The sequence below is a fragment of the Roseospira visakhapatnamensis genome (assembly GCF_014197915.1).
In the GTDB taxonomy this organism is placed as follows: domain Bacteria; phylum Pseudomonadota; class Alphaproteobacteria; order Rhodospirillales; family Rhodospirillaceae; genus Rhodospira; species Rhodospira visakhapatnamensis.
This window is the reverse complement of sequence record NZ_JACIGK010000009.1, coordinates 57672-111475: the sequence shown is the minus strand read 5'-3', so window position 1 is coordinate 111475 and position 53804 is coordinate 57672. Positions and strand designations below refer to the sequence as shown.

At 70.7% G+C, this 53804-nt stretch carries 59 protein-coding genes (1 of these 59 only partly in view); 38 read left to right on the top strand and 21 right to left on the bottom strand.

The window, feature by feature from the left end; genetic code table 11:
* Positions 1-1742, top strand: the 3' portion of a protein-coding gene (locus tag GGD89_RS07665; protein ID WP_184043766.1) for a DUF4175 family protein. 1003 nt of this gene lie to the left of the window's left edge; the window shows 1742 of its 2745 coding nt (coding positions 1004-2745); the start codon falls outside the window, past its left edge; its stop codon occupies positions 1740-1742.
* A gap of 195 nt (positions 1743-1937) precedes the next feature.
* Complete coding sequence (gene thiS / locus GGD89_RS07660; protein ID WP_184043764.1) at positions 1938-2939, top strand: sulfur carrier protein ThiS; 1002 nt, start codon at positions 1938-1940, stop codon at positions 2937-2939.
* A gap of 49 nt (positions 2940-2988) precedes the next feature.
* Here the strand turns inward: thiS and GGD89_RS07655 are convergent, their stop codons facing one another.
* The 3 genes from GGD89_RS07655 to prfB form a co-directional block, all read right to left on the bottom strand.
* Positions 2989-3345 (bottom strand): hypothetical protein, encoded by a 357-nt coding sequence (locus tag GGD89_RS07655; protein WP_184043762.1) that lies wholly within the window; start codon positions 3343-3345, stop codon positions 2989-2991.
* Between the two features lie 121 nt (positions 3346-3466).
* Positions 3467-4303 carry an alpha/beta hydrolase gene (locus GGD89_RS07650; protein WP_184043760.1) on the bottom strand — a complete coding sequence of 279 codons (837 nt, stop codon included), beginning with the start codon at positions 4301-4303 and terminating at the stop codon, positions 3467-3469.
* A 26-nt stretch (positions 4304-4329) separates the two neighbouring features.
* A protein-coding gene (prfB, locus tag GGD89_RS07645; RefSeq protein ID WP_184043758.1) for a peptide chain release factor 2 occupies positions 4330-5446 on the bottom strand; the annotation gives its coding sequence in 2 pieces (ribosomal slippage) (positions 4330-5376 and positions 5378-5446; 1116 coding nt in all).
* Positions 5447-6112: 666 nt separating this feature from the next.
* Between prfB and GGD89_RS20625 the strand changes: the two genes are divergently transcribed.
* The 3 genes from GGD89_RS20625 to GGD89_RS07630 all read left to right on the top strand — a co-directional run bounded on the left by GGD89_RS20625 (position 6113) and on the right by GGD89_RS07630 (position 7559).
* Positions 6113-6472: a NepR family anti-sigma factor gene (locus tag GGD89_RS20625; protein WP_425503023.1), complete on the top strand. Its 360-nt coding sequence runs from the start codon at positions 6113-6115 to the stop codon at positions 6470-6472.
* A 26-nt stretch (positions 6473-6498) separates the two neighbouring features.
* The gene (locus tag GGD89_RS07635) at positions 6499-7110 is read left to right on the top strand and encodes a sigma-70 family RNA polymerase sigma factor (RefSeq protein ID WP_221238370.1); all 612 of its coding nucleotides are present in this window, start codon (positions 6499-6501) and stop codon (positions 7108-7110) included.
* Between the two features lie 221 nt (positions 7111-7331).
* A complete protein-coding gene (locus GGD89_RS07630; RefSeq protein WP_184043754.1) occupies positions 7332-7559 on the top strand; it encodes a hypothetical protein in 228 nt (75 codons plus the stop codon).
* Between the two features lie 95 nt (positions 7560-7654).
* Here GGD89_RS07630 and draG read toward each other — a convergent pair whose 3' ends face one another.
* Together draG and GGD89_RS07620 are read right to left on the bottom strand one after the other, a co-directional pair.
* On the bottom strand, positions 7655-8635 hold the full coding sequence (gene draG, locus GGD89_RS07625; RefSeq protein ID WP_184043752.1) for an ADP-ribosyl-[dinitrogen reductase] hydrolase: 981 nt from the start codon (positions 8633-8635) through the stop codon (positions 7655-7657).
* Positions 8632-9522, bottom strand: a complete 891-nt coding sequence (locus GGD89_RS07620) for an NAD(+)--dinitrogen-reductase ADP-D-ribosyltransferase (protein WP_221238369.1) — start codon at positions 9520-9522, stop codon at positions 8632-8634. Before GGD89_RS07620 ends, draG begins: the two co-directional genes overlap by 4 nt.
* A gap of 310 nt (positions 9523-9832) precedes the next feature.
* On the opposite strand from GGD89_RS07620, the gene nifH reads away from it, so the two are divergent.
* The 4 genes from nifH (at position 9833) to GGD89_RS07600 (ending at position 14371) form a co-directional block, all read left to right on the top strand.
* Complete coding sequence (gene nifH, locus GGD89_RS07615) at positions 9833-10717, top strand: nitrogenase iron protein (RefSeq protein WP_184043750.1); 885 nt, start codon at positions 9833-9835, stop codon at positions 10715-10717.
* Between the two features lie 118 nt (positions 10718-10835).
* A complete protein-coding gene (gene nifD, locus GGD89_RS07610; protein ID WP_184043748.1) occupies positions 10836-12305 on the top strand; it encodes a nitrogenase molybdenum-iron protein alpha chain in 1470 nt (489 codons plus the stop codon).
* Between the two features lie 142 nt (positions 12306-12447).
* Entirely contained in the window at positions 12448-13983 is a 1536-nt protein-coding gene (gene nifK / locus GGD89_RS07605; RefSeq protein ID WP_184043746.1) for a nitrogenase molybdenum-iron protein subunit beta, read from the top strand.
* Positions 13984-14074: 91 nt separating this feature from the next.
* Positions 14075-14371: a ferredoxin family protein gene (locus GGD89_RS07600; RefSeq protein ID WP_184043744.1), complete on the top strand. Its 297-nt coding sequence runs from the start codon at positions 14075-14077 to the stop codon at positions 14369-14371.
* Positions 14372-14550: 179 nt separating this feature from the next.
* Here GGD89_RS07600 and GGD89_RS07595 read toward each other — a convergent pair whose 3' ends face one another.
* Positions 14551-15000, bottom strand: coding sequence for a cysteine peptidase family C39 domain-containing protein (locus tag GGD89_RS07595; protein WP_343058558.1), 450 nt, complete (start codon positions 14998-15000; stop codon positions 14551-14553).
* 46 nt (positions 15001-15046) lie between these two features.
* Positions 15047-15625, bottom strand: a complete 579-nt coding sequence (locus GGD89_RS07590) for a nitroreductase family protein (protein ID WP_184043742.1) — start codon at positions 15623-15625, stop codon at positions 15047-15049.
* Positions 15626-15782: 157 nt separating this feature from the next.
* Between GGD89_RS07590 and GGD89_RS07585 the strand changes: the two genes are divergently transcribed.
* Positions 15783-17501, top strand: a complete 1719-nt coding sequence (locus tag GGD89_RS07585) for an ABC transporter permease (protein WP_184043740.1) — start codon at positions 15783-15785, stop codon at positions 17499-17501.
* Entirely contained in the window at positions 17498-18118 is a 621-nt protein-coding gene (locus GGD89_RS07580) for an ATP-binding cassette domain-containing protein (RefSeq protein WP_184043738.1), read from the top strand. The genes GGD89_RS07585 and GGD89_RS07580 overlap by 4 nt, the downstream gene beginning before the upstream one ends.
* Here GGD89_RS07580 and GGD89_RS07575 read toward each other — a convergent pair.
* From GGD89_RS07575 to GGD89_RS07540, 8 genes are all read right to left on the bottom strand, one after another.
* The gene (locus GGD89_RS07575; protein WP_184043736.1) at positions 18115-18747 is read right to left on the bottom strand and encodes an indolepyruvate oxidoreductase subunit beta; all 633 of its coding nucleotides are present in this window, start codon (positions 18745-18747) and stop codon (positions 18115-18117) included. The two genes, GGD89_RS07580 and GGD89_RS07575, sit on opposite strands and share 4 nt — an antisense overlap.
* A gap of 4 nt (positions 18748-18751) precedes the next feature.
* Positions 18752-20629 carry a thiamine pyrophosphate-dependent enzyme gene (locus tag GGD89_RS07570; protein WP_184043734.1) on the bottom strand — a complete coding sequence of 626 codons (1878 nt, stop codon included), beginning with the start codon at positions 20627-20629 and terminating at the stop codon, positions 18752-18754.
* 105 nt (positions 20630-20734) lie between these two features.
* Entirely contained in the window at positions 20735-21634 is a 900-nt protein-coding gene (bchO, locus tag GGD89_RS07565; RefSeq protein WP_343058557.1) for an alpha/beta fold hydrolase BchO, read from the bottom strand.
* Positions 21635-21757: 123 nt separating this feature from the next.
* Entirely contained in the window at positions 21758-23653 is a 1896-nt protein-coding gene (locus GGD89_RS07560; protein WP_184043730.1) for a magnesium chelatase subunit D, read from the bottom strand.
* On the bottom strand, positions 23650-24678 hold the full coding sequence (gene bchI / locus GGD89_RS07555) for a magnesium chelatase ATPase subunit I (protein ID WP_184043728.1): 1029 nt from the start codon (positions 24676-24678) through the stop codon (positions 23650-23652). Before bchI ends, GGD89_RS07560 begins: the two co-directional genes overlap by 4 nt.
* A gap of 360 nt (positions 24679-25038) precedes the next feature.
* Positions 25039-25818: a protein phosphatase CheZ gene (locus GGD89_RS07550; protein ID WP_246422864.1), complete on the bottom strand. Its 780-nt coding sequence runs from the start codon at positions 25816-25818 to the stop codon at positions 25039-25041.
* 307 nt (positions 25819-26125) lie between these two features.
* Entirely contained in the window at positions 26126-26809 is a 684-nt protein-coding gene (locus GGD89_RS07545) for a cytochrome b/b6 domain-containing protein (RefSeq protein WP_184043726.1), read from the bottom strand.
* Between the two features lie 112 nt (positions 26810-26921).
* Entirely contained in the window at positions 26922-27209 is a 288-nt protein-coding gene (locus GGD89_RS07540; RefSeq protein WP_184043724.1) for a PepSY domain-containing protein, read from the bottom strand.
* Between the two features lie 150 nt (positions 27210-27359).
* Between GGD89_RS07540 and GGD89_RS07535 the strand changes: the two genes are divergently transcribed.
* The 4 genes from GGD89_RS07535 (at position 27360) to GGD89_RS07520 (ending at position 30621) form a co-directional block, all read left to right on the top strand.
* Positions 27360-27710 (top strand): PepSY domain-containing protein, encoded by a 351-nt coding sequence (locus GGD89_RS07535; RefSeq protein ID WP_184043722.1) that lies wholly within the window; start codon positions 27360-27362, stop codon positions 27708-27710.
* Between the two features lie 147 nt (positions 27711-27857).
* The gene (locus GGD89_RS07530) at positions 27858-28550 is read left to right on the top strand and encodes a response regulator transcription factor (RefSeq protein ID WP_184043720.1); all 693 of its coding nucleotides are present in this window, start codon (positions 27858-27860) and stop codon (positions 28548-28550) included.
* Positions 28547-29959: a sensor histidine kinase gene (locus GGD89_RS07525; protein WP_184043718.1), complete on the top strand. Its 1413-nt coding sequence runs from the start codon at positions 28547-28549 to the stop codon at positions 29957-29959. The genes GGD89_RS07530 and GGD89_RS07525 overlap by 4 nt, the downstream gene beginning before the upstream one ends.
* An 80-nt stretch (positions 29960-30039) precedes the next feature.
* Complete coding sequence (locus tag GGD89_RS07520; protein WP_184043716.1) at positions 30040-30621, top strand: tetratricopeptide repeat protein; 582 nt, start codon at positions 30040-30042, stop codon at positions 30619-30621.
* Positions 30622-30653: 32 nt separating this feature from the next.
* Here GGD89_RS07520 and GGD89_RS07515 read toward each other — a convergent pair whose 3' ends face one another.
* Positions 30654-31232 (bottom strand): thermonuclease family protein, encoded by a 579-nt coding sequence (locus tag GGD89_RS07515; RefSeq protein ID WP_184043714.1) that lies wholly within the window; start codon positions 31230-31232, stop codon positions 30654-30656.
* 375 nt (positions 31233-31607) lie between these two features.
* On the opposite strand from GGD89_RS07515, the gene GGD89_RS07510 reads away from it, so the two are divergent.
* From GGD89_RS07510 to gor, 3 genes are all read left to right on the top strand, one after another.
* Positions 31608-32684 (top strand): lysylphosphatidylglycerol synthase transmembrane domain-containing protein, encoded by a 1077-nt coding sequence (locus GGD89_RS07510; RefSeq protein ID WP_184043712.1) that lies wholly within the window; start codon positions 31608-31610, stop codon positions 32682-32684.
* 4 nt (positions 32685-32688) lie between these two features.
* Positions 32689-33345, top strand: coding sequence for a hypothetical protein (locus GGD89_RS07505; RefSeq protein WP_184043710.1), 657 nt, complete (start codon positions 32689-32691; stop codon positions 33343-33345).
* Between the two features lie 196 nt (positions 33346-33541).
* The gene (gor, locus tag GGD89_RS07500) at positions 33542-34921 is read left to right on the top strand and encodes a glutathione-disulfide reductase (protein WP_184043708.1); all 1380 of its coding nucleotides are present in this window, start codon (positions 33542-33544) and stop codon (positions 34919-34921) included.
* A 15-nt stretch (positions 34922-34936) separates the two neighbouring features.
* Here the strand turns inward: gor and GGD89_RS07495 are convergent, their stop codons facing one another.
* Together GGD89_RS07495 and otnI are read right to left on the bottom strand one after the other, a co-directional pair.
* Positions 34937-35941, bottom strand: coding sequence for an Rpn family recombination-promoting nuclease/putative transposase (locus GGD89_RS07495; protein ID WP_184043706.1), 1005 nt, complete (start codon positions 35939-35941; stop codon positions 34937-34939).
* 94 nt (positions 35942-36035) lie between these two features.
* Positions 36036-36821 carry a 2-oxo-tetronate isomerase gene (gene otnI / locus GGD89_RS07490; protein WP_184043704.1) on the bottom strand — a complete coding sequence of 262 codons (786 nt, stop codon included), beginning with the start codon at positions 36819-36821 and terminating at the stop codon, positions 36036-36038.
* A gap of 132 nt (positions 36822-36953) precedes the next feature.
* On the opposite strand from otnI, the gene hemN reads away from it, so the two are divergent.
* From hemN to GGD89_RS07470, 4 genes are all read left to right on the top strand, one after another.
* Positions 36954-38306, top strand: a complete 1353-nt coding sequence (hemN, locus tag GGD89_RS07485) for an oxygen-independent coproporphyrinogen III oxidase (protein WP_184043702.1) — start codon at positions 36954-36956, stop codon at positions 38304-38306.
* Between the two features lie 61 nt (positions 38307-38367).
* Positions 38368-39081, top strand: a complete 714-nt coding sequence (locus tag GGD89_RS07480) for a formyltransferase family protein (RefSeq protein WP_184043700.1) — start codon at positions 38368-38370, stop codon at positions 39079-39081.
* Between the two features lie 335 nt (positions 39082-39416).
* Complete coding sequence (locus tag GGD89_RS07475; protein ID WP_246422862.1) at positions 39417-40820, top strand: DEAD/DEAH box helicase; 1404 nt, start codon at positions 39417-39419, stop codon at positions 40818-40820.
* A gap of 122 nt (positions 40821-40942) precedes the next feature.
* Complete coding sequence (locus tag GGD89_RS07470) at positions 40943-41152, top strand: cold-shock protein (protein WP_184043696.1); 210 nt, start codon at positions 40943-40945, stop codon at positions 41150-41152.
* Positions 41153-41278: 126 nt separating this feature from the next.
* On the opposite strand, the gene GGD89_RS07465 is transcribed toward GGD89_RS07470, so the two are convergent.
* On the bottom strand, positions 41279-41551 hold the full coding sequence (locus tag GGD89_RS07465; protein ID WP_184043694.1) for a helix-turn-helix domain-containing protein: 273 nt from the start codon (positions 41549-41551) through the stop codon (positions 41279-41281).
* A gap of 444 nt (positions 41552-41995) precedes the next feature.
* Between GGD89_RS07465 and folD the strand changes: the two genes are divergently transcribed.
* On the top strand, positions 41996-42892 hold the full coding sequence (gene folD, locus GGD89_RS07460) for a bifunctional methylenetetrahydrofolate dehydrogenase/methenyltetrahydrofolate cyclohydrolase FolD (protein WP_184043692.1): 897 nt from the start codon (positions 41996-41998) through the stop codon (positions 42890-42892).
* Between the two features lie 16 nt (positions 42893-42908).
* On the opposite strand, the gene GGD89_RS07455 is transcribed toward folD, so the two are convergent.
* Together GGD89_RS07455 and GGD89_RS07450 are read right to left on the bottom strand one after the other, a co-directional pair.
* Positions 42909-43499, bottom strand: a complete 591-nt coding sequence (locus tag GGD89_RS07455; protein WP_184043690.1) for a GNAT family N-acetyltransferase — start codon at positions 43497-43499, stop codon at positions 42909-42911.
* A gap of 592 nt (positions 43500-44091) precedes the next feature.
* On the bottom strand, positions 44092-44418 hold the full coding sequence (locus GGD89_RS07450) for a hypothetical protein (protein WP_184043688.1): 327 nt from the start codon (positions 44416-44418) through the stop codon (positions 44092-44094).
* A 288-nt stretch (positions 44419-44706) separates the two neighbouring features.
* Between GGD89_RS07450 and GGD89_RS07445 the strand changes: the two genes are divergently transcribed.
* From GGD89_RS07445 to folB, 15 genes are all read left to right on the top strand, one after another.
* On the top strand, positions 44707-44907 hold the full coding sequence (locus GGD89_RS07445; RefSeq protein ID WP_184043686.1) for a YqaE/Pmp3 family membrane protein: 201 nt from the start codon (positions 44707-44709) through the stop codon (positions 44905-44907).
* A gap of 100 nt (positions 44908-45007) precedes the next feature.
* The gene (locus tag GGD89_RS07440) at positions 45008-45199 is read left to right on the top strand and encodes a CsbD family protein (RefSeq protein ID WP_184043684.1); all 192 of its coding nucleotides are present in this window, start codon (positions 45008-45010) and stop codon (positions 45197-45199) included.
* Positions 45200-45425: 226 nt separating this feature from the next.
* The gene (locus tag GGD89_RS07435) at positions 45426-45728 is read left to right on the top strand and encodes a hypothetical protein (protein ID WP_184043682.1); all 303 of its coding nucleotides are present in this window, start codon (positions 45426-45428) and stop codon (positions 45726-45728) included.
* Between the two features lie 209 nt (positions 45729-45937).
* Positions 45938-46114: a DUF1328 domain-containing protein gene (locus GGD89_RS07430; RefSeq protein WP_184043680.1), complete on the top strand. Its 177-nt coding sequence runs from the start codon at positions 45938-45940 to the stop codon at positions 46112-46114.
* A gap of 39 nt (positions 46115-46153) precedes the next feature.
* The gene (locus GGD89_RS07425) at positions 46154-46282 is read left to right on the top strand and encodes an entericidin A/B family lipoprotein (protein WP_184043678.1); all 129 of its coding nucleotides are present in this window, start codon (positions 46154-46156) and stop codon (positions 46280-46282) included.
* Between the two features lie 260 nt (positions 46283-46542).
* Positions 46543-46845, top strand: coding sequence for a hypothetical protein (locus GGD89_RS07420; RefSeq protein ID WP_184043676.1), 303 nt, complete (start codon positions 46543-46545; stop codon positions 46843-46845).
* 148 nt (positions 46846-46993) lie between these two features.
* Complete coding sequence (locus GGD89_RS07415; protein WP_184043674.1) at positions 46994-47596, top strand: HdeD family acid-resistance protein; 603 nt, start codon at positions 46994-46996, stop codon at positions 47594-47596.
* A 568-nt stretch (positions 47597-48164) separates the two neighbouring features.
* A complete protein-coding gene (locus tag GGD89_RS07410; RefSeq protein WP_184043672.1) occupies positions 48165-48740 on the top strand; it encodes an exopolysaccharide biosynthesis protein in 576 nt (191 codons plus the stop codon).
* A gap of 114 nt (positions 48741-48854) precedes the next feature.
* On the top strand, positions 48855-49586 hold the full coding sequence (locus GGD89_RS07405; protein WP_184043670.1) for a DUF1538 domain-containing protein: 732 nt from the start codon (positions 48855-48857) through the stop codon (positions 49584-49586).
* A gap of 156 nt (positions 49587-49742) precedes the next feature.
* Positions 49743-50582 carry a DUF1538 family protein gene (locus GGD89_RS07400; protein ID WP_221238368.1) on the top strand — a complete coding sequence of 280 codons (840 nt, stop codon included), beginning with the start codon at positions 49743-49745 and terminating at the stop codon, positions 50580-50582.
* Positions 50579-50929: a P-II family nitrogen regulator gene (locus tag GGD89_RS07395; protein WP_184043668.1), complete on the top strand. Its 351-nt coding sequence runs from the start codon at positions 50579-50581 to the stop codon at positions 50927-50929. Before GGD89_RS07400 ends, GGD89_RS07395 begins: the two co-directional genes overlap by 4 nt.
* On the top strand, positions 50926-51375 hold the full coding sequence (locus tag GGD89_RS07390; protein ID WP_184043666.1) for a CBS domain-containing protein: 450 nt from the start codon (positions 50926-50928) through the stop codon (positions 51373-51375). The genes GGD89_RS07395 and GGD89_RS07390 overlap by 4 nt, the downstream gene beginning before the upstream one ends.
* 4 nt (positions 51376-51379) lie before the next feature.
* Positions 51380-52360: a calcium/sodium antiporter gene (locus tag GGD89_RS07385; RefSeq protein WP_343058556.1), complete on the top strand. Its 981-nt coding sequence runs from the start codon at positions 51380-51382 to the stop codon at positions 52358-52360.
* Between the two features lie 31 nt (positions 52361-52391).
* Positions 52392-53240 (top strand): SDR family oxidoreductase, encoded by an 849-nt coding sequence (locus tag GGD89_RS07380; protein WP_184043664.1) that lies wholly within the window; start codon positions 52392-52394, stop codon positions 53238-53240.
* Positions 53241-53357: 117 nt separating this feature from the next.
* On the top strand, positions 53358-53783 hold the full coding sequence (gene folB, locus GGD89_RS07375) for a dihydroneopterin aldolase (RefSeq protein WP_184043661.1): 426 nt from the start codon (positions 53358-53360) through the stop codon (positions 53781-53783).
* Positions 53784-53804 lie beyond the last annotated feature (21 nt).

Genomic DNA, 53804 nt, shown 5'->3' with positions numbered 1-53804 from the left:
ATCACGGGGTCGCCGCCGTGCGCGCGCTGGTGCGTCCGGCCGGGGGACAGCGCCTGGGCGTGCCGCTGGATCTGGAACTGCCCGCCCCCCCGCCGGCCACCGACGGGTCGGTGGCGGCGCGGGAGCCCCAGCGGGCGCGCCGCGACCTGCGCGCCCATCCCTGGGCGGGCACGTCGGTCGCCGTGCGCCTACGCGCCGAGGACGCGCGCGGGCAGACCGCGCGGACCAAGGCCGTGACCCTGGTGCTTCCAGACCGCCGCTTCACCCACCCGGTGGCCCAGGCGGTCGCCGATCTGCGCCGCGCCCTGGTGCTGGCGCCGCACCGCGCCCGCGCCGTGGCCCAGGGCCTGAACGATCTGGCCGACGATCCCTCGGCCTATGACGAGCGCCTGCCCGTGTTCCTGGCCCTGAAGGCCGCCGCCGCGCGCCTCACCCTGGCGCCGCATGGCCAGGCCCGCGACGAGGACCTGCCGCCCCTGTGGTCCATCGCCCTGGCGCTGGAGGACGGTAGTCTCGCCCTGGCCCGGCGCGCCCTGGCGGAGGCGCGCGAGGCCCTGCGCGAGGCCATCGAGCGGGACGCCCCGGCCGACGACATCCAGCGCCGCCTGGACGCCGTGCGCGAGGCCATGGCCCGCCTTCAGGAAACACTCGCCGAGACGCTGCCCTTCGCCAGCCTGCCGGTGCTGCCGCCGTTGCCCGAGAACGGCGCCATGCTGCGCCCCGACGACATCAGCCGGATGCTGGACGACCTCGCGGCCCTCAACGACCTGGGGGCGAAGGAGGCCGCCGAGGCGCTGCTCGACCAGATCGACCAGATGCTGGACCAGTTGCAGGGCGCGCGACCGCCGACGGCGGCGGAACTGCGGGCCATGACCGAGATGGCCGAGATGGCGCGCCGGCTGCGCGACGTGGTCGAGCGTCAGCAGGCGCTTCTCGACGAGACCTTCGCGCTGGATCCGGCGGCCGCCGACGGCCCGCGACCGGAAGTTGTCCCGCCGCTCTCGCGCGTCCTGGAGGACTTGCCGCTGCATGGCCGGCGCCTGCTGGCGCCGCCCCCCTCGGGGGTGGCCCCCGACGTGACCCTGCCCTTCGACCTGGGGCCGGACGGCGACGGCAGGCCGCCCAGCACCGGTGACCTGCGCCGCTGGCTGGAGCCGGCGCCCCCGGCCGATGCCTCGCCCGCCGTCGAGGGCACCCCGCCGGCCCCGCCGGCCGAGGTGCGGATCCCGGCCGAGGTCCTGGCCGACCTGGAGGGCCGGCAGCAGGCATTGCGCCAGATGCTGGAAGACCTGATGGCCGATCTGGCCGAGCGCACCAGCGACATGCCCCCCGCCCTGAACGAGGCCAATCTGGCCATGCGCGACGCCGAAGGCGCGCTGGCCGAGGGCGACATCGGCGCCGCCGCGCGCGCCCAGGGGCGCGCCCTGGAGGCGTTGCGCCAGGGCGGCGACCAGGCCATGGCCGGCATGGCCCGGCGGATGGGGCTGCGCACCCTGGGGGTGGGCGGCCTGCCGGGCCTGCCCGGTCCCGGCCTGGGGCGCGGGCGGGGGCCGGGCCAGGGCCGCGATCCACTGGACCGTCCCGTGGGCGGGGTCAGCGACGACGGCGTCGGGCGCCTGCCCACGGAGCCGGACACCCGCCGCGCCCGGGACATCCTTCTGGAGCTGCGCCGCCGCGCCAACCAGCCCGACCGGCCGCCGCCGGAGCGGAACTACCTGGACAGGCTGATCGCGCCGTTCTGATCCGGGTCGGGATCGGTCCGCGTCCGCCGCCCGACCGACCCGGTCGTGTCCCGGCGCCTCCCATGGGCGCGGTTGAATCCGCCGGGTCGGAGACCCATACTCTGCCTGCGGACTTCGGCCGGCCTCCCACGGGAGAGCGCCGACAGGCCCCGATTCCTCCATCCCTTGCACGACACAGTCTGAAAGCGCGTTACCATGCTCGTCACCATCAACGGCGAATCCCGTGTTCTCGACACCACCTTGTCCGTGGCCGACCTGCTGGCCACCATGGGCCTGGACGGTCGCAAGGTGGCGGTCGAGCGCAACCGCGAGATCGTGCCGCGCGCCACCTACGGCGACGCCCGGGTCCAGGAGGGCGATACCCTGGAGATCGTGCACTTCATCGGCGGCGGCGCGCCCGACACGGCGGTCACCGGGGTGGACAGCGAGGACGAGGGTTTCGTGGTGGCCGGCCGCAGCTTCCGGTCCCGCCTGCTGGTGGGCACCGGCAAGTACAAGGACTTCGAGGAGACCGCCCGCGCCCTGGAGGCCAGCGGCGCCGAGATCGTCACCGTGGCGGTGCGCCGGGTGAACGTGTCCGACCCCAACCAGCCCATGCTGATGGATTACGTGGATCCCAAGGTCTACACCTACCTGCCCAACACGGCCGGCTGCTTTACCGCCGACGACGCGGTGCGCACGCTCCGCCTGGCGCGCGAGGCCGGCGGCTGGGACCTAGTGAAGCTGGAGGTGCTGGGCGACCAGAAGACGCTTTACCCCAACATGCCCGAGACCTTCGCCGCCGCCGAGGCGCTGATCGCCGACGGCTTCCAGGTGATGGTCTACTGCAACGACGATCCCATCGCCGCCCAGCGCCTGGAGGAGATGGGCTGCGTGGCCATCATGCCGCTGGGGTCCATGATCGGCTCCGGCCTGGGGATCCTCAATCCGGTCAACATCCGCCTGATCAAGGAGACGGCGTCGGTGCCCGTGCTGGTGGACGCCGGCGTGGGCTGCGCCTCCGACGCCGCCATGGCCATGGAACTCGGGGTGGACGGCGTGCTGCTCAACACCGCCATCGCCGGGGCCAGCGACCCGATCCGCATGGCCAGGGCCATGAAGCTGGCGGTGGAGGCCGGGCGGCTGTCCTACCTGGCCGGCCGCATCCCCAAGAAGCGCTACGCCGATCCCAGTTCGCCGCTGGCGGGGCTGATCTAGGATCCGCCAGGGGGGCCGACGGGGCGCCGGGGTCCCTCGCCCCACCGCGCTACCGGCCGTTTCCGTCGCCCGGCCCCGAGGCGTCGTCGCGGAACACCATGTCCAGGGCGATGCCGGCGCTGACCTTCCTCACCGACTTGGACGACTGGCGCGGCAGGGGGATGCGCCGGTCGATGCAGTACTTGATCAGCACCGCCGCCAGGTGCGGTCCGCCCAGGGACAGCGTGTTCTGTTGCCCCACGCGGGTCTGCACGGCGACGGAGACCTCCAGCGGGTCGGTGCGGTGAAACGACGTGTCGAGAAGCCGGGCGCCCTTGAACATCTGTTCGTTGGCCGCCATGAACGCCCGCAGGGCGTGATCGAATTCCGAGGGGCTCAACACGACGCGGCGCATTTCAATCGGCATGGCGGCCCGCCCGTTGCACGCTATTGGGTAAGTCCGCCCGCAGGATACCGCATCGCTGGCCCTCCATACAGGGCGTGTGTGGGACGGCGCCGCCGATCCGGGGATCCCCCACCTCCTCCCGCTACCGGACACCCGTGTCGGACAGGAACGCCAGCACGCGCGGGCCGGCGCCCACGTCGAACAGGTTCACGTGGCCGCCCTCGGGGAACAGGATGTCCTTGGCCTGGGGGTTGCCGGCCGCCCGCGCCGCCTCCACCAGGGTCTTGCCCATGGATGGCGGCACGACCCGGTCGCGCCCCCCGCGCAGGGCCAGCAGCGGCGCGTCCAGCCGCCGCACGTCGTCCATGTTGTCGAAGGGATGCCGCAGCAGGCCGTCGATCATGAACAGATAGTACTGGCGCCAGACCATGTCGGCGATGGAGGTGAAGGCCCCCTCCAGCACCACGGCGGCGGCGCCATGGTCGGCGGCCAGGGGGAGGGCGCTGCCGGAGCCGATGGACTCGCCATAGAACACCCGCCGCGCGGGGCCGATGCCCTCGGCTTCCAGGATCCCCAGGGCGGCGCGCCCGGCGTCCAGGAAGGCGGCCTCGCCCGGGTGGCCGGGGTTGCCGTTGTAGCCGGGCTGGCCGACCATCATCATCCCCAGGCCGTTGTCCAGGAAGAAGCGCGCCTTGTCCAAGCGCTGCGCCCAGTTGCCGCCGTTGCCCTGGAAGTAGACCACCACCGGGCCGGTTCCGTCGCCGGGGGGCGGCGCGTACCACGACGTCAGGGTCAGGCCGTCGGCGCTTGTGGCCGTCACCGGCCGCAGTTCGGGCGCCTCGGTCTCGGCCGGCGGTGGCGGCCGGGGGCCCGGGTGGAACATGAACCATTCCTGGAACAGGAACATCGACGCGCCATAGGCCACATAAAGCATGGCCACGCCGCCGATGGTGGCCAGGGTCCACCCCAAGGTTTTCATGGTTTCTCTCCGCCGGTCAGGCCGTGCTACCCGTCGTCTCCGGTCACCCGCACCCGCGCGGCCAGGGCGGCGGACATGAAGCGGTCGAGGTCCCCGTCGAGGACCCCCTGGGTGTCCGAGGTCTCCACGCCGGTGCGCAGGTCCTTGATCATCTGATAGGGTTGCAGCACGTAGGAGCGGATCTGGTGGCCCCAGCCGATATCGGTCTTGGTGTCCTCCAGGGCCTGGGCGGCCTCCTCGCGCTTCTGCAACTCCATTTCGTACAGGCGCGCGCGCAGCATGGTCCAGCAATGCGCCCGGTTCTGGTGTTGCGAGCGCTCCGACTGGCATTGCACCACGATGCCCGAGGGCAGGTGCGTGATGCGTACCGCGCTGTCGGTCCGGTTGACGTGCTGGCCGCCGGCCCCCGAGGCGCGATAGGTGTCGATGCGGCAGTCCTTGTCCTGGATGTCGATCTCGATGCTGTCGTCGATCACTGGATAGACCCACACCGACGAAAAGCTGGTGTGGCGCCGCGCGGCGCTGTCGAAGGGCGAGATGCGCACTAGGCGGTGCACGCCGCTTTCCGTCTTCAGCCAGCCATAGGCGTTGGCGCCGGCGATGCGCAGGGTGCAGGACTTGAGGCCGGCCTCCTCGCCCTCGCTTTCCTCCAGGGTCTCGACCTTGTAGCCCTGGGCCTCGGCCCAGCGGGCATACATGCGCGCCAGCATGCGCGCCCAGTCCTGGGCCTCGGTGCCGCCGGCTCCGGCGTTCACCTCCAGGAAGCAGTCGTTGCCGTCGGCCTCGCCGGACAGCAGGCTTTCCAGCTGGCGCCGGTCGGCCTCGGCCTTCAGGGCGCGCAACTGCTCCATGCCCTCGGCGATGCTGTCCTCGTCGTCCTCCGCCTCGCCCAGCTCGATCAGCGTGGCGGCGTCCTCGACGCCGGTCTCCAGGGCGCGGAAGGCGGTGATCGCCGCGTCAAGCCGGGTGCGTTCGCGCATCAGCGCCTGGGCGGCGGCGGCGTCCGTCCAGAGATTGGGATCCTCGGCGAGCGCGTTGACCTCGTCCAGGCGGCGCAGGGCGTTGTCCCAGTCAAAGATGCCTCCTCAGCAGGGCCATGGCCTGCTTGATCTCGTCCACCAGGGCCTGGGCCTCGGCGCGCATGAAACTCCTCCCTGTCCGACCTGGAAACGGCGCCGTCGCACCGGGACCCGATCGAGCGTCAACCGGATCGAGAGCGACAGGCGATGGACAATAGTCATCCGGCATAAGGGCGTAAAGCCCGGGCGACGTCCCGAACCGGGCCGTGTCCGAGGGGGCGTCGCGCGACGCGCTGATCCGTGTGGGGGGATGTCGATCGGAATTCGAACCATGGAATGGAAGAAATTTATCGAACAAAGCTTCGGATTTCTCGATGGGGGTTATAGAAAAACGGCGGCCCCTGATGTATAACTGTGGTCACAGGGAAGGGCCGTGATGGAAAGATCGACCAGAAACGGGTCCCTATAGAGAATGTGGCGAGATTTTGTCACGTTCTTGGCACTCTTATGATGTCTGATCGATGAATTTTTGTGGCCATGTCTCTTCAGTTTCCCCCTTTTCTTCGATCGTTGCCATCCTATATGCTGTTTCAGAAGCGCGGGAACGAGGGAACAAATCCCTGGCTCCAGCGTTTCCACTCCGGGGCCTGGCCGCCAAGAGCCGGGTCGCCCGTGATCTCGTGTCACGGGATCCGCCGGGGTGACAGCGCATTCGAGACCTGCCCGGGCCGCTCGTCGGCCTCGTGTCGCCCCACTCAGAACCTGGATCGTCGGTTGGTGGAGCGCGCACATGTGGCAGACCTTCATAAGGCTTGGTTTTCCCCGTGCAACGGGTGGAGGCAATGGAGACGCCGCCGGGGGAAGACGGAGAGGCCCGTTCAGGTCCCATGCATGGCCCGGTGAGGACGCGCATGGGGCATCATCCGGTCGGACCGTGGTCATCTGGTCGCGGGATGATGATGAAGCCTGGGCAACCTCTCGCGTTCGGCACATGTACGATGAGGTGGTCAGCGAACCCTTGCCCGAGTCCTTCCAGTCGTTGGTGAACACATTGCGACGTGGGGAGGACCGTCCCGAAGACAGGGGCAAGGAGGATCCGGAAGACGCGCTGACGGACAGACCACCGACGGATCGAACGCCTGGGCCTTGATCATCGGGAATGAAAGGAGCCGGCCGATGTCATCCTTTAACCAGGACCTCATCGACGCCTTGCCCCACATGCGGGCCTTTGCCTACTCCCTGACCAGCGACCGCGCTCTGGCGGACGATCTGGCGCAGGAGGCCGCGACACGGGCCCTGAGCAACAGCGACAGCTTTCAGCCCGGCACCAACTTCCGCGCCTGGGTGTTCACCATCGTGCGCAACACGTTCTACTCGGAGTTTCGGCGCAGCTGGCGGCGCCACGAGCAGGCCGACGAAGACGGCATGTTGCGGGCCAGCGAGCCCAGCAGCCAGCAGGCCGCGCTGGAACTGGACGATTTCAGGCGGGCGTTTGCCTGTCTGACGGACGAGCAGCGCGAGGTTCTTGTCCTCGTGGGGGCCGCCGGATTCGATTACGAGCAGGCCGCCGCGATCGCCGGCTGCGCCACCGGCACGGTCAAGAGCCGTGTGTCCCGGGCGCGCCGCGAACTGCGGACGCTGCTGGAGTCGGATGCGCTGTCGGGCCCCCGTCGTCCGATCGGAGACAACGATGGTCTGATGGCGGACATCGACCGTCAACTGGGCCTGGTGGCCGAGACCGTTCCGAGCGCCATCGCCGCCGACGCCAGAACGGCAAGCGCGGCTTAAGCAAAAAGGGGCTTTTCCTCTTTCTCTCTCGTTTGTTGCGGACTGTATCATGCCTGTCGGTGTTACGAGCCCGACATTGGCAAGCGAGGGCTGTCCTTGGCTCTGCCGAATCAGGGTCAAGGACAGCCAGTAGAGGTTGTTCAGCCTTCACCGTGAGGGTCTCGGCGTGGCCCGCGTGGCCGCTCCTCCCTCATCGGCCCTGACGAAAAGGAGATGGGTCCATGACCGCTCGCACGACCATTGCCCTGGCCATCGCCGCGCCGTTGGCCCTGGGCGCCTGCTCCAACATGACCAAGCAGCAGCAGAGCACCCTGAGCGGTGGCGCCATCGGCGCCGGCGCGGGTGCGGCCGGCGCCGCCATCCTGGGCGGTCCGGTCGGGGCCGCGGCCGCCGTGGGCGGTGCCGCCGGTGCCGCCGCCGGCTTCATCAAGGAGGAAATGCGGGAGTAGCCCGCGCCCACCCCCCTCCACCGACTTTCATGACTTTCTTCTTCTCGCCCCAGCGGCGGCCCCACAAGGGCCCCCCTGGGGTCTTTTTTGGGTCCTCACGGGTGTTTCCGCGCGCACCCGTTTTCCCTCTCCCGGTCCACCCCGCCCTCGGACCCGATCGCGGCCCCGACCTCCGCCAGATCCAGCAGGGCGCGCACCTGGGCGCGGATCTCCCGGCGGACCGTGCGGTCCAGCCGGCCCAGCCATGCCGACGGAATCGCGTGCACGCCATGGGTGGCGCCGGCCAGCATGCCGGCGATGGCCCCCGTGGTGTCGGCGTCGCCCCCCTGGTTGACGGTGGCCACCACGCAGGCGCGGAAGCCCTCGGTGCTGAAGTAGTGGTGCAGGACCGTCTGCATGGTATCGACGATGTAGGCCGAGCTGTGCCCCCGATAGGGGCTGTACCGGAACGTCGGGTGGGCGGCGATCAGGCGGTCCGCCTCGGCCCGCACGCCGCCCTGGCGGTCACCGCGCAGGGCCGCGTGCACCATGCGCACCAGCGCCACGCAGGCGGCGTCCGAGCGGTCCATGTGGTGCGTGATGCGCGCCTGACCCAGGGTCCAGGCCGCGATGCGGTCGTCCGGCGTCCCCAGGGTGGCGAGGGCCAGCGGCACCAGCCGCATGGCGGCGCCATTGCCGCCGTCGCCGGGATTGTAGGGGGCCTCGGTGGTGCCCTTGGCGAGATAGCGGCGGATACCCCGGCGGACCGTGTTGCCCACGTCCACCGGGCCGCCTTTCAGCCAGGCGGCGAACGCCTCGGCCACCGTCACGGCGTCGAACCCGCCGGCGTCGATGAGCGCCCGGCCCAGCGCCAGCGCCATCTCGGTGTCGTCGGTCACCTGGCCCGGCTTCAGGCGCAGCCATCCCCCGCCGATCAGGCGGTCGTGCACGCCGTGCTGGTGGGCGATCTCGCCCCTGGTCATGAACTCCACCGTGGCGCCCAGGGCGTCGCCGACCGCCAGGCCCAGGTAGGCGCCCAGCGCCCGGTCCTCCAGGACCGCGCGGGCGTGGAACGGGTGGGGGGCATCGGTTTTCATAGCGTGGACATCCTGACCACATAGTCACCGCCGAGCACCAGGTACTCGGCCTCTCCCTTGAGCGGGTGGCGCGGCAGCAGACCGTCGAAGAAGACGACCTTGGTCGCCGGCACCCGCACCGTGAGGATGCGATCGCCGAAGCAGTCGGCGATCGACCGGTCGCTGGTGAAGGAGGTGAGGTTGTTGAAGCGCACCAGGGCCGACGTCTTGTCGTGGCGCGCCAGGACCTGATCCTCGCCCATCGCCGTGACCCCGCGATACAGGACCAGGTGACCGTCGGCGCCCGGGCCGAAGCGGCGCAGCATCCACTGGCAGAAGGTGAACACCAGGTCCAGTTGGCCATGAATGGCGTTGTCGTGAAACCGGCTGCTCATCTTCTGCTCCACGTAGCGGACCCAGGCCGGGCAGGGGATCCGCCGGATCGGCGCGCCGTGCCAGGTGGGCAGCAGGCCGAAGCGGCTTTCCACCCATCCCTTGAGGACGGCGCCCTCGGCGTTGCCGGTGTCGAACACCCAACCGCGCAGCAGGCGCAGGTAACTGGACCGGAACCGCCGGGTGCCGTCGGCCGGCCGTTTGTCGGGCCGGTCGCGGGGGTCGCGCTGCTCCGCCTCCAGGCAGAAGCTGGCCGCCATGAAGGCGTGGAAGGCGCGCACGGCGTCGGCCTGGTCCTCGGCCTCGTCCAGCATCTCGAACAGGCTGGCGCTGGTGGGCCGCACGTGCGGCAGGTCCAGTGGCCGGGGGCGCAGGTTGAAGGCCGGACTGGCCAGCACGGCGGTCGGAATGCCGACCATGTTGCTGCTGTGGCCCTGGGGGGCGGGCCGGGGCGGTTCCTCGGCCAGCAGATCCAGGGCCAGCGCGGACGCGGGCGGAGGGGGCTCGTCGATCATGCCGGTCGCTCACGCAAGGCCCGTGCCGGCCGGCGGGTGTGGTTCGGACCCGACAGGGAGGCCCGTCCTGTGTCGATCCCGACACGCCGGGGGGCGTCGTGTCGTCTTCCGGACACCCCTGTCGGATGTCGTGTCGGCCGGGGTGTTTCCGCCGAATCCCAGGCATTCCGGGCGCTTTCGGCATCACGCGGGGGCGTCGCGGGGTTGGCACGGGGCTTGCCGAAGCAGGGTCAAGCGGCGCCGTGGCCGTCGCTGGACCATCCGCCCCCTCGTCCCGGGGGGCCATCCCGGACCGGAAAGGAGACCCTCCATGAGCGCACTGCGTCAGATCGCCTTCTACGGCAAGGGCGGCATCGGCAAGTCCACCACCTCCCAGAACACCCTCGCCGCCCTGGTGGAGTTGGACCAGAAGATCATGATCGTCGGCTGCGACCCCAAGGCCGATTCCACCCGCCTGATCCTCAACACCAAGCTTCAGGACACGGTGCTGCACCTGGCCGCCGATGCCGGCTCGGTCGAGGATCTGGATCTCGAGGACGTGGTCAAGATTGGCTACAAGGACATTAAGTGCGTCGAGGCCGGCGGCCCCGAACCCGGCGTCGGCTGCGCCGGTCGGGGGGTCATCACCGCCATCAACTTCCTGGAGGAGAACGGCGCCTACGACGACATGGACTACATCTCCTACGACGTGCTGGGGGACGTGGTCTGCGGCGGCTTCGCCATGCCGATCCGCGAGAACAAGGCGCAGGAAATCTACATCGTCATGTCCGGCGAGATGATGGCCCTCTACGCCGCCAACAACATCGCCAAGGGCATCCTGAAGTACGCCCACTCCGGCGGCGTGCGCCTGGGCGGCCTGATCTGCAACGAGCGCAAGACCGACAAGGAACTGGAGCTGTCCGAGGCCCTGGCCGCCAAGCTGGGCACCAAGCTCATCCACTTCGTGCCGCGCGACAACATCGTCCAGCACGCCGAACTGCGCCGTCAGACCGTCATCCAGTACGACCCGGGCTCCAAGCAGGCCCAGGAGTACCGCGAACTGGCCCGCAAGATTCACGAGAACTCGGGCAAGGGCGTGATCCCCACCCCCATCACCATGGAGGAGTTGGAGGAGATGCTGATCGAGTTCGGCATCATGAAGTCCGAGGAGCAGCAGATCGCCGAACTGGAGGCCAAGGAAAAGGCGATCGCGTAACGCCGCCGCGTCGTCTCCGGATGGGGCGCGCGTCGGCTGGGCCAACCCCATCCCCGCGCGCCGTGTCCGCCGCCACGAGAGCCGTCCGTCTCACTCTGTCGTCTCCACGGAGGACCCCATGACTCCCCTGGACAATGCCGATGGCCCCACCTCCGGCGAAGCCATGATCGCCGAGGTCCTGGCCGCCTATCCCGCCAAGGCGGCCAAGCGCCGCGCCAAGCACCTGACCGTCGCCCGCACCGCCGAGGGCGAGGACGCCCCAAGCTGCGGCGCCAAGTCGAACGTCAAGTCCATCCCCGGCGTCATGACCATCCGGGGCTGTGCCTACGCCGGTTCCAAGGGCGTGGTGTGGGGGCCGGTCAAGGACATGGTGCACATCTCGCACGGCCCGGTGGGCTGCGGGCACTATTCCTGGGCTCAGCGCCGCAACTACTACACCGGCACCACCGGCGTCGACCGCTTCGTGACCATGCAGATCACCTCCGACTTCCAGGAAAAGGACATCGTCTTCGGCGGTGACAAGAAGCTGGGCATCCTGATCGACGAGGCCGAGGGCCTGTTCCCGCTCAGCAAGGGCATGACCATTCAGTCCGAATGCCCCATCGGCCTGATCGGCGACGATATCGAGGCGGTGGCCCGCAAGAAGGCCGAGGCCATCGGCAAGACCATCGTGCCGGTGCGTTGCGAGGGCTTCCGGGGCGTGTCCCAGTCGCTGGGCCATCACATCGCCAACGACACCATCCGCGACTGGGTGCTGAAGGACAACGCCCGCACCGAGGGCGCCACCGAGTACGACGTGGCGGTGATCGGCGACTACAACATCGGCGGCGACGCCTGGGCATCGCGGCGCCTGCTGGAGGAAATGGGCCTGCGGGTGGTGGCCATGTGGTCGGGCGACTGCACGCTCGCCGAGATCGAGCAGGCCCCCATGTCCAAGCTGAACCTCGTCCACTGCTACCGGTCCATGAACTACATCTGCCGCTACATGGAAGAGACCCACGGCGTGCCCTGGATGGAGTTCAACTTCTTCGGTCCGACCAAGATCGCCGCGTCGCTGCGCGAGATCGCCGCCCGGTTCGACGAGTCCATTCAGCAAAAGGCCGAGGCGGTCATCGCCAAGTACCAGGCGGCGATGGACGCCGTGCTGGCCAAGTACAAGCCCCGCCTGGAGGGCAAGACGGTGATGCTCTACGTGGGCGGCCTGCGCCCGCGTCACGTCATCCCGGCCTATGAGGACCTGGGCATGGACGTGGTCGGCACCGGCTACGAGTTCGGGCACGGCGACGACTACAAGCGGACCGGCAAGTACGTGAAGGACGGCACGGTGATCTACGACGACGTGACCGGCTACGAACTGGACGCCTTCATCCAGAAGATGCGCCCCGATCTGGTCGGCTCCGGCATCAAGGAGAAGTACGCCGTGCAGAAGATGGGCGTGCCGTTCCGGCAGATGCACTCCTGGGACTACTCCGGCCCCTATCACGGCTACGACGGCTTCGCGGTGTTCGCCCGCGACATGGACATGGCCATCAACAGCCCGGTGTGGAGCCTGATGAAGACACCCTGGGCCGAGGCCGCCGCCTCCTGAGTCCGTGACATCATCGCCCCTCGTCCCGGTCCGGCCGGGACATCGGGGCTCCGCCGCCGCGCGCGGCGCCGGCGCGGTCGCGCCGGCCGACCGGTCCGGGATGGCGCCCGCGCCGGCCGGGAAAACGAGGGGAGATCGACCCATGCCACAGTCCGCCGAGCGCGTGCTCGACCACGCCAGTCTGTTCAAGGAGCCGGAATACGAGGCCATGTTCGAGGCCAAGCGGGAGACCTTCGAGTGCCCGCATCCCCCCGACAAGGTCCAGGAGGTCGCCGACTGGACCAAGGGTTGGGCGTACCGGGAGAAGAACCTCGACCGCAAGGCGCTGGTCGTCAATCCGGCCAAGGCCTGCCAGCCCCTGGGCGCCGTGTTCGCCGCCGCCGGCTTCGACGGCTGCCTGTCCATGGTGCATGGCTCGCAGGGCTGCGTGGCCTACTACCGGTCGCATCTGGCGCGCCACTTCAAGGAACCGGCCTCGGCGGTGTCCACCTCCATGACCGAGGACGCCGCCGTGTTCGGGGGCCTCACCAACCTGGTGGACGGGCTGGCCAACGCCCATGCCCTCTATGATCCGAAGATGATCGCCATCTCCACCACCTGCATGGCCGAGGTGATCGGCGACGACCTCAACTCCTTCGTCATCCAGGCCAAGGACAAGGGCTCCGTCCCCCAGGACTTCCCGGTGCCCTTCGCCCACACCCCGGCCTTCGTCGGCAGCCACGTGAACGGCTTCGACGTCATGGTCAAGGCCATCGTCGCCAACGTCTGGGAGTCGATGGAGGGGGACCCCACCCCGGACGGCTCGGTCAACATCATCCCCGGCTTCGACGGCTTCGCGGTGGCCAACAACCGCGAGATCACCCGCATGCTGGACCTGATGGGGGTGGAGCACCGGCTGATCTGCGACGTCTCCGACGTGTTCGACACGCCGACCAACGGCGACTTCCAGATGTACGCCGGCGGCACCACGGTGGAGGACCTGAAGGCCGCGCGCGATGCCAAGGGCACCGTCTCCCTGCAACAGTGGTGCAGCGAGAAGACCCTGGAGATGATCGCCGACACCGGCCAGCAGACCGAGGCGCTGCACTATCCCATGGGCGTCGGCGGCACCGACCGGTTCCTGATGGCGGTCTCGGCGATGACCGGCCAGGCCATCCCCGAGGCCCTGGAACTGGAGCGCGGGCGCCTGGTGGACGCCATGGCCGACAGCCAGGCCTGGTTGCACGGCCGCACCATGGCGGTGTTCGGCGATCCGGACTTCGTCCACGGCATGACCGCCTTCCTGCTGGAGCTGGGGGTGGAGCCGGTGCACTGCCTGTCCACCAACGGCGGTCCGGCCTGGGAAGAGAAGATGAAGGCCCTGCTGGCCACGTCGCCGTTCGGCAAGGACACCCAGGTGTGGGCGCGCAAGGACCTGTGGCACCTGCGCTCGCTGCTGGCCACCGAGCCGGCCGAGTTCGTGATCGGCAGCTCGCACGGCAAGTTCCTTCAGCAGGACCTGGGAGTCCCCCTGATTCGGCTGACCTTTCCCATCTTTGACCGGCACCATCACCACCGCTTCCCAACCCTTGGATATCAAGGCGGCTTGCGGGTTTTGGTCACCGTGCTGGACGCGGTGCTTGACAAGGTGGACCGGGAGACCGAAGAAACGGGGATCAGCTACGATCTGACCCGCTAGGGTCGTGGGGCGACCGGACGTCCGGTTCGGTCGCGTCGGCCCGGTGTTTTCCGGTAAGGTCGGTCGCACGAAAACGCACAGGAGAGGGATCATGCCCGAGAACATTTCGGTGAAGGTCGAGGACAAGCTCTTCCAGAACCGCTACAAGGTGGACGAGGGCAATCCTCACGTCTGCATCGCGCCCCACACCGTTCCGTCGGAAACGCTCCTGACCCTGGTCAACGTGTGCCCGGCCGGGTGCTACCAGAAGGCCGATGACGGCACCGTCGAGGTGATCCCCGATGGCTGCATGGAGTGTGGGACCTGCCGGGTGCTGACCGCCGGCAGCGGAGACCTGGACTGGAACTACCCGCGCGGCGGCTACGGCATTCAGTTCAAGTTCGGCTGAGCCGGCCGTCCGACCGGACGGATCGCGATTTGGGGGCGCCTGCGGGCGCCCCCGTCTTTTCGGGGTCGTGATGGATGTTCGGGGACGTTCGGGGATACCCCTGGGCCAGGACGCCGGCCGGACCGCTCAACCGGTCCAGGGGACCGGCGGGGGCGGGGCCGGCCTCGACGGGCATGCCATCACCGGTCGTCCACCAGCCGAGGGTTGAGCGCCGCGGGAACGATCACGTCTCCCGCCCAGAACAACGCCAGATCGTCCCGCCCCAGGGCCAGCGGCGCGTCGCCCTGGCCCTCGTCGCGCAGCAGCACCTGAGCCGGCCCGGCGTCGGCATCCTCGGTCGTCCCCGGCTCCAGGCCGTCCAGGATGGCGGTGGCGCCATCCCGGAAGATCAGCAGCGCCGGCAGATGCCGGGACAGCGTGGGCAGGCGGGACCAGTCCAGGCGCCGGTGATCCGCCGCCAGCCCCAGGTCGGCGGCCACCGCCAACACCGTGGTCACCGCGAACCCATCGCCCCGCACGCCGTGGGCGTCGGCCAGCACGGCGCGGCCGAGGGCATCCACCGGCGGCTGGCCGTGATCGGCGGCGATCAGCATCAGGCGGTCCAGGAAGCAGCCGTTGACCGGCGGCACGGCCGTGTCCCTCGGCGCGGGCGGGGTCCGGATGGCGGAAAGGGCGTCAGTCACCGGGCCAGACCCGCACATGGTTGGCCGGGTCGGGCCGGCGCTTGGGGCCGGGCGGGGCGTCCGCCCCGCGCGTGCCCACATGGATGAAGCCGACGATGGCGTCCTTGGGCGCGAGCCCCAGGGAGTCCTTCACATGATCGCTGTAGGCCGGCGGGCCGGTGACCCAGACCGCGCCATAGCCCATGTCGGCGAAGCAGGCCTGAATCACATAGGCGGCCAGTCCGGCGCTGACCACCTGCTCGACGGGGGGGGCCTTGGGGTGGTCGTCGCGGATCTCGGCGGCCACCACGATCAGCAGCGGCGACCGCAGCGGCGCCGCCCGCCGCTTGGCGATGGCCGCCGCGTCGGCGTCCGGCTGGTCGCGCAGCAGGTCGTCCACGAACACGGTGCTGAGGCGGCGCTGGCCCTCCTCGCGCAGCACCAGGAAGCGCCAGGGGCGGACCGCTCCGTGCTCGGGGACCGCCACGGCCGCCGCCAGCACGGCGTGGATGTCATCGTCGGACGGGCCCGGGTCCACCAGATACTTGGCGGAGGTGGACTCTCGGACCCGCAGGCGCTCCACTAGGGTCATGAACGACTCTCCCTGAAAGGGCGCGGCCCTCCTGCCATACCGGCTCCGCGCGTCACGGTCCATATGGGCGCGCGCGCCGCGTTCGGGGAGTCCCCGCCCACACGCCCCCGGCATGGCTCCCGCCGGGTCGCGCGCCGCCACTGGACCCGACCGCCTCATGGCCCGACACCTGCCCGCCCTGGCCCGGGTCTTCACCCTGGTCCTGTTTCTGGCGCCGGTCCTGGCCGGGGTCCTGGGGACCATCCTACCCTCCTTAGGGCTGATGCCGGGGGGCACGCAAGCCCCCCTGGGCTCGCTCGATACGACGCCGTGGCGTGACCTCCTCGGGACGCCCGGCCTGGGTGCGTCGGTGGGGGTGTCGCTGCGCGTCGGGGTGCTGTCCACGGCGCTGTCGCTGGGGCTGGCGCTGCTGATCGTCGCCGGGGCCCGGGGCACGCCCGTCATGGCCTGGAGCCGCCGCGCGCTGGCGCCGCTGCTGGCGGTACCGCATGTGGCGGTGGCCCTGGGGCTGGCCTTCCTGCTGGCGCCGTCGGGGTGGATCGCGCGGCTGCTGTCGCCCTGGGCCACCGGCTGGACGCTGCCGCCGGACGTGGCGACGGCCCCCGACCCCTGGGGGCTGGCCGCCGTGCTGGCCCTGGTGGTCAAGGAGACGCCCTATCTGGTCCTGATGCTGCTGGCGGCGCTGCCGCAGGTGGACGCCGACCGCGCCGTGCGGGTCGCGCGGGGTCTGGGGCATGGGCCGCTGGCGGCCTGGGGGCGGGTGGTGCTGCCCCGGGTGTGGCCGCTGATCCGCCTGCCGGTCTATGCGGTGCTCGCCTATGGGCTGTCGGTGGTCGACGTGGCCTTGGTGCTGGCGCCCACCACGCCGCCGCCCCTGGCCGTGGCGGTGGTCGGCTGGCTGAGCGATCCGGAGGCCGCGATCCGCGGGCAGGGGGCGGCCGGTGCGGTGCTTCAGACGCTGCTGGTGATCGCCGTGATGGGCGTGGCGCGGGGGGGCGAGGCGGTCGTGGCGCGGCTGGCGCGCCCCTGGCTAAGCGCGGGACCGGGGGCGAGAGATTGGGAAAGGCGGCTTGGTGTCTGGGGCGCCCTGGCGGCGGCGCTGCCGGTGGCCCTGCTGACCGCCGGGGCGGTGCTGGCCATGGCGCTCTGGAGCATCGCCGGCACGTGGTTCTGGCCGGCCGCCTGGCCGTCGGCCCTGTCCCTGGAAACCTGGACGCGCCACCTGGGGGACGTGGCCTGGCCCCTGGGGACGACGGTCACGGTGGGGCTGGCGGCCACCGCGCTGGCGGTGGTGCTGGCGGCGGGCGTCCTGGAGGCCCCGCGACGCCCGGCGGCCGATCGGGCGCGCCTGGCCGGGGGGATCCTCTATCTCCCCCTGCTGGTGCCGCAGGTGGGGTTTCTGTACGGGGTGACGGTGGCGGCCACGCTGGCCGGCCTGGACGGCACCTGGGCGGCCGTGACCACGGGTCACCTGCTGTTCGTGCTGCCCTATGTGTTTCTCACCCTGGCCGGCCCCTGGCGGCGGCTGGACCCGCGCTGGGGCCGCGTGGCGGCCGGTCTGGGCGCGGGTCCCGGGCGCGTGTTCTGGCGGGTCACCCTGCCCCTGCTGCTGCGCCCCGTGCTGTTCGCGGCGGCCGTGGGCTTCGCCGTCAGCGTGGCCCAGTACCTGCCGACCCTGTTCCTAGGGGCCGGCGTGCACCCCACCCTGACGACCGAGGCCGTGGCCCTGGCCGCCGGCGGCGACCGGCGGATCATCGGCGTGCATGTGTTCCTGCAGGCGGCGCTGCCGCTGCTGGGGTTCGCGCTGGCGCTGGCCGTGCCCGCCTGGCTGCACCGGGATCGGCGCGGGATGCGCGCGGCGGAGGACGGACGATGAGCCTGGCGTTGGAGCGGGTGACGCTGTCGCTGGCAAGCCGGCGCCTGCTGGGGCCGCTGGATCTGTCCGTCGCGGCGGGCGAGGTGGTCACCGTCATGGGGTCCAGCGGGTCCGGCAAGTCCACCCTGCTGGCCTTCGTGTCCGGCGCGCTGGATCCGGCGTTCCGGGCCGGGGGCCGGGTGCGGCTGGACGGCCGCGATCTGACCGGGGTGCCGGCGGAACGGCGACGCCTGGGCCTGCTGTTCCAGGACCCCTTGCTGTTTCCGCATCTGTCGGTGGGCGAGAACCTGGCCTTCGGCATCCCGCGCGGCGTGCCGCGCCGGCAGCGCCGCGCCCGTGTCGCGGCGGCCCTGGCGGAGGCGGACATGGCGGGGTTCGAGACCCGTGATCCCGCCACCCTGTCGGGCGGACAGGCGGCGCGCGCGGCCCTCATGCGGGTGCTGCTGGCCGAGCCGCGTGCGCTGCTGCTGGACGAGCCGTTCGCGCGCCTGGACGTGGCGCTGCGGGCGCGGGTGCGGGCCTTCGTGTTCGACCATATCGCCGCGCGCGGGCTGCCGACCCTGCTGGTCACCCACGACCCGGAGGACGCGCAAGGGACGGTGGTGCGGTTGGCCTAACCGGCCACCACCTGGGGTTCTCCCAGCGCGCTGGCGTCGGCGCCGGCCGCGCGGCCGGCGTCGAAGGCCCGGCCGTTGAGGTCGGCCAGCGCCGGCTTGCGGGCGCGGAAGGTTTCCACGATCTGCGTGCGCAGGGTCTCCGGCGCCAGGGGCAGGTGGTCGGCCACCGCGCCGACCATGATGGTGTTGACCAGCTTCAGGTTGCCCAGATCCTCGGCGATGGCCCGGGCATCCAGGGTGCGCACGGTCAGCCCCTTGGCGCGCATCAGGCCGATCGGGTCGTCCGGGTAGTCGAACAGGCCCTGGTGCACCACCGGCGGCTTCAGGTGCAGGGCGTTGACGACGATGGCGCCGCCCTCGCGCACCTGGCCGATCCAGCGCAGCGCCTCGGCGGCCTCGAACCCCAGCAGGATGTCGGCCTCCCCGGCGGGAATGGCCGGGGCCAGCACCTCGGGGCCGAAGCGCAGGTGCGAGGTCACCACGCCGCCGCGCTGGGCCATGCCGGCCACCTCGGTCTTCTTGACGTCATGGCCCACGGCCACGGCGCCACGGGCCAGCAACTCGGCGGCGGTCAGGACGCCCTGGCCACCGATGCCGCACAGCAGGATGTTGGTCACGGTCGCGGCCATGGGGTCAGACCCTTTGCAGACGGGGATGGGCCTCGGGGGCCAGGGGGACGATGGCGTCGGGCGCGCAGGTCTCCACGCAGGCGTTGCAGCCGGTGCAGAAGGCGCTGTCGATGCGCACGAAGGCCAGGTCCTTCTTGTGCCCGGCCTTGGTGACGGTGGTCTCGCGCCGGGTGACCTCGATGGCCGGGCAGCCGGTGTTGATGCAACTGCCGCAGCCGGTGCACGCCTCCTCGTCCACCGTCAGCGCCGGATGCGGCACATGGCGGTCGGTCAGCACGCAGGGCTGGTTGGTGATGATCACCGAGACCTCGGGCACCTGGGTCTCGGTCCGGATCAGGCTGAACAGCGCCGGCAGGTCGTAGGGATCGATCGCGTGCACGCGCTCCGGCTTCACGCCCATGGCCTGGACCAGGGCGGCGAAGTCGACGCGCGGGGCCTCGTCGCCATGGATGTCGAAGCCGGTGCCCGGATGCTCCTGGCCGCCGGTCATGGCGACGGTGCGGTTGTCCAGGATCATCACCGTGACGTTGGCGCGGTTGTAGACCAGGTTCAGCAGCCCCTGCATGCCCATGTGCAGGAAGGTGGAATCGCCGATCACCGCCACCACGCCCTTCTTGGCGTCGGCCTCGCCCTTGGCGGCCGCGAGGCCGTGGGCCAGCGTCAGCGAGGCGCCCATGCAGGTGCAGGTGTCCATGGCCTGCCAGGGATGCCCGGCGCCCAGGGTGTAGCAGCCGATGTCGCCGCTGATCAGCAGCGCCTTGCGCAGCTTGGACAGGCAGTAGAACGGGGTGAGGTGCGGGCAGCCCGGGCACATGGTGGGCGGGCGCGGGAACACGGTGGGGTCCGGGCCGGCGGCGGCGGCGACGGTGTCCGGGGTCTCTGTCTCGCCGCGCAGCACGGCCAGGGCGTGACGCAACACGGCCACCGACAGTTCGCCATGGCGGGGCAGAAGGTCCTTGCCGATCACCGTCAGGCCGGCGGCGCGTACCTCCTGCTCCACCAGCGGTTCGGTTTCCTCGACCACCAGCACCTGGTCGACGGTCTCGGCGAAGGCGCGGATGCGCGCGACGGGAATGGGGTGGGTCAGGCCCAGCTTGAGGATCGGGGCGTCCGGCAGGGCCTCGCGCACCGACAGGGCGGCCGGGCCGCTGGCGATCACCCCCAGGCTGGCGTCGTCGCCCGGCAGGATCGTGGTGAGATCGGAGGTTTCCGCGTGGGCCGCCAGGCCGACGTCGCGTTCCGCCTGCCTGGGAAGCATGACCTTGGCGTTGCTGGGCAGCATCACCCAGCGGCGCGGGTCGCGGATGAAACCCTTGTTGTCCATCGTCAGGCGCTCGCCCACCGTCACCACGGTCTTGACGTGGCACACGCGGGTGGTCAGGCGCAGGATGACGGGACAGTTGAACTGCTCCGACAGCTCGTACGCGGCCAGGGTGAAGGCGCGCGCCTCGTCGGCGTCGGCGGGCTCCAGGATCGGCAGGTGGGCGAAGCGGCCCCAGTAGCGGCTGTCCTGCTCGTTCTGGCTGGAGGACAGGCCCACGTCGTCGGCGATGGCGATCACCAGGCCGCCGTTGACGCCGGCCAGGGTCTGGCTCATCAGGGCGTCGGCGGCGACGTTCATGCCCACGTGCTTCATGGCGCAGAAGGTGCGCGCGCCGGCCAGCGAGCCGCCGATGGCCACCTCCAGCGACACCTTCTCGTTCACCGCCCACTGGGCGTCAACGTCCGGGTAGCGGGCCAGGACCTCCAGGATCTCGGTGGAGGGCGTGCCGGGATAGGCGGTGGCCAGGGTGGCGCCAGCCTCCCACACCGCGCGGGCGACGGCCTCGTTGCCGGACAGCAACGCGCGGCTGCCGGACTGAACGTCTGTCAGGGCATTCATGCCTGAAGGTCCCCCCTCTCGAATGGCACGGGACGGTTCGCCGTTCGAGTCGCGGCCCGTTCATGTCCCGGGAACAGTGGCGTTTACAGAACCCGCCCGGGAGCGTCAAGCCGCCCGGTCACCCGATGGACCGGTCGATGGGATTTCGGCCGGCAGCACGCCATGGGCGCGGGCGATCTCGTGGATCAGGGCGACCACAACCTCGGGTCTCTCCTCGTGGGCCAGGTGACCCAGGCCGGGCAGGACGCGCACGGTGGCCCGGGGGGCGCGCGCGGCGATGGTCTCGGCCACATGGGGCTCGACGGTGGTGTCGGTCTCGCCGGCGGCCAGGATCAGCGGGGTGTCGAGACGCGCCACCATGTCCCGCAGCGCGCGCAGGTCCCAGTTGGCCATCATGGCCAGGGCGCCGCCCACATGGGCGGGTTCGCGGAACAGACGGCGGTACAGGTCCAGGCCCTCGGGGCTGATGGTCGACCCGGTGCCGACGATCAGCTTTTCCACGCGCGCGGCGTCGGCGGCGGTCCAGGCGAACAGGCGCGGCACCATGGGGTTGACCAGCAGCAGCTTGGCCAGCCCCGACCACCAGTGACCTTCCGAGTTCCGGAACGGCAGCAGGGCGCCGTTGAGGCTGAGGATCGCCCTGGGGGCGATGCCATGGTCGAGGGTCATGCGCAGCAGCACGGCGGCGCCGGCGGAGTGACCGGCCACCAGGTCCGGCTTGACCCGCAGTTCGGTGAGCAGGGCGTGCACCGCGCGCCCCATGCCCGGCAGGGTGTAGGAACTGGCCGGCGGGTTGGCGGTGAAGCCATGCCCCGGCAGGTCGGGGATGACGACCGTGAAGTGTTCGGCCAGCGGCGCCAGCAGGTCGCGGAAGGAATGCGTGGACGCGCCGGTGCCGTGCAGCAGCAGCAGCACGGGTCCCCGGCCGGCGACCTGCACATGCCACCGATAGCCATGGGCGAGCACGAAGCGGCTGTGCCGCCGGTTGGGCCAGTCGCGGCCCACGGTGTCCCAATCGGGTCGGCGTGCCCGGAAAACCATTGGCCCCTCGCGCTCCCTGCGGTGCCGGCCACCACGCCAGTCCGGCGCGGGCCGCGTGGTCAGTCCTTGCCGGCGCTCGCGGCGCGGTCAATCCTTACCGGCGCTGGCCGCGCCCTGGGCCGCCGCCGACAGCGAGCGCGCGTCGCCCCGCGGCAGCGGCAGGTAGGTGGCCCCCATGGCCTTGGCCAGGGCCTCGGCCTTCGGGTGCGGGCGCAGCGACACGTCCACGACCAGGGTGGACACCCCGATCGCCCGCATCTGCTCGGCGGCGGCCTTGGCCTCCTCCTCGGCGCGCGCCCGGCCGCCGATGCCCTCCAGCGTCACGTTGGCGCGCCCGTCGGTCATGATCACCACCGAGGGTGTCTCGCCGCGCGTGCGCGCCACCTCGGCCATCACATGGGCGGCCTCGATGCCGGCGGCAAGGGGCGTGCCGCCGCCGCCGGGGAAGCCGGCCAGGCGCTTCTTGGCGCGCGCCAGCGAGCGGGTGGGGGGCAGCAGCGTTTCCGCGCCGCGTCCCCGGAAGGCGATGAGGGCCACCTGGTCGCGGCGCGCGTAGCAGTCGGCCAGCAGCAGTTCCACGGCGCCCTTGGCCTCGCCCAGGCGGGCCATGGCCGCCGAGCCCGAGGCATCCACCACGAAGATGATGGTGGACTGAGCACGGCGCTTGAACCGCGTGATGCGGAAGTCGTCGCGGCGCACCAGCACGCGCGGCAGCGGCCGGTCGGTGCCGGCGGCGGCCATCAGGCGCGCGGCCTCCTGGCGGCGCAGCGGCTGCCAGGGGGCGGCGGAGCGCAAGGTGTCGATCAGCGCCAGCCGGGCGCCGGCGCGCGGGTCCCCGGGGCGGGAGCCCACCGGGCGGCCCCGGGTCAGCGTCTTGCGCTGGGCGCCGGAGCGGCCGAGCATGCCGCTCCTGCGCTTGCGCTCGGCCGCCGCCGTCAGCCGTTCCAGCAGGTTGGGCGGGATGAACGCCTGGGCCGCCTCCAGGATCATGTCCTCCAGCGGCTTGTCCATCTGGTCTTGCGGGTCCTGCTCATCGCGGTCCTGGTCGGACGAGTCCTGGTCCGGCGGCGGCGGGGGCTGGTCCTCGGGCGGCTGCTCCTCCGGCGGCGGCTCCGGCTGTTGCGGGATCATGGTGGCGCGCGGCGCCAGCACCAGACGCGCGGCCAGGCGCAGATCCTCATCGCTGATGGCGTCGCGGCGGTCGAGCGCGGCGGCGGCCCGCGCCACGCGCAAGGCGAACAGCGGCGCGCGCATGGACGGCACGCCCATGGCCAGGGCGGCGCCGCACAGCGCCTCGATCGCTTTGTCGGGGAGGGTCACGGCGGCCAGCCGCTGGCACGCGTCGATCACCTGATCACGGTCGAACAGGGGATCGTCGCCGTCGCCGACCTCCGTGTACCGGAGCCCGTCCAGCCGCATGTGGAAGGCGAGGCGGTCCATGAGCGCGTCGTGGGGCGCTTCCTCCGGCCCCATGGACTCGTCGAGGGCGATGACGCCGAAGCGGGTGGGGGTGACGGCGGTGATGCCCTCGCGCTCCACCCGCACCGCGCCATGATCCACGACCATGCCCACCTTGGCGGCCACGGCGGGCGCCACGCGTTCGGCCATGGCCAGGATGACGATGCCGCCGTCGGCCTCCACCAGGATGCCCCGTTCGGCCACCGGGCGGCCGGCGTGCAGGGTAGCGGTCAGGTCCAGACCGCCCAGCAGGCGTTCGTCGGAGACATGCACCGGGATGCGCCGCCAGGGCGTGCCGTCGGGCAGCAGGGCGCGCAGCAACGCCATCCAGGCATCGCGCGCCGGCCCGGGCATGGCGCGGATCGCCACGCCGCCGCAGCCCACCGGATCGACGGCCACCAGGGCCGCCACCAGGGCGGCGTCGGTCCAGGGATCGACCGCCGATCCATCCTCTGCCGCCTGTGCCGCCATCGGCGCGGCCGGCGCCGGCCCCGGCACGCGGGGACTTGCCGCCGAGGTCGTCATGCCGGACCCAACACCTCCTCGATGGCGCGCAGGACACGCACCGTGGAGCCGGAGTCGTCCAGCGGGTCGCGGCGCAGGCGATGGCGCAGCGCCATGGGCGCCACCCGGCGGATATGGCCCTCGTCCACCTCCACGTCGCCCTCCAGCGCCGCCAGGGCACGGGCGGCGCGGATCAGCACCAGTTCGCCGCGCAGGCCGTCGGTGCCGAGCGTCAGGCACAGCTTGGCGGTGGTCTCGACGATGGCGTCGGGCACCTCCACCTCGCCCAGCCGCTCGCGGCCCTCGCGGATGCGGATGGCCTCGCCGGCCTCGCGCTCGGCCCAGATGGCCAGGAAGGCCGCCGGGTCACGCTCGAACGCGTCGCGGCGGCGCACCACCTCGACCCGCACGGCCAGATCCTTGGGGGTGGTGACCTCCACCGACAGGCCGAAGCGGTCCAGCAACTGCGGGCGCAACTCGCCTTCCTCGGGGTTGCCGCTGCCCACCAGCACGAACTTGGCGGGGTGGCGGACGCTGAGGCCCTCGCGCTCGACCACGTTCTCGCCGGAGGCGGCCACGTCCAGCAGCAGGTCCACCAGGTGGTCCTCCAGCAGGTTGACCTCGTCGATGTACAGGAAGCCGCGATGGGCGCGGGCCAGCAGGCCGGGTTCGAACGCTTTCTCGCCCTGGGTCAGCGCGCGCTCCAGATCCAGCGCGCCGACCACCCGATCCTCGGTGGCGCCCAGCGGCAGGTCCACCACGGGCACGGCGACGTCCTCGTCCTCCAGCGGGGCCTCGGCCTCCAGACCGTTGAGCTCCCGGTGGAAGGCCGCGTCGCGGACCGGGTCGCTGTTGTAGCGGCAGCCCGTGACGCGCCGCATGGGCGGCAGCAGGGCGGCCAGGGCGCGCACGGCGGTGGACTTGCCGGTGCCGCGATCGCCGAACACCATCACGCCGCCCACGCTTTGATCGACGGCGGCGATCAGCAGGGACAGCTTCATGTCGTCCTGGCCGACGATGGCCGAGAAGGGGAACGCCTTGGCCATGGTCAGCATCCTCCCCGGCGGGACATCCGGGCGGGGCCGGGGACGAATGCGGTGGAGGCGGCGGGGCGGGGCGGCAGAGGGAAGCGCCCGGCACGCCAAGGACGGGCACGGCTGGCGGCGATCATGGACAGACGGCTTTCCTTTGATGACTGGCAAGGACGGGGGGCGGCGGACGCCCGCGAGCGTGGTGCCCCGGGGCCGGGACTCCAGCGGCGGACTATGGCCCCGCCGGGGCCGCCGACGCAAGGCCGCACGGTGACGGTCCTCGCGGCTGGCCCGTGCCGCCGGCGCGCGTGCCCCGGCCGTGCGGGGATCCGGGTCGGCCACGGGGGCTTCGACGGTCCCGTTCAGGGGCCGACCTCAATCGAACAGGGCGTCGATCTCGTCCTGGCTGATCCCCTTCTGGCCGATCTGCGGGCCGTTGAGCAGACGCTTTTCCTCCTCGGCGCGCTGCGCCTGCCACTCGTCCTCGGCGTCCACCAGAAAGCCGTCGCGTCCCCAGATGTCCATCATGTGGTCGATGCGCTCTTCGATGAACTTCATCGTATTGACCACCTTGGTGATGCGCTGGCCGGTCAGGTCCTGGAAGTTGCAGTGTTCGAAGACGCCCATGAGCTTGTCCTGGATGTCGTCGGCCAACTGTCGGATGTAGCTGTCCTGCTCCTGCGCCTGGATCTCCGACACCATGGAGGCCACCGACTCGATGATGTCCAGAATGCCGTTGGTCGCCGATTCCGTGGCGCCGACGATGGCGTCCAGTTCGTGGGCCACGGCGGTGAGGCGATCGCCCTGGGCCTGCTGGTCGCGCAGTTTCGCGATTTCCGTCTTGGTCTCGTCGATGCACCGCGCCAGGGCGCTGATCTCCATGCGCAGCACTTTCACCTCTTCCTTGTTGCGCTCCAGGTGCAGCACTTCGGGCGGGGGACCGGGGTCCGGGGCTGGCTCGGGCTCGGCTGCCGGCGCCGCCGGCTCCGGCAGGCGCGACTCCAGCGACGCCAGACGTTCGGTCAGGACGGCGATGGCCTGGAGGACGGCGGCGTTTCCGTCCTCCGCCGGTCCCTCGCTGGTCAGCACGGGGGGCTCGGCTCCGCGAGGGCCACGGCGCATTTCGGCGGTGAAGGGACGGCGGGTGGTGGTCATGGGCAACCTCTGCTGTCCTGAAGGGCCGGCGCCGGCCGCGCGTCCCCAAGGGTATGGGACGTCGCGGGATGTGACGGAGGACGAGGACCGTTTCTTTTAGCTAGACCATTTTTCGCAGAGATGGCAACCATGGTGGTTCGTCTTGTCTCTCCTCCGTCAGGCATTTGGTGCGGTTTGACTTCGAGTCTGGTGCGGTTTCGATGGATATTATTTGTTCAATCTTCGCTCTGTGCGCGAATAGACCGTCCGTGCGTGTGTGAATACCGGTGATGCCGTCCAGGACGAGTCCCTTGATGACGGCGCCGCCCTACGGCCGCTTGCGTCCGTCGATCATGGCGCGGACCAGATTCTCGCGGTGGACGAGGCTGCTGCCGATGGCGCCCAGCACATGCAGGGCGATGAGCGCCAGGGTCAGGTTGGCGAAGACCTCGTGCCACTCCTCCCAGCGTTCGGCGGCCTCGCTTTCGGAGGCGGCGGTGCCCGCGTGCTCCCAGCCGTCCTCGTCCGCCAGCGCCGGACCGATCACCATGCTCGGGGCCGTCGCGGCCGGTCCCATGAAGGGCGCCAGGGGGCCTTCGCCGCCCTCGGCCAGCAGGGCCATGCCGGTCCCGGTCGTGCCGGCCAGGCAGACCAGCAGCGCCACCGCCATGAGGCCGCCGGCCGGGTTGTGGCCGAGGGTGCGGCGCGCGGTGCCGCGCATCTCGTCCCGCAGATAGGCCAGGGCCGTCCCCGGGCCGCGCACGAAGCTGGCGAAGCGGGCGTGGTCGGGGCCGATGACCCCCCAGACGACGCGCAGGAGAAGGGTCGCGACGATGGCGTAGCCGGCCCAGGTGTGCAGCCACTCGGGTTCGCCCTCGGTCAGGTAGGCGACGGCGAAGGCGGCCACCAGGACCCAGTGACCAATGCGGACCAGGGGGTCCCAGACCTGTATCCGGTCGGCGGGCGTGGACGTCGACTCGGCGACGGCCGGGGGCTGTGCGTATTCGGTCATGGCGGCTCGTGTTTCCGTGTGCGGTGTGGGGGCTCCGACGGATGGAGCCGGGGATGGGATAAGGGGCGCGTCGACCCGGGACCCCGGGCCGACGCGGGATCGGGGATGGCCCTCAGTCGTCGAACTCGCGGGCCAGGATGTCGCCCGTCACCGGGTCCACCGCGAGTTCGAGGCGCTGGCCGTTGGCGTCGATGGCCTTGACCTCGTAGACGGAGCGTTCGGCTTCCACCGCCCGCACCGTCAGGCCACGCGACGCGACCAGGTCGGCGATCTCGCTGACGCTCAGCCAGGGGACGCCTTGCGTGGCGAGCGGGCGCGGACGCAGGTCGTCGGGCGAGGCCAGGGCGGGCGTGGCGGCCAGGCCGAGGGCGACACAGGACAGGATCAGAACAGGGCGCATGAGGGGGTCTCCGTGATGAGATGGGAGGGCGGGGTCGCCGCCGTCCCCGGGGAGCGCGACGGCATGGGGACACCCTGGCACGGGTCCGCTGACACGGGCCTGAGCCGGGGCGTCAGCGCGATGTCAGCGGGCGCGTGTCAGAAGGAGGCCATGACCAAGCATCGACCGCTTCACGGGTGGGCGCCGGCGGGCGCGATCGTCCTCCTCGCCCTGGTGGCCATGGGCGCCGTGGGCCTGGCCCTGGCCGACGAGGACGATCGCCACGACGACGACCACGAGCGCGCGCGTCGGGCGCTGGCGCGTGGCGAGATCCGCGCCCTGGCGGACATCCTGGCGGTGGTCGGCGCGGCCCTGCCCGGGCGCGTCATCGAGGTCGACCTGGAGCGGGAGCACGGCGCGTTCGTCTACGAGTTCACCGTGGTCTCCCCCGAGGGTTGGGTCCGGGAGGTGATGGTGGACGCCCACACGGCCGAGATCGTCGCGATCGAGGACGAGGACTGACCCGGCCGGCCGTGGCCGCGCCGCCCGCTGGCCTCGCGACCCGCGCCCGGGTGTGCCAGGGTGTGGCGATCGCGTCACGCGCGTGGCGATCGCCGCGGCGGTCCGGCCGGGCTGTCCTGGAGAGGACAGTGATCGAGAGGATGGGGCATGCGCGTTCTTCTGGTGGAGGACGACGCGCGAATCGCGCGCGACGTGGCCGCCGCCCTGGGCGCGGCGGGGTATCGGGTGGAGGTTTGCGGCGACGGTGAGGACGCCTGGTTCCTGGGCGAGACCGAGGCCTATGACCTGATCGTTCTCGACCTGGGCCTGCCGGGCCTGGACGGCCTGGCCGTGCTCAAGCGCTGGCGGGCCGCCGGCCGCCACGATCCGGTGCTGGTGCTGACCGCGCGGGGCACCTGGAGCGAGCGTGTCGAGGGCATCGACGCCGGCGCCGACGACTACCTGCCCAAGCCGTTCCACATGGAGGAACTGGTGGCGCGCGCCCGCGCCCTGATTCGCCGGTCCGCCGGCCAGGGGGCGGCGGTGGTGCGGGTCGGCCGCGTGAGCCTGGATACCCGCACCATGGAGGTCAGGGTGGACGGCGTGCCCCGGTCGCTGTCGCCCCTGGAGTACCGCCTGTTGTCCTATCTGGCGTTGCACCGGGACCGGGTGATCGCGGTGACGGAGCTTCTTGAGCACCTATACGGCGACGACGACGCGCGCGAGGCCAATGCCCTGGAGGCCGTCGTGGCGCGGCTGCGGCGCAAGCTTGGGGCCGGCGTGATCGAAACCCGGCGCGGCTTCGGCTACACCCTGGCCGTGGACGGACCGGCGGGTGGGCCGGCGGACGGCGCGGCATGACGCCCCGGACATCCTTGCGCCTGCGCCTGCTGCTGGCCGGCGCGGCGGCGGTGCTGGTGGCCCTGGGTCTGGCCGGGCTGGGGTTGGCCGTGCTGTTCGAGCGGCATGTGGAGCGCCGCGCCCTGGCGGAACTGTCGTTGCACCTGGACCAGGTGATCGCCGGGCTGGATCGCGCCGCCGACGGCGCCCTGATCCAGGCCCGTCCGCCCGCCGACCCCCGTTTCGCCCACCCCTTGTCCGGCCTGTACTGGCAACTGGAGTCCGGCGGACGCCGGCTGCGCTCGCGGTCCCTTTGGGATACCGACCTCAGCCTGCCCCGCGACGACCTCCAGGACGGCCAGGTGCATGAACACCGGCTGGCGGGGCCGGGTGGGGTCGACCTGCTGGTTCTGGAACGCAGCGTGACGCTGCCCCGCCGGCTGGGCGCCGCCCGGGCGCGGGCGGCCGTGGCCATGGACCGGGCCGATATCCGGGCCGCCACGGTGGCCTTCTCGGCCGACATGCTGCCCTTCCTGGGGGTGCTGGCGGTGGCGCTGATCGGCGCCATGACCGCGCAGACCCGCGTGGGGCTGCGGCCGTTGGCGGCGGTGCGCGCGCGCCTGGGAGCCATCCGCGCCGGCACCGCGACCCGCCTGGGGACGGACGTGCCGGACGAGGTGCGCGCGCTGGCCGCCGAGGTCGACGCCCTGCTGGCGGCGCGCGAGGCCGATGTGGTCCGCGCCCGTGCCCGCGCCGGTGACCTGGCCCATGGCCTGAAGACGCCGCTTCAGGTGTTGACCGGGGATGTCGACCGCCTGCGCGCGGCCGGCCAGGACGCGCTGGCCGACGAGGTGGCCGAGGTGGCGGCGGCCATGCGCCGCCATGTCGATCGGGAACTGGCCCGCGCGCGGCTGGCGCGGTCGCATTGGGGGGACGCCACGGCGCGCATCGATGCCCGCGCCCGTCCGGCCCGGGTGGTGCGGGGTCTTCTGGCGGTGCTGCGCCGCACGCCGGCCGGCGCCCGCCTGACCTGGCATGAGGACCTGCCGGAGGATCTGGCGGCGCGACTCGATCCCGACGACTGCACCGAGGCCCTGGGGAATCTGCTGGACAACGCGGCGCGCCACGCCGTGGCGGCGGTGACCGTGACGGCGCGGCGTGACGGCGCGTGGGTGGAGATCTCCGTCCGCGATGACGGTCCCGGGATTCCGCCCGGGCGGCTGTCGGAGGTGCTGCGGCGGGGCGCGCGCCTGGACAGCGCCGGGGTGGGGCGGGGGCTGGGTCTGGCGATCGTCCAGGATATCGCCGAGGCCTGGGACGGCACCCTGGACCTGGAGAACGCCGACCCCGGTTTGCGGGCGCGCCTGCGGGTGCCGGCGGCGGCGCCGGCCGCCGACGTGGTTCCGCCGTCCCTGTCCGCCACCGCGTGATGGGCGCTCCGGTTGGCGTTGGTCCGGTCCGACCGGACGTGCGATACTCCGGGCGGAGTCCGGGGGCGGGAGACGAGCACATGAGACGGGACTGGCGATGGGCGCGGCGGTGTCGGGCCGGCTTGCCGAGTGTGGGTCTGGCCGTGGCGGTGCTGGCCGGCGCGTTGTTCAGCGGGACGATGGCCGGCCAGGCGGGCGCCCAATCCCTCGACCAGGCGTTCAACGACGGCATGGCCGCCGCGCAACGGGGCGACTTCGCCACCGCCCGCGACATCTGGAGCCCCCTGGCCGCCGAGGGGCATCCCAACGCTCAGTTCAACCTGGGCCAGATGTACGCGCGCGGTGACGGCGTTCCCCAGGATTTCGCCATGGCGCTGCACTGGTACCGGCAGGTCGCGGACAAGGGGTTCGCGGCGGCGCGCTTTCGCCTGGGCGTGATGTTCGAGCGTGGCCTGGGCGAGCGTGCCGGGGTCCTGTGCGCCTACATGTGGTACGATTTGGCGGCGGCCGACGGGTGGCGGCCGGCGGCCACGCGGCGCGACGCCCTGGCCGGCGAGATGACCGCCGCGCAGGTGCGATGGGCGCAGAAGATGGCCCGGACGTTTTCCCCCGACTATCCCTTCTGCCCCGACGCGCGGGTCACCGTCTCGATGGGGTTCTGACACCAGGCGCGACGTCGTCGCCGGACCGGCGGTCAGCGCGGGTCGGACAGCGGAGGACGGCGCCAGCCCTCGGCCTCGGCGGCGTCATCGCTGCAAAAGCGGGTGACGATGGCGGAGTCCTCGATCTTGTCGTAGCCGGGATCGAGCGGCACCAGATAGATGGGCGTGCCGTCGTCGGTCGTCATGGCCTTGATGGGACACACGGGCCCCGTCCCGTCCACCGGCGCGTCGGGCAGGCGTCCGCCCCGCCGCCAGTTGGACGGCCGCACGAAGTCGGTGGACCAGATGCCCAGGCGTCCGGCGCGCGCGCTTTCCTCGGCCTCCTTGTAACTCGCCGGGGCCGTCGGCAGGGCCAGCGCCAGTCCCTGGGACAGCAGCATCATGGCCAGGTCCTGGGTCTGGTTGATGGCACAGGTGGCGGTGCCGGGACGCTCGGCCGCCTCGCCCACCGGCGTGCAGACCAACGGAGCCAGGGCCAGCCCCAGGGCGCGATTCAGCGCGAAGGCGGCGTCCAGGCCGCAGGTGCCCCAGCGGCCCGCGCGCAGGCATCGTTGTCCCAGTTCCGGGGCATCGACGCCGAACAGGTGGTACACGCCCTCGGCGGTCTGCACCGTGTCGCCGTCGATGACGCGGGGCCGGAGGGGGGTGTCCGCGCCCGGGCCCGCAACGTCCAGGCCGCGACCGATCCCGGGCTGCGGCGCAACCGAAAGAGCGAAAAGGGTCGCCAGTGCCACCAAGAAGGCCCCTGTCTGCCCGCGCGCCCTGGTCCGTCGTGGAATCCGCACTGGTTCCATCCCTCCTGTTCCGGGTCCGGACCACGTGCGTCGGGTCCGAGACATGCAGACCGGTCGTGCCGTGGGATCATGGCCACTTTAGGACCACCGCGTCCCGCCGTCCATGCGTCCGCCCGGCGATCCCGCCTTCCCGCGACGACCGATCCGGACTAGACCTCGCGTCTCGATGTCGTGAGGACCAGGGAGAAGACCATGTCACACGCACCACGGCGGGGCGGGCGTGTTCGCCCGCGCACCCTGGTCTGGAACGTGGGGCTGGCGGTGGCCCTGGTGGCCGCCCTGGTGGTCTGGGCGGTGCCCGAGGACACGGGACGATCGGTGGTCGAGGCCCTGGTCGGCGCCAATCCGCTCGCGCTGACGGCGGCGCTGGCGCTGTATCCCCTGATTCCCCTGGCCCGGGCGCTGCGGCTGCGGGCGGCGCTGAGCCTGCCGATGGACGGACGCCGGATGCTGGCCCTTGGCCGGGTGGCGGCGATGCATTCCATGCTGGCGTCGTTCGTGCCCATGCGGCTCGGCGAGGTGTCGTTGATCTGGCTGCTCCACCGGGCCGTGGGCACGCCCATGGCGACCGGATCGGCGTTGCTGCTGGTGCTGCGGCTGCTGGACCTGGTGGTCGTGCTGGGTGCGGGGATCGTCGCCCTGGCGTGGCTGCCGGCGGCGCGGGTGGCCTTGCCCCAGGCGGGACCGGTGGCCTCGGTCGCGTTGCTGGCGGTGCTGGGGGGACTGGCCCTCGCGCCCGCCCTGGCCCGGCGCCTGGGTCGCTTGACGCCGTTGGTGCCCGGCCGGGTCGGGCGATTCGCCGCCGCGCTGTTCGACTCGGTGGGGACGATGACACCCGGACGGCTGGGGCTGCTGCTGGGCTGGACCCTGCCGGCGTGGGGACCCATCTTCCTGATTGCCTGGCTGTGCGCCAACGCGGCCGGACCGGGCGTGGGGCTGGCCGGCGGTATCGCCGGCGGCAGCGCGACGGCGCTGGCCTCGGTGCTGCCGGTCAACACGGTGGCCAGCGTGGGCACCTTCGAGGCCGCGTGGATGCTGGCGCTGATGCCGGCCGGGCTGGACGGGGCGACGGCGCTGGCGACCGGGGTGCTGTTCCACGCGGTGGTACTGGTCGGGTCGGCGGTCCTGGGCCTGCTGGCGCTGCCGGGCGGGTGGCGGCGCGAGCAGCCCTCCGCCGGCGATCGCCCCGAAGCGGGCACATTTGCCGGCGAACCTGACGTGTCAACGCGGGCCGAACCAGGGATTGGCCCGCCGACGGAGAGAGGGTGACACCATGCGCGCGGTGATCCTGATCCTGCTGACCGTCCTGGCTTTGTCCGGCATGTCCGGGGGCATGGTGACGCCGGCGTGGACGGCCGAGGACGATGCCCTGGGCGACGCCGGATCCGCCTATTGCGGGGCCGTCGCCCGTCAATGCGGCCTGGCCTGCCAGGGCGGCACGGAGCCGGGCTCGGCCGCCTCCGCCGCCTGCGAGGCCCGGTGCGCGGTCGAGCGCGCGGCCTGTGAGGCCCAGGACGCCCTGTCCGGCGTGGAACCCTGGCTGGACGACAAGGCCGAGAAACTGGACCGGTTCATGGACGGGTTCGAGGCCGATCCGGAGGCGGACCCCGGCGATCCAGGGGCGGTCCCGTCCCCAGGTGAGCGTACGAGCGAGGCGTGTCGCGCCGCCCGTGATCAGTGCATGAGCCGTTGCGACGCCCGATTCGGTGACGACTATGCTCGCTCGGGCTGCGAAAGCGTCTGCGCCCTCAATCGCGCCACCTGCGAGGCGACCGCCGGACTCGAGACCGCGCGCCCCCTGATCGAGCGCGAGGCCGAACGGCTTCAGGACTTCTTCGATGCGCTGCGCGGGCACGGCGACACGCCGCCTCCACCGCCGCCGCCCCTGGACGCGCCGGACCCCGACGGCGACGGCATTCTCGATATCTGATGCCAGTGGTGGACGACTGTGACGCGTCCGCCGAACGGCGCCGGCTCCCTCCCGGCTCTCTCGGGGTTGCGTCGCGGGCGTTCCCGCGCCACATCGGGCGGGATGGTGCGGGCGCCCGCGTGGGCGCGTATCCTGGCGAGCCCCGTGCGCGGTCGCGCGGCGGGCGCCCGTTGTCCCGATCGGTAAGGAAGTGCGCATGGCCCAGTACGATTACGACCTCATCACCATCGGCGCCGGGTCCGGTGGCGTGCGCGCCAGCCGCGTCGCGGCCAGCCAGTTCGGCGCCCGCGTGGCCATCGTCGAGAACAGCCGCGTCGGCGGCACCTGTGTCATGCGCGGCTGCGTGCCCAAGAAACTGCTGATCTACGGCGCGCACTTCAGCGAGGAGGCCGAGGACGCCACCGGCTACGGCTGGACGGTGGACGGCGTGCGCCACGACTGGCCGGCCCTGATCGCCAACAAGAACCGGGAACTGCAGCGGTTGGAGGGGGTCTATCATCGTCTTCTGCGCGACGCCGGCGTCACCTTGCTGGAAGGCCGGGGGCGGGTGGTGGATGCCCACACCGTCGAGGTGGACGGCACGCCCCATACCGCCGAACACATCCTGATCGCCGTGGGCGGCTGGCCGTCGCTGCCCGCGATCCCGGGCATCGAGCACGCCATCACCTCCAACGAGGCCCTGGACCTGCCGGCGCGTCCCGACCGCGTGGTCGTGGTGGGCGGCGGCTACATCGCCGTGGAGTTCGCCGGCATCTTCAACGCCTTCGGCTCCCGGGTGACCGAGATCATCCGCGCCGGCCAGATTCTGCGCGGGTTCGACGAGGACGTGCGCGACACCCTGGCCGCCGAAATGGAGAAGAAGGGCATCCGCGTCCGTCGGGAGTGTCAGGTGCATTCGATTGAGAAGCAGCCCGACGGGTCCTTGTCGCTGCTCACCGACTGCGGCGAGGACATCACCACCGACGCGGTGATGTACGCGACGGGCCGGTCGCCGAACACCAAGGGGCTGGGCCTGGCGGAGGCCGGCGTCACCCTCGACCCGCATGGTGCCGTTGTGGTGGACCAGGCCAACCGCTCGTCCGTGCCCAGCATCGCGGCCATCGGCGACGTCACCAACCGGGTCAACCTGACGCCCGTGGCCATCAAGGAAGGCATGGCGTTCGCCCTGTCCACCTTCGGCTCGGCGCCGACCCGCGTGGACTACGCGGACATTCCCTCGGCGGTGTTCAGCCAGCCGCCGGTGGGCACCGTCGGCCTGACGGAGGCCCAGGCCCGCGCCCAGGGACCGGTGGACATCTACCTGTCGAGATTCAGGCCGATGAAGGTCACCCTGTCGGGTCGCGACGAGAAGACCATGATGAAGCTGATCGTCTCGCGCGAGACCGACCGGGTGGTCGGCGCCCACATGGTCGGCGCCGATGCCGCCGAGATCATCCAGGGGATCGGCATCGCCATCAAGGCCGGGGCCACCAAGGCGCACTTCGACGCCACGGTCGGTATTCACCCGACGGCGGCGGAGGAGTTCGTCACCATGCGCGATCCGGTGCCCGATCCCTCGTTCGAGCATACGGAATAGACGCGGGCGCGGGGGTTAAGACGAGCCCCCACCCTCGAACAGGGCGTCCGGGCTGTCGATGGTCGCGGCCCGGGCGACCAGCGGCTGGAGGTGTTCGACGGTCAGGGTGGCGAGGTGCGCGCGCAGGTGCGGGTCGACAGGTCCGAAGCGGGCCTCCAGAATCATGATGACCGATTCGACCGTTCCCTCGGCTCGTCCCTCGACCCGCCCCTCGGCCCTCCATTCCTGGGCTGCCAGGGAAACCATGGTGTCCTCCCGGTCCGGTTTGGCCAGGGCGGCCACCCGGCGCCAATCCGCCTTCGTCAGCCGCCCGATCACCCGCACAATATAGTGCACTACCTGGCGCTCCAGAAGGGAGTCGTCGGGGAGGGCGGCGACGATCTCCACCAGCCGCTCCAGCGGCGCGTCGTCTCCCGTGCCGAGGCGGAGCGCCATCAACACCGCGCGGATGTGTGGAACCGTCGAGAGCGACTCGGGGGGCATGCGACCCAGGTCCCGGACCGTATAGCGCAGGTCCTGGACGAGGGGCCGCAGGCTGTCGTCCATGTCCAGGCAGTCCAGCACCGAGGTCGGCACCCGCCAGCGGGCGCGTCCGTGATACAGCACCAGGGGAAGGATGGGTGGCAGGCACGCCAGTTTCGCGGTGTCGCGGCCGACATGACGTTCCCAGATGCGCAGCATGTAGCCCAGGATTTGAAGCGGCGTGCGCGGATCGGGGCGGCTCTTGTGCTCCAGCAGGACGTACAGGAACGCGGGGCGCGTGTCGGTCAGGGTCACGGCATAGAGCCGATCGCTGGTGGTCCCCCGCAAGGCCGGGTCCACGAAGCTGCCGTCCACCAGTCGCGGCGGCGTCTCGGACAGATGTCTGGTGATCTCGGGCGGAAGCTGCTCAAGCAACACCGTGCCCGCGTCGCGTGGGTCCGCTAGCAGGGCACGAAAGAGGGCGTCGTGCGGACTGTCGGGGGGATGATCGGCGGTGGTTTCCGCGCGCGGACCAGACGGAGGGTCCCGGTCAGTCATGGTGTGTTTGCGTGCTTCGTCGCCAGTGTGGCAACCATATCACCACAGGTCTGGCGCGCGGACAACGGTCGCTGGCACCGGCGCGAGGCGGGGTCTACCCGCCGATCCCCCAGTCCCTGGCCCAGCGCAAGCCCGGCAGCGTGCCGGCGCGTGGGTGATACGCGCAGCCCACCCAACCGCCGTAGCCGTGGGCGTCCAGCAGGTCGAAGATGTAGCGCCAGTTGATCTCGCCCTGCTGGTCCGGTTCGTTGCGGCCGGGGACACCGGCGATCTGCACATGCCGGATCACCGCCAGGGCCTGTTCCAGGGTGTCCGTCAGCGCCCCCCGTTCCATTTGCGCGTGATAGACGTTGTACTGAAGGCCCAGGTTGGGACGATCGAGATCCTCGATCACCCTGAGGGCGTCCTCCGGCCGGGTGAGGAAGTAGCCGGGCATGTCGACGGGGTTGATGGGCTCGATCAGGATCGTGACCCCACGGTCGCGCGCCATGTCGGCGGCCGTCGCCAGATTGTCCATGTAGGTGTCCAGGGCCGGCCCCCAGTCGTCCTCGTCCACCACGCCGGCCATCACGTGCAGATGCGGGCACTCCAAAAAGTCGGCGTAGTCCAGCGCGATCTCCAGGCCGTCCCGGAACTCCGAGTCGCGTCCCGGCAGCGCCGCCAGGCCGCGCTCGCCCGCCTCCCAGTCCCCGGGCGGCGTGTTGAACAGCACCGGGGTCACACCGTTCATGGCCACCAGATCACCGACGCGTTCCGCCGCCAGGTGGTAGGGGAAGTGCATCTCCACGCCCATGAATCCGGCCTTGGCGGCCGCCGCGAAGCGATCGGGAAAGGGCAGGTCGGTGAACAGCATGGACAGGTTGGCGGCGAAGCGGGGCATGATGGGCTGGGACTCCCTGGTTGACGCGAGCGCGCCGACGGAAAATATAGACTGGTCGCGACCGCATGCGCGCTCTCGTGCAGGTCGAGGACGGTTCGGAAAGGGGCGGACGAACAGGATGGACCGACGCACATGACGATACAGGATCTGGCCGCCAAGTACGATTTGCGGTTGCCACGATACACCTCGTACCCGACCGCCCCGCACTTCTCGGCGACGGTGGGATCGGAGACCTACGCCCGCTGGCTGGGGGAACTGGACCCGGCGACGCCGCTGTCGCTGTACACCCACGTCGCCTACTGTGACGAGATGTGCTTCTTCTGCGGCTGCCACACCAAGGTGGCGAAGCGGTATGACCCGGTGGCCGACTACCTGGACGCCCTGCTGACCGAAATCGATCTGATCGCCGGCCTGCTGCCGGCGCGCATGGGCTTCAAGTTCATGCACTTCGGCGGCGGCAGTCCGACCATCCTGACGGCCGAGGACTTTTCCCGCCTGATCCGGCATCTGCGCGACCGCTTCACCATGCTGGACGGCGCCGAGATCGCCGTGGAGATGGACCCGCGCACGGCCACCGAGGATTACGTCAAGGCCATGGCCGACGTGGGTGTGACCCGGGCCAGCATCGGCGTGCAGGACTTCGAGGAGACCGTCCAGAAGGCCGTCAACCGCGTCCAGCCCTTCGAACTGGTCGAGCAGGTCATCGCCTGGCTTCGCAAGCACGGCATCGAGGATATCAACATGGATCTGATGTACGGCTTGCCGCATCAGACCACCGAGAGCATCTGTCGCACCATCGACCGTGCCCTGGCCCTGCGGCCGCGCCGGGTGTCCTACTTCGGCTATGCCCACGTGCCGTGGATGCGCAGCCACATGAAGATGATCCCCGAGGACGCGCTTCCCAGCGTCACCGAACGCTGGAGCCAGTATCTCAAGGGCTCCCAGCGGTTCTCGGACAACGGCTATGTGACCGTCGGCCTGGACCACTTCGCCGCGCCCGATGACGAACTGGCGCTGGCGCTCGGCAATCAGAGCCTGCACCGCAACTTCCAGGGCTACACCACCGATACCGCCGAGGCCCTGATCGCCTTCGGGGCCTCGGGCATCGGCTCGCTGCCGCAGGGCTACATCGGCAACCAGGGGGAAATCGGCGCCTACAAGCGCACCGTGCGCGCCGGCACGCCCCCCATCACCCGGGGCCTGGCCGTCAGTCACGAGGACAAGGTGCGCCGGGCCATCATCGAGCGCCTGATGTGCGACCTGGGCGTGGACCTGGAGACCGTGGCCGCCGAGTATGGCGCCTCGGCCGACGATTTCGAATCCGAACTGTCCCGCATGGCCGACCTGGAAAGCGACGGCATCGTCATCCGCGACGGCGCCCGGCTGCGGGTCACCGACCTGGGCCGGCCGCTGGTGCGGGCCGTCTGCGCCAAGTTCGACCAGTACTTGAACGTCGGCGAAAAACGTCATAGCCAGGCGGTGTGACCCGGACGGGAGAGGGGCCGGGACGACACGCCGCCACGGCACCAAGCGGAGCCCGTGTCCCATGACGAGTTGCTCCGATGGCACCCTCATCCTGCTGGCGCCCCCGGAGGACCAGCAGGAGGCCGCCGCCCCCCTGCGCGCGGCCGATCCCGGTCTTGCCATCGTGCCGGTCGCCGATCGCGGCGCGCTGGAACGCGCGGTGCGCGCGCATCCCCGGGCCCGGCTGCTGTCGGTGTGTTCGCCGGTGATCGTGCCGGCGCGGGTGCTGGCGGTGCTCCCCGGACCCGCCTACAACCTGCATCCCGGTCCCCCCGCCTATCCGGGCCTGTTCCCCGCCGTGTTCGCGCTCTACGAGGGGGCCACCACCTTCGGGGCGACGCTGCACGAGATGGCGGCGGCCGTGGATGCCGGGGCGATCGTCGCCACCAGCGAGATCGACATTCCGCCGGACATGGATCGCCTGGGCCTGGAAACCCTCAGCCGCCGGCTGGTGACACACTTGCTGCGGCAATGCGCGCCGGCCCTGGCGCGCGTCGACGCGCCGTTGCCGTCCCTGGGCGTGCCCTGGCGGAAGCCGACGCGGCGGCAGGCGGACTTCGAGGCCCTGTGTCGCCTGCCCGAGGACGTGGACGCGGCCGAGTTTCAGCGCCGTCTGCGGGCCGTGGGCGAAGGGCCGCGGCACGCCCTGCGGCTGCCTCGCTTCGGCCGCTGGTTCCGGCTGGACTCGACGCAGGCGGACACGCCCGTGGTCAGGGGGGGGCGCGTGGCGCGCTGACGTGGTCGCGCCCGCCCGTCGCCCGCCGGGCCGGGGCGGGATCGCCGAGAAAGTGTTTGCCACCAGGCCGGATGTGTGCGCTTATGGGAACCACGATGCATCGCGCGTGGACGGCGCAAGCGCCGAAGGCGATGCACGGTCCGGGTGAGGCTTGGAGCGCGATCGGCGCCCGTGGTCTTACCTTATGGAGGGCCATTCCTCCCGGATTCCGATGCCTTGGCGGCCCCCGCGCGCCCGCCCCCGACGACACCCGGTCTCCCGGCTTGGCGCGGTTCGCGCCCTCGGTTGAGACGTCCCGTGAAAGTTCCCGATTGACTCAGTTTGACGACCTCGGCTTGGCCGAGCCCCTCCTTCGCGCCGTTGCGGACGAAGGATACACCCACCCCACGCCCATCCAATCCCAGGTCATTCCCGCCCTGATTCAGGGGCGCGATGTCGTCGGTATCGCCCAGACGGGCACCGGCAAGACCGCGTCCTTCGTGCTGCCCGCCCTGCATGCCCTGACCCGGGACCGCCGGCGGCCCCAGCCGCGCGCCTGTCGCGCGCTGATCGTGGTGCCCACGCGTGAGCTGGCCGCGCAGGTGGCCGACAGCATCCGCACGTATGGCCGCCATATGCGGCCGTCGTTGGCGGTGGTCATAGGCGGCGCCCGGCCCGGCCCGCAGATCAAGGCCCTGGCGCCCGGCGTGGACATCGTCATCGCCACCCCGGGCCGCCTGCTGGACCACCTGTCCACCAACGCGGTGCGCCTGGACGCCACCACCACCGTGGTGCTGGACGAGGCCGACCAGATGCTGGATCTGGGCTTCATGCCCGCCATCCGCCGCATCATGGCGGCGCTGCCCCGCCAGCGTCAGACGGCGCTGCTGTCCGCGACCATGCCCAAGCCCATCCGGGCGTTGGCCAGCGACTTCCTTGACGCTCCCGTCGAGATCGCCGTGGCGCCGGCGGCCAAGCCCATCGAGCGCATCGACCAGTCGGTGGTGCACGTGGACGGCGCGGCCAAGCGCGCGGTGCTGGTGGACCTGCTGGGCTGCCCCCGCGTCGAGCGGGCCATTGTCTTCACCCGCACCAAGCGGGGCGCGGACAAGGTCGCCCGGCACCTGGAACAGGCCGGGCTGTCGGCCGCCGCGATCCATGGCAACAAGAGCCAGAACCAGCGGGAACGCACCCTGGGCGCGTTCCGGGGCGGCAAGGTCGCCGTGCTGGTGGCCACCGACATCGCCGCGCGCGGCATCGATATCGACGATGTCTCGCATGTGTTCAATTACGAGTTGCCGAACGTGCCGGAATCCTACGTGCACCGCATCGGGCGCACGGCGCGGGCCGGCCGCGACGGCATCGCCGTGTCGCTGTGCGATCCGACCGAACGCAGCCTGTTGCGGGACATCGAGACGCTGATCGGCCGTACCCTGGCCGCGCGAACGATCCGGGCCGATGGGTCCGCCGTGGAAACCCCGCCCGCCGCCACGCCGGCGCGGACGCGCACCGCCGCCCACGCGGACCGGTCTGGACCGCGTCGCCCGAATGGACCGGGACGCGGATCCTCGCCGAAACCCGCCCGTCCGGGCCGCGCGACCGGCCGTCCGGACGAGGCCGGCGCCGCAGGCGCCGGCGGGCGTCCCCGTCGCCGGCCTCGGCCGGCTGCCGTCGCCGACGGTCGGGCGCTTCGAGACAGGCCCGGGGCCGATGGGACCCGGGACGGACTCAACCGCATGCTGGCCAGTACTGGCCGCTGAGGGCGGTCGGGGGTGGTGCCAGCACCGCGGCGTTTTCCCCATGACAGCCGACCCGAGACCCGGCAGGCCCGGGACGGCGGCGTCAAGCTAACAACCCGAACAGTCAAAAAGGAGACATCACGATGATGACGGGTTCCGTGAAGTGGTTCAACAGCACCAAGGGCTATGGCTTTATCTGCCCCGATGAAGGCGGTCCAGACGTGTTCGTGCATATCAGCGCGGTCGAGCGCGCCGGCATGGGTCATCTCGACGAGGGCCAGCGCGTCGAATACGAGATCGAGGTGGATCGCCGTCGCGGCAAGTCCTCGGCCGTGAATCTGCGCGCCGTCTGATCCGACCGATCTGACGAGCACAGGCGTCGCCATCGGGCCTTCGGGACCCGGGGCGGCGCCTGTTGCGTTTTCCGGAGGCGGTGACGGTGGGCGGGGCCGGTCCGCGCCGGGGGCACCGGGCGGCGGTCAGTGCCGCGCTTGGGAAGACGGCCACAGGCCGTCCCGCAACGCGTCCAGAAGGTCGTCGTACAGGCCGTCGGGATGGATGCCCAGGACCCGGGCCACGGACAGCCGCTCGGCCTCGGCCAGATGCTCTTGGCCGGCTTCCACCGCGCGCAGGCGGGCGCTGTCAAGGCCGCATGCCGTGGCCAGATCCTCGATCCGCCATCCGCGCGTGATGCGCAGACGGGCAATGGCGCTGCCCACGTGGCTATCGATCAGGGCGGACAGATCCAGCATGCGGGGATCCATGACGCTCTTTCATCCTTTCCAAGTACCCGCGCCAAACTTGTAATATCGGTGAAATTTTACTTTTGACAGAATAGGTCATGCCTAGGCGATTCGGCAGGCATTGTGACGGTATTTTCTAGCATGTTGTATTTGAAAATACTCGGTGTGGCCGGGGTTGGCTGAATCCTTGCCAAACGGCGGCGCGTGTTGTTGGGGAGATTGCCGGCAATACCCCGCGCGACACCCGACTCGGGGGCCGAGGCCATGGGGGACCGCTGGCCTGGAGGTGAGGGACGACCCGCCGTTCCGGTGCCGGGCCGCTCATCGGAGCCGGTCGCCCGACGACCCTGGAGGGATCCGGCAAGGGCATTTCCTTCAGGTCGCCTTGGGCGTATGGTGCCGCCCCGGTCCGGTACTGGACGGGGCCGCATGATGCCGACGGGAGTTCGCCCCATGACCGCACGCCTGATCGACGGCAAGGCCGCCGCCGCCGCCCTGCGCCAGCGCATCGCCGCGCAGGTGGCGCGGGTGTCCGACCTGGGGGTCGTGCCGGGCCTGGCGGTGGTGCTGGTGGGCGAGGATCCGGCCAGCCAGGTCTACGTGCGCAGCAAGGAGCGTCTCGCCCGCGAGGCCGGCATGGTGTCGATCGCCCATCGGCTGCCGCCCACCACGCCCGAGGCCGACCTCCTGGACCTGATCCGGCGTCTCAATGCTGACCCGGCCATCCATGGAATCCTGGTTCAATTGCCGGTGCCCAAGCCGCTGGACGAGCGCACCATCATCGGCGCCATCGATCCCGCCAAGGATGTGGACGGCCTGCACCCGGTCAACGTGGGCAACCTGTCGATCGGCGGCGAGGGGTTGCTCCCCTGCACGCCCTCGGGCTGCATGATGCTGCTGCGCGACACCCTGGGCGCCGACCTGAGCGGCCTGCGTGCCCTGGTGATCGGCCGCTCCAACCTGATGGGCAAGCCGATGGCGCAGCTCCTGGTGCGCGCCCACTGCACGGTCACCGTGGCCCACTCCCGCACCCGTGATCTGGCCGACGAATGCCGCCGCGCCGATATCCTGGTGCCGGCCGTGGGCCAGCCGCGGATGGTGCGCGGCGACTGGATCAAGCCGGGCGCGACGGTCATCGACGTGGGCATGAACCGGCTCGCGCCCGAGCCGGGCCAGGAGAAGGGGCGCCTGGTGGGCGACGTGGCCTTCGAGGAGGCGGTCGAGGTGGCCGGGGCCATCACCCCGGTGCCGGGCGGCGTGGGGCCGATGACCATCGCCTGCCTGCTGGACAACACGCTGACCGCCGCCTGCCGGGCCGAGGGCCTGGCGCGCCCCGCCGTGGCCGCGTGACGGTCGCGGGCGGCCGTCAGCCGGCGTGGTCCCGATCCCCCCGGGCCGGGGGGGCCCGGTCCGGCCCGGATGCCGGGCGCAGGGTCCCGCCGAGCGGGGCGGCGTTTGGGGTCAGGGGCAGGGCCAGCACCCGATGCGGCCGTTCATGGGGCATCACCAGGCCGAAGCCGGCCGCCGGCCGGAACCCGAACACGCCGTAGTAGGACAGGTCGCCGACCAGCACCACCAGGCCGTGGCCATGCCGCTGGGCCTCGAACAGGCCCTTGCGCATCAACGCCTTGCCGATGCCCAGCCCCTTGAGCGCGGGCTCGACGGCGATCGGCCCCAGCAGCAGCGCCGGCCCTCCCGCGTCCCCCACCTGAATGGGCCAGAACCGCAACGTGCCGATGACGGTGCCGTCGGGCCGCGTGGCGACGAAGCCGAGGGCGGCCACGGGCTCGACGCCCTGGCGGTAGGCATAGGAGCGTTTGGCATGCCGGTCGGCGCCGAACGCCCGGTCAAGCAGGGCCTCGACGGCGGGGGCGTCGGCGGCGTCATGGGGCCGCAGGGCATAGGGAACGGCGGCGGGACTGGCGGGCAGGGGAGACGCGACGGGATCGAGAGGCATCGGAACGGGTCCTGGACCGGAGGCGGCGGCAAGGGGGTGAGCCCGCGCGGCGCGTCCGGCGATGACCGGCCCCCTATCCCCGGCGGAGGAAGGGCACGGTGGCGGACACACACGCGGGCCGGACGCCGAAGCGTCGGGCGAGCGCCTGTCGTCGTCGCTCTGTGTGATGCGCGTGGCGCGCGGTCCGCCGATCCAGACTCATCGGGGGGTGTCTCTCCAGGGGCCTCTTGCCAGGGACCGACCGCCAGCCGCAGTCAGGCGGCGTCGCCACGGTGCCCACGGCACACGACGGGAGGGGCGAGGCGAGTCCCCGCCACCCGAGGGCTCCTGATGCCATACTTCGGCGCCGATCGCCACATCCAAGACGACGCGACGCGGGAAAATCAGCCCTGCGCGCCACGCGGGGCGGTCGGGGGGGCGACCGGGGGCCCGGGATGCCGACGGGCGGCGGTGCGGGCCGTGGGCGGGGAGTCCCGGCCTTGACGACAAAAAAAACGGCCCGGGGTGTGTCCCCCAGGGCCGTCTACAGGACGCCGAGGCTCCCCGACCAGACACACCCGGTCAGGGAGCCGCGCGACAAAGCGGGCGTATGTTAGTTGGTCGAGTGATCCTTGGTGGCCTCGTCGATGGCCTCCTCGGCGTCCTCGGCGGCCTCGTCCATGGCGTCCTCGGCATCCTCGACGGCGTCGTCGACGGCATCGGCGGCGTCATGGGCCGCGTCATCCATGGCCTCGCCGGCGCTCTCGGCCGCCTCGTCGATGGCCTCGCCGGTCTCTTCCACGGCCTCGCCGGCTTCCTCCATCACCTCGCTGGTCTCGTCGGACGCCTGGCTGGCGGTCGACTCATTCATGGTCATCCCGAACATCACGGCCAGACCAATGGCGAGCACGGCGGCGAGACCGATGAAAAGCTTTCGCATGGGGCGTCTCCTTTCGATGGCTGTTGGACACAGACCGATAACGCCGGGGGCGCCCAGGAGTTCCCGACATACGTTTGATCGGGCGCGATTTGACGGCTGACCGGCGTCACGCCCGGGGTCCTGACAAAATCTGCAAACGGTCGGGAACCTCGTGGCCGTCGCCGCGTTGACCCAGCATGGAAACGAACAACGCTCCATCGTGAACCGGGGCGGTATCACAGGCGACGGTCCGCGTGACGTCGAAATCATTATGCGGTGTCGCAACGGGACGAGAAGGAGAGCCGTATCATGTCTACTCACACTCAGGGTCAGAATTCCGACAGCCTTCTGGGTGACCTTCTGAGGATTGTCTTGGCGCTGTTCCTGCCGCCGATCGCTGTCCTTCTTGAGGTCGGCCTGACCAAGCACTTCTTCCTGAATATCATTCTGACGCTTCTCGGCTTTCTGCCGGGCCTCATTCACGCGGTGTGGGTCGTCGCCCGTCGCTAGGGTCGGGGAATGATGGGCAAGGCTCATCCACCGCGTGGAGGCCGGCCCCCTCGGGGGCCGGCCGCTTCCCCCAATCACTCGTCATGAGGGAGATCACATCATGAACATGGATGACATCAAGGGGAACTGGACTCAGTTCAAGGGCAGTGTCCGTAAGCAGTGGGGCAAGTTGACCGACGACGATCTTGAGGAAGCCAAGGGCAACATCGAGATCCTGATCGGCAAGCTTCAGGAGCGCTATGGCATGGCGCGCGACGAAGCCAAGAAGCAGATCGAGAAGCTGCAGAGCTGATTGTCGCGTCGAGGCGCCTGACCGATCCGGGCGGATCCGTACGGCGGACCGGCCGACAGACCGGCGAGACGCGTGCGATTTCCGGGAACCTTTCAGACCGCGCGTGCGTTGGCCCCCTGTCACATCTGCATCACCCCGCGCGACGTGGCCCCCGGGGTCGCGATCGCGGGGTGTGCACCCCCAAGGGGCGGTTCCCGCTCTGCAAGCATGAATGAAGGAGTGTATTATGGCTGATCCGTCTGACATTCGCGAAAAGGTCGAGGCCAAGGCCGAGAAACTCGGTGCTCAGGTTGGGGCGCAGGCCGAGAAGCTCGGCGCTCAGGTCGAGAAGGTGGGCGCCCAGCTCGGTGCCCAGGCAGAGAAGGTCGAGGCCAAGGTCCAGTCCCAGACCCGGACCTTCAAGGACCACTATGATGACAAGACCCGGAAGTTCCAGGACGGGACGGATGCGCTCACCCAGAAGCTCAACAGGGGTTTGCAGTCGGCCTGGGGCATGGTCAGCAAGACCTTCGACTCGTCTCGCCGATAACGCCGCCGCGACAGCCCCGGGATCCGGCGCGCCGCGTCCGACCTGAGGCCGGTGTGCGCCCGCGATGGCGGTCTCCTGGCCACCCGCCTTGATCGCCCCCGCTGTACTCGCGCCCGTCTTGTTCGTCAGCACGTCGAGTGTGGCGGGTTGTCATGATGGAGCACGGGGCACGCCCCTTGATGTGGGCACCCCGTCGCATGGAGGATGTCATGCTTAACTGGGCCCTTTTGTTCCTGGTCGTCGCCATCGTCGCGGCCGTCTTCGGCTTCGGCGGCATCGCCGGCACCGCGGCTGGCATCGCGCAGATTCTGTTTGTCCTGTTCCTGGTGCTGTTCGCGGTGTCCATCATCGCTTCGGTTGTGCGCGGTCGTCGTCCGCCTCTCTGAGGCGCGCGGCAACGTTCACTCTTGGCCTGGAGGAAGCTCATGAAGACGATTGTGATCCTGATGTCCATGCTTGGCGCGCTGGCCGTGGCCGGCTGCAACACCGCCGAGGGGTTTGGCGAGGATGTGGAGGACGCCGGAGAGGCCATCCAGGACAGCGCCGACGGCTAGCCGGGGCGCCGATTCCTTCGCCGGGGTCCGGACGTTCGGCGACCGTCCGGAATCCCGATGGTGACCTGTCGGTCGGTGCCATCGTTCCCCGAGACCCGTGTCGGTTTATCCCGTCTCGGGCTCTGTCCAGACGGTCCTGTCGGCCGCTGTCTATGGTATGATGACACGGCAATCGCACGCAGGATTGTGTCTTCTTCGCAACGTTCTGGACAAACTCTTGATCGCGCTCAAATGCGCAGACTCGAAAACGGAGAACACCCATGTCGCTGCAAGACAATAAGTACGTTCAGGCCATGCAGAACGACTTCGATACCCTCAAGAAGAAGTGGGACGAACTGCGCGGCGGCTCCGAGGCCAAGCCGGAGTCCGGTGACGCGCCCGGCGAGGGTGCGGACGACGATGGTCAGAGCTCCAAGTTGATGGAGACCGCCTGGCAGGACTTCAAGGAGCAGTCCGAGAAGCTTCAGGCGGCCGGCGGCACGGCGTCGGAGGAACTGCGCGGCAGTTACGAAGCGGCCCGCGATAGCTTCAAGAGGATCCTCGACAGCTATCGCAAGGGCTGACACACGTCCCGTCGGTGACACGGTTCGAACGCGGCGGGCGGGCCACCCGAGGGGGGTGGCTTTCGCCGCCGGACCGGGCCGCACCGCAGGCGCCCCTTTCGACTGCCGCTGGGGGCATTGGGTCTCGAAAAAATAAAGGGTTGGAACCATGTCCTCTTCCATTACGTCCACCGACGAAAAAAAATATCCGCTGCCCGAACAGGATCCGGCCGACATCTGGGGGGTCGATCCCAGCGATTTGTCCCGCATTGGTGTCGTGTTTGTCATCCTGGGCCTGGTGGCGCTTCTGCTGCCGAGTTTCGTCACCCTGACGGTCGAGTGGCTGATCGGCCTCACGCTGCTGATCGCCGGTGGCTATGAAATGACCTACGCCCTGCCGTTTCGCGGCAAGCGCGGCGCCTGGTGGCACCTGGTCCTGGGCACCATCGTCTTCCTGTCGGGTATTCTGTTCCTGGCGTCGCCGCTGTCCGGCGCGCTGACGCTGACCCTCATCATCGGCACGATGTTCATCGCGTCGGGCGTCGTGAAGACCGGATTCGCCATTGCCGTTCGCCGCATCCGGGGCTGGCACCTGAGCCTGTACAGCGCGCTGATCACCCTCGCCGTGGGCTTGGTTATCGTCTTCCTGTTGCCGGTGGTGTCCGCGTGGCTGCTGGGTGTGCTGGTGGGGCTGGAATTCCTGATCAACGGAATCTGGATGCTGATCCTCAGCTACCGCGCCACGCGCGATTCCGAGATCGAGACGATCTAGTGCGCTGATCCAGACACAAAATGCCGTCCGTATTCTTTTGTCTGGATCGAAAGGGCACTGGAAACAATGTCTTGTGCGGCGACGTTTGTATTCAAGGGGGGCTCCCCTGAAAGCGTCGCTGCACGAGGGGTCCTGACTCCGATGGTCGTTGCCGTGAGTCGGGACGGGCTGGACGATCTTCGGAGTCACGCGGGGCGACAACAGGGGCACGGGGACGTCGCGGCGTTTGAACGGGAGTTCCCGGTTGCCTCGGGCGATCCCTCTGTTCGCCGCGCTCGGTCGGGGTGAAGACGGGCCGTACAGGACGTCCACGCCGTCGTGATCCCGAACGCGCCCGAGAGGGCGAAGGGACTTCCAGAGGTGACGCGTCCCGCCGTCGGCTTGGTGGCGCCCATCCCGATGCTATCGTCATGTCCATGGGGCCTGGCCCCTCCCGCAGACGGTGCCGCCGCCCGTGACCACGCCGGTCGCCGGTGGCGGTCTTTTCGACCGGGACCCGGCGGGGTCGAGGCCCCGGACACACCCGCCGCCGGGACGCCGCGCACGCGACAATGGAGGACCGGGACGCATGGCCCAAAGCATGGAAGATGTGCTCGACACGCTGGAAAACGCGGCGAACGACGGCGACACGGTCTCCGCCGACGACATGATGTCCGCGTTCGGCCGGCGCGCCTATGGGCCGCTGGTGTTTGCCGTCGGTCTGGTCATGCTGTCGCCGATCAACTGGATTCCGGGGGCCGGCATTCTGTTGGCGACCGTTCTGATCCTGCTGGTGATCCAGTCGCTGGTGCGGACGGGGCCGCCGTGGGTTCCCGCGCGTCTCCGCCACGCCCGCGTCGAGAGTGACCGGGCGCGCCGAGCCATCGGCGCGGTGCGGCCCTGGGTGAGGCGCGCGGCCGCCGTGGTCCGTCCCCGCCTGGAAGCGATGACGGCGGCACCCTGGCGCCCCCTGGCGATGGTGGTCATCGTCGTCATGGCGCTGTCGATGTATCCGCTGGCCGTTATCCCCGGGGGAACCGCTCCGCCGTCCCTGGTGATCACCCTCTTCGGCGTGGCGCTGACGGTGGAGGACGGCGTGCTCATGCTGGTCTCCCTGATCCTTTCGGCGGCCGTGGTCGGCTTCACGGCCTGGGTGATCCTGTAGGGCGCCGGCCTCCGGGAGCGGGTTGACCACACGCATTGACAGTCCGGCGGGCAGCCCGCATGGTCGCCGTGGACGTCCGTTCGCTGTCCTCCCGGCCCGGAGCGCGCCGCCGCCATGCCGGCCCTGCTGTCATTCCTGCGCCTGATCCTGAGCGCCCTGCGCGATCTGGCGCCGATCATCCTGGTGATCGGCTTCTTTCAGCTTGTGGTCCTGCAACAGCCGTTCCCCAACCTGCTACCGATTGTGACCGGGTTGGGGCTGGTGCTGCTGGGGCTGGCGTTCTTCATCCAGGGCCTGGAAATGGGCCTGTTCCCGCTGGGCGAGTCCATGGCCAACGCCTTCGCCCACAAGGGCAGCGTGGCCTGGCTGCTGGCCTTCGCCTTCGCCCTGGGGTTCGGCACCACGGTGGCCGAGCCGGCGCTGATCGCCGTGGCCGCCGAGGCCGCCGAGGCCGCCGCCCAGGCGGACCTGATCGCCGCCGACGCGGACAGCCGCGCGACCTACGCCCTGGGCTTGCGCTACACGGTGGCGGTCTCGGTCGGCGTGGCGCTGCTGCTGGGCGTGTTCCGTATTCTCAAGGGCTGGCCCGTGCCGGTGTTGATCATCGGCGGCTACGTGGTGGTGGTGGGCCTGACCTTCATCGCCCCGCCGGAGATCGTCGGCGTCGCCTACGATTCCGGCGGTGTCACCACCTCCACCATCACCGTGCCCCTGGTCACCGCCCTGGGCGTGGGGCTGGCCACCGCGCTGGGCGGGCGCAATCCGATGATCGACGGGTTCGGGCTCATCGCCTTCGCCAGCCTGACGCCGATGATGTTCGTGATGCTCTACGGACTGGCCTACTGATACCAGCCGGCCTTTGCCCTGACTCGTCAGGACAAAGGCCATACGCCGCTTCGCGGCGCCGGCGCGGTCGCGCCGGCCGCCCGACGAAAGAAGTCTCTTCTTTCGTCGGGCGGTGTGACGCCGCCGCCAGCGGCCCATGAGGGAGGAACCCGCGCCGTGCCGCCCGCAACGTCCCTGGCCATCGATCTGGTCGATACCCTGTGGAGCACGGTGCTGGACGTGGCGCCGATCCTGCTGATCCTGGTGCTGTTCCAGGTGATGGTGCTGCGCCAGAAGGTGCCGCATCTGCGGCGCATGATCCTGGGGTTCCTGTACGTCGTCCTGGGACTGGACCTGTTCCTGGTGGGCCTGGAGATGGCCCTGTTCCCGCTGGGCGAGATCATGGCCACGCAGCTCACCGACCCGGCGTTCATCCACGGCGCCGAGGGCGCGGAGGCGGCCCGGGGCGCCGACGGCGTGCGCTGGCGCGACTACCTGTGGGTCTACGCCTTCGCCGCCGCCATCGGCTTTTCAACCACCATCGCCGAGCCGGCGCTGATCGCCGTGAGCCTGAAGGTGACCGAGGTCTCCGGCGGCGCGGTCAGGAGCGGGGGCCTGCGGGTGGCGGTGGCGGTGGGCGTGTCCATCGGCGTGGCGCTGGGAACGATGCGCATCGTCACCGGCTGGTCCTTGCCCTTGTTCATCGTCATCGGCTATGTGGTGGTGATCGTTCAGACGGCGTTCGCCCCGCGCGCCATCGTCCCGCTCGCCTACGATTCCGGGGGGGTCACCACCTCCACGGTCACCGTTCCCCTGGTCACGGCCCTGGGCTTGGGGCTGGCCTCCAGCATTCCCGGGCGCAGCCCGTTGCTGGACGGTTTCGGCCTGATCGCCCTGGCCAGTCTGTTTCCCATGATCACCGTCATGGGCTACGCGCAACTGGGCGCCCTCGTGGCCCGCCGCGCGGCCCGACGCCCGGACGGACGCGATCCGCGCCAGGAGCGCGACCAGCCATGAAGTTCAAGCTTATCGTCGCCAGTGTCTCGGATGAGGTCACCGACGCCATCGTCGACGCCGCCCGCGCCGAGGGGGCCACCGGCTGCACGGTGGTGACCAGCGCCCGGGGGCAGGGGCTGAAGAAGACCAAGACGTTCTTCGGCCTGGACCTGAGCGGTGCCCGCGACGTCGTGCTGATCATCGTCGAGCAGCATCTGTCCCGGCGCATCCTGGAGCGTATCTCGGAGGCCGGCGGCTTCGACGACCGCCCCGGGACCGGCGTGGCCGTGATGATCGACGTCGAGGACGCGGTCGGGCTGGGCAGCCAGATCCATACCCTCCAGAGCGAGATCGAGGACGAGATATGAGCGCCAAGTCCCCCGCGCCGGTCCACCCCTATGTGCCCGTCCGCGATGTGATGTCCGAAACCCCCTACCTGATCGAGGGCATGGCGACGGTCGCCGACGCGGTGCGCATGATCGCGGAAAAGGGCGTGAGTTCGCTGGTGGTCCGCAAGCGGAACGAACACGACGAATACGGCATGATCGTGATTCAGGACATCGCCGATAAGGTGGTGGCCCTTGACCGGGCGCCCGAGCGCGTCAATGTGTACGAGATCATGAGCAAACCCCTGATCTCGGTTCGGGCCGACATGGACACCAAGTACGCCATCCGTCTGCTGGGGCGCTTCCATCTGTCCCGCGCCATCGTCATCGACAACGGATCCCTGGTGGGCATCGTCACCCTGAGGGATCTGGTGCTGGCGTACCTGGGCGCCCGTGAGGGGGCCCGCCCCGCCGTGACGGAGGCGTGATCGCGTGCTGGTGTCCCTGAGTCTGGTGTTGGCCGGCGTGGTGTTGCTGCCCGCCGGGTCCCATGTTCTCGTCAAGGGCGCGGTGGCGATGGCCGAGCGCCTGGGGGTGTCCGCCCTGGTGGTGGCCCTCACCGTGGTGGCCTTCGGGACCTCGCTGCCCGAACTGGTGGTCAGCCTGCGGGCCGCCCTGGCCGGGTCGCCGGGGATTTCCGTCGGCAACGTGGTCGGCTCCAACATCGCCAACGTGCTGCTGATCCTGGGCGCCACGGCGGTGCTGAAGCCCATCGTCAGTCCGCCGGGGGAGAACCGGCACGACACCGTCATCATGCTGGCGGTCACCGCCGTGTTCGTCGGCGTGGCGATGTCGGGCGAGATCCCGCGCTGGCAGGGCGGGGTGATGGTCGCCCTTCTGGCAGTGTTCATTGTCCAGTCCTACCGGCGCGATTCCAGCCGTCCCGACGGCACGGGCGTCCATATCGCCGAGGTGGAGGAGTACGAGGGGCTCAAGAACCGCTCCTGGCTGGTGATCGTGGCGGCGATGCTGGCGGGGCTGCTGGCGGTGATGGCCGGCGCCCACCTGATGGTCACCGGGGCGGTGGACATCGCCCGTGTCCAGGGCGTGCCGGAAGAGGTGATCGGCCTGACCATGGTGGCCGTGGGCACCTCGTTGCCGGAGCTGGCGGTGTGCGTGGCGGCCGCCCTCAAGGGCCGGCCGGAGGTTGCCGTGGGCAACGTGCTTGGCTCCAACATCTTCAACATCCTGGCCATTCTGGGCCTGACGGCGCTGGTGATCCCGATTCAGGTGCCCGACCAGATCCTGCGCTTCGACCTGTGGGCCATGGTGGTGGTGAGCCTGCTGGCGGTGCCGATGCTGCTGCGGCACGGCGGCATGGGGCGCCTCGCGGGCGTGGTGTTCCTGAGCCTGTATGTCGCCTACATCGCCGCGCAGTACGTGGGGGTCGCCCGCCTTCTGGGTGATGCCTGACCGGAGCCCCCGCAGACCGGAGCCGCCCGCCATGACCGACGCGTCCCCGCCGTCCCCAGCCGACGCCTCGGCCGACGTCCTGTCCGCCGGCTGGCCCGTGCCGGCCGGCATTCCCCGGCATGCGCTGGTCACCGGCGCCGGCCGGCGCCTGGGGCGCGCCCTGGCCCTGGACCTGGCCGAGGCCGGCTTCGCGGTCGCCGTGCACCACCGGGGTGCCGCCGACGAGGCCGAGGCCGTGCGCCGGGAGATTGTCGGGCGCGGCGGGCGCGCCGTCACCCTGCGGGCGGATCTGTCGGTGGAGGCCGAGACCGCCCCCCTGGTGGCGCGTGCGGCGGCGGCCCTGGGCGGGGCGGTCGGGGTGCTGGTCAACAATGCCTCCACCTTCGAATACGATGCCTGGGACACGGTCACCCGCGAAAGCTGGGATGGCCACGTGGAGCCCAACCTTCGGGCGCCCTTCGTGCTCACCCAGGCCATGGCGCGGGCCTTGCCGGCCGAGGCCGAGGGCGCCGTCCTGAACCTGATCGACCAGCGGGTCTGGAGCCTGACGCCGCACTTCGTCAGCTATAGCGTCAGCAAGGCCGGCCTGTGGGCGTTGACCCAGAGCCTGGCGCTGGCGCTGGCGCCCCGCATCCGCGTCAACGCCATCGGTCCGGGGCCGGCGCTGCCCAGCCCGCGCCAGACCCAGGCGCACTTCGATGCCCAGTGCGCGGCCCTGCCTCTGCGGCGCGGCACCTCGCCGGACGAGATCCGGCGCGCCGCCCGGTTTCTCCTTGCGGCGCCGTCGGTAACCGGGCAAATGTTGGCGCTGGACGGCGGCCAGCATCTGGCGTGGGCCTGGCCTCCGGCGGACACCCTGGCCATGCCGCCGCAAGAGTGACCCGTTGCGGGCCTTCATCGGTCCCGACCGCCCCGGACACGACGCGTGGGCGGCTTCTGTGAGGCGGCGATCCCGTGTGCCGTCCTCCTCCCCACTCCCCCGGGCATGGATGGTCCGATGAGTCCTCGATCCAAGCTGTACCCCGTGGCGCCGTCCGGCCTGTTGGCGGACGCGCGGGCGGGTCTGCGCCACGTGTTCGTGCGTGACCTGGACCTGTCGGCGCGCATCGGCGTGTACGATCACGAGCGGCAGGCGCCGCAGCGGATTCGCCTCAACCTGGACCTGGCGGTGCGCGAGGGCGGGGTGCCGTTGGACGACCGGCTGGAAAACGTGGTCTGCTACGAGGTGGTGCTGGATCGGGTGCGGGCGATCGTGGCGGCCGGCCACGTCAATCTGGTGGAGACCCTGGCCGAGCGGATCGCCGACGCGTGCCTGGAGGACAGCCGCGTGCGACGGGCGCTGGTCCGGGTGGAGAAGCTGGATGTGTTCGCGGATGCCGGCAGCGTCGGCGTGACCATCGAGCGCCTGAATCCATTCGGGTGACGGCGGGCCGGCCGACCGGCC

What these genes read in the sequence shown, in the direction of transcription:
- thiS (WP_184043764.1), top strand. Translation starts at nt 1,938, where the DNA reads ATGCTCGTCACCATCAACGGCGAATCCCGTGTTCTCGACACCACCTTG.
- GGD89_RS07655 (WP_184043762.1), bottom strand. Translation starts at nt 3,345, where the DNA reads ATGCCGATTGAAATGCGCCGCGTCGTGTTGAGCCCCTCGGAATTCGAT.
- GGD89_RS07650 (WP_184043760.1), bottom strand. Translation starts at nt 4,303, where the DNA reads ATGAAAACCTTGGGGTGGACCCTGGCCACCATCGGCGGCGTGGCCATG.
- GGD89_RS20625 (WP_425503023.1), top strand. Translation starts at nt 6,113, where the DNA reads ATGTGGCAGACCTTCATAAGGCTTGGTTTTCCCCGTGCAACGGGTGGA.
- GGD89_RS07635 (WP_221238370.1), top strand. Translation starts at nt 6,499, where the DNA reads ATGTCATCCTTTAACCAGGACCTCATCGACGCCTTGCCCCACATGCGG.
- GGD89_RS07630 (WP_184043754.1), top strand. Translation starts at nt 7,332, where the DNA reads ATGACCGCTCGCACGACCATTGCCCTGGCCATCGCCGCGCCGTTGGCC.
- draG (WP_184043752.1), bottom strand. Translation starts at nt 8,635, where the DNA reads ATGAAAACCGATGCCCCCCACCCGTTCCACGCCCGCGCGGTCCTGGAG.
- GGD89_RS07620 (WP_221238369.1), bottom strand. Translation starts at nt 9,522, where the DNA reads ATGATCGACGAGCCCCCTCCGCCCGCGTCCGCGCTGGCCCTGGATCTG.
- nifH (WP_184043750.1), top strand. Translation starts at nt 9,833, where the DNA reads ATGAGCGCACTGCGTCAGATCGCCTTCTACGGCAAGGGCGGCATCGGC.
- nifD (WP_184043748.1), top strand. Translation starts at nt 10,836, where the DNA reads ATGACTCCCCTGGACAATGCCGATGGCCCCACCTCCGGCGAAGCCATG.
- nifK (WP_184043746.1), top strand. Translation starts at nt 12,448, where the DNA reads ATGCCACAGTCCGCCGAGCGCGTGCTCGACCACGCCAGTCTGTTCAAG.
- GGD89_RS07600 (WP_184043744.1), top strand. Translation starts at nt 14,075, where the DNA reads ATGCCCGAGAACATTTCGGTGAAGGTCGAGGACAAGCTCTTCCAGAAC.
- GGD89_RS07590 (WP_184043742.1), bottom strand. Translation starts at nt 15,625, where the DNA reads ATGACCCTAGTGGAGCGCCTGCGGGTCCGAGAGTCCACCTCCGCCAAG.
- GGD89_RS07585 (WP_184043740.1), top strand. Translation starts at nt 15,783, where the DNA reads ATGGCCCGACACCTGCCCGCCCTGGCCCGGGTCTTCACCCTGGTCCTG.
- GGD89_RS07580 (WP_184043738.1), top strand. Translation starts at nt 17,498, where the DNA reads ATGAGCCTGGCGTTGGAGCGGGTGACGCTGTCGCTGGCAAGCCGGCGC.
- GGD89_RS07575 (WP_184043736.1), bottom strand. Translation starts at nt 18,747, where the DNA reads ATGGCCGCGACCGTGACCAACATCCTGCTGTGCGGCATCGGTGGCCAG.
- GGD89_RS07570 (WP_184043734.1), bottom strand. Translation starts at nt 20,629, where the DNA reads ATGAATGCCCTGACAGACGTTCAGTCCGGCAGCCGCGCGTTGCTGTCC.
- GGD89_RS07560 (WP_184043730.1), bottom strand. Translation starts at nt 23,653, where the DNA reads ATGACGACCTCGGCGGCAAGTCCCCGCGTGCCGGGGCCGGCGCCGGCC.
- bchI (WP_184043728.1), bottom strand. Translation starts at nt 24,678, where the DNA reads ATGGCCAAGGCGTTCCCCTTCTCGGCCATCGTCGGCCAGGACGACATG.
- GGD89_RS07550 (WP_246422864.1), bottom strand. Translation starts at nt 25,818, where the DNA reads ATGACCACCACCCGCCGTCCCTTCACCGCCGAAATGCGCCGTGGCCCT.
- GGD89_RS07545 (WP_184043726.1), bottom strand. Translation starts at nt 26,809, where the DNA reads ATGACCGAATACGCACAGCCCCCGGCCGTCGCCGAGTCGACGTCCACG.
- GGD89_RS07540 (WP_184043724.1), bottom strand. Translation starts at nt 27,209, where the DNA reads ATGCGCCCTGTTCTGATCCTGTCCTGTGTCGCCCTCGGCCTGGCCGCC.
- GGD89_RS07535 (WP_184043722.1), top strand. Translation starts at nt 27,360, where the DNA reads ATGACCAAGCATCGACCGCTTCACGGGTGGGCGCCGGCGGGCGCGATC.
- GGD89_RS07530 (WP_184043720.1), top strand. Translation starts at nt 27,858, where the DNA reads ATGCGCGTTCTTCTGGTGGAGGACGACGCGCGAATCGCGCGCGACGTG.
- GGD89_RS07525 (WP_184043718.1), top strand. Translation starts at nt 28,547, where the DNA reads ATGACGCCCCGGACATCCTTGCGCCTGCGCCTGCTGCTGGCCGGCGCG.
- GGD89_RS07520 (WP_184043716.1), top strand. Translation starts at nt 30,040, where the DNA reads ATGAGACGGGACTGGCGATGGGCGCGGCGGTGTCGGGCCGGCTTGCCG.
- GGD89_RS07510 (WP_184043712.1), top strand. Translation starts at nt 31,608, where the DNA reads ATGTCACACGCACCACGGCGGGGCGGGCGTGTTCGCCCGCGCACCCTG.
- GGD89_RS07505 (WP_184043710.1), top strand. Translation starts at nt 32,689, where the DNA reads ATGCGCGCGGTGATCCTGATCCTGCTGACCGTCCTGGCTTTGTCCGGC.
- gor (WP_184043708.1), top strand. Translation starts at nt 33,542, where the DNA reads ATGGCCCAGTACGATTACGACCTCATCACCATCGGCGCCGGGTCCGGT.
- GGD89_RS07495 (WP_184043706.1), bottom strand. Translation starts at nt 35,941, where the DNA reads ATGACTGACCGGGACCCTCCGTCTGGTCCGCGCGCGGAAACCACCGCC.
- otnI (WP_184043704.1), bottom strand. Translation starts at nt 36,821, where the DNA reads ATGCCCCGCTTCGCCGCCAACCTGTCCATGCTGTTCACCGACCTGCCC.
- hemN (WP_184043702.1), top strand. Translation starts at nt 36,954, where the DNA reads ATGACGATACAGGATCTGGCCGCCAAGTACGATTTGCGGTTGCCACGA.
- GGD89_RS07480 (WP_184043700.1), top strand. Translation starts at nt 38,368, where the DNA reads ATGACGAGTTGCTCCGATGGCACCCTCATCCTGCTGGCGCCCCCGGAG.
- GGD89_RS07470 (WP_184043696.1), top strand. Translation starts at nt 40,943, where the DNA reads ATGATGACGGGTTCCGTGAAGTGGTTCAACAGCACCAAGGGCTATGGC.
- GGD89_RS07465 (WP_184043694.1), bottom strand. Translation starts at nt 41,551, where the DNA reads ATGCTGGATCTGTCCGCCCTGATCGATAGCCACGTGGGCAGCGCCATT.
- folD (WP_184043692.1), top strand. Translation starts at nt 41,996, where the DNA reads ATGACCGCACGCCTGATCGACGGCAAGGCCGCCGCCGCCGCCCTGCGC.
- GGD89_RS07455 (WP_184043690.1), bottom strand. Translation starts at nt 43,499, where the DNA reads ATGCCTCTCGATCCCGTCGCGTCTCCCCTGCCCGCCAGTCCCGCCGCC.
- GGD89_RS07450 (WP_184043688.1), bottom strand. Translation starts at nt 44,418, where the DNA reads ATGCGAAAGCTTTTCATCGGTCTCGCCGCCGTGCTCGCCATTGGTCTG.
- GGD89_RS07445 (WP_184043686.1), top strand. Translation starts at nt 44,707, where the DNA reads ATGTCTACTCACACTCAGGGTCAGAATTCCGACAGCCTTCTGGGTGAC.
- GGD89_RS07440 (WP_184043684.1), top strand. Translation starts at nt 45,008, where the DNA reads ATGAACATGGATGACATCAAGGGGAACTGGACTCAGTTCAAGGGCAGT.
- GGD89_RS07435 (WP_184043682.1), top strand. Translation starts at nt 45,426, where the DNA reads ATGGCTGATCCGTCTGACATTCGCGAAAAGGTCGAGGCCAAGGCCGAG.
- GGD89_RS07430 (WP_184043680.1), top strand. Translation starts at nt 45,938, where the DNA reads ATGCTTAACTGGGCCCTTTTGTTCCTGGTCGTCGCCATCGTCGCGGCC.
- GGD89_RS07425 (WP_184043678.1), top strand. Translation starts at nt 46,154, where the DNA reads ATGAAGACGATTGTGATCCTGATGTCCATGCTTGGCGCGCTGGCCGTG.
- GGD89_RS07420 (WP_184043676.1), top strand. Translation starts at nt 46,543, where the DNA reads ATGTCGCTGCAAGACAATAAGTACGTTCAGGCCATGCAGAACGACTTC.
- GGD89_RS07415 (WP_184043674.1), top strand. Translation starts at nt 46,994, where the DNA reads ATGTCCTCTTCCATTACGTCCACCGACGAAAAAAAATATCCGCTGCCC.
- GGD89_RS07410 (WP_184043672.1), top strand. Translation starts at nt 48,165, where the DNA reads ATGGCCCAAAGCATGGAAGATGTGCTCGACACGCTGGAAAACGCGGCG.
- GGD89_RS07405 (WP_184043670.1), top strand. Translation starts at nt 48,855, where the DNA reads ATGCCGGCCCTGCTGTCATTCCTGCGCCTGATCCTGAGCGCCCTGCGC.
- GGD89_RS07395 (WP_184043668.1), top strand. Translation starts at nt 50,579, where the DNA reads ATGAAGTTCAAGCTTATCGTCGCCAGTGTCTCGGATGAGGTCACCGAC.
- GGD89_RS07390 (WP_184043666.1), top strand. Translation starts at nt 50,926, where the DNA reads ATGAGCGCCAAGTCCCCCGCGCCGGTCCACCCCTATGTGCCCGTCCGC.
- GGD89_RS07380 (WP_184043664.1), top strand. Translation starts at nt 52,392, where the DNA reads ATGACCGACGCGTCCCCGCCGTCCCCAGCCGACGCCTCGGCCGACGTC.
- folB (WP_184043661.1), top strand. Translation starts at nt 53,358, where the DNA reads ATGAGTCCTCGATCCAAGCTGTACCCCGTGGCGCCGTCCGGCCTGTTG.